The organism is Oceanicaulis sp. HTCC2633 (genome assembly GCF_000152745.1).
Taxonomy (GTDB): domain Bacteria; phylum Pseudomonadota; class Alphaproteobacteria; order Caulobacterales; family Maricaulaceae; genus Oceanicaulis.
Window position 1 is genome coordinate 13,718 of sequence record NZ_CH672428.1, and the last position, 55,357, is coordinate 69,074.

56 protein-coding genes and 1 pseudogene (1 of these 57 only partly in view) are annotated in these 55,357 nt (G+C 63.6%); 27 read left to right on the forward strand and 30 right to left on the reverse strand.

Annotated features, from left to right (window positions below):
• Positions 1 to 461: pseudogene (locus tag OA2633_RS16225) on the reverse strand (hypothetical protein); the annotation flags it as partial.
• Positions 462 to 617: 156 nt separating this feature from the next.
• Here OA2633_RS16225 and OA2633_RS00105 point away from each other — a divergent pair.
• Together OA2633_RS00105 and OA2633_RS00110 are read left to right on the forward strand one after the other, a co-directional pair.
• Positions 618 to 2,498: an ABC-F family ATP-binding cassette domain-containing protein gene (locus tag OA2633_RS00105; RefSeq protein WP_009800422.1), complete on the forward strand. Its 1,881-nt coding sequence runs from the start codon at positions 618 to 620 to the stop codon at positions 2,496 to 2,498.
• Positions 2,499 to 2,625: 127 nt separating this feature from the next.
• Positions 2,626 to 4,242 carry an acyl-CoA synthetase gene (locus OA2633_RS00110; RefSeq protein ID WP_009800423.1) on the forward strand — a complete coding sequence of 539 codons (1,617 nt, stop codon included), beginning with the start codon at positions 2,626 to 2,628 and terminating at the stop codon, positions 4,240 to 4,242.
• A gap of 3 nt (positions 4,243 to 4,245) precedes the next feature.
• Here OA2633_RS00110 and OA2633_RS00115 read toward each other — a convergent pair whose 3' ends face one another.
• From OA2633_RS00115 to OA2633_RS00135, 5 genes are all read right to left on the reverse strand, one after another.
• Positions 4,246 to 4,833, reverse strand: a complete 588-nt coding sequence (locus OA2633_RS00115; RefSeq protein ID WP_009800424.1) for a zeta toxin family protein — start codon at positions 4,831 to 4,833, stop codon at positions 4,246 to 4,248.
• Entirely contained in the window at positions 4,830 to 5,186 is a 357-nt protein-coding gene (locus OA2633_RS00120; RefSeq protein WP_009800425.1) for a ParD-like family protein, read from the reverse strand. The genes OA2633_RS00115 and OA2633_RS00120 overlap by 4 nt, the downstream gene beginning before the upstream one ends.
• Positions 5,187 to 5,252: 66 nt before the next feature.
• Positions 5,253 to 5,555, reverse strand: coding sequence for an I78 family peptidase inhibitor (locus OA2633_RS00125; RefSeq protein ID WP_009800426.1), 303 nt, complete (start codon positions 5,553 to 5,555; stop codon positions 5,253 to 5,255).
• The gene (locus OA2633_RS00130; RefSeq protein ID WP_009800427.1) at positions 5,552 to 6,001 is read right to left on the reverse strand and encodes a DNA polymerase III subunit chi; all 450 of its coding nucleotides are present in this window, start codon (positions 5,999 to 6,001) and stop codon (positions 5,552 to 5,554) included. Before OA2633_RS00130 ends, OA2633_RS00125 begins: the two co-directional genes overlap by 4 nt.
• Before the next feature lie 58 nt (positions 6,002 to 6,059).
• Complete coding sequence (locus OA2633_RS00135) at positions 6,060 to 7,529, reverse strand: leucyl aminopeptidase (protein ID WP_009800428.1); 1,470 nt, start codon at positions 7,527 to 7,529, stop codon at positions 6,060 to 6,062.
• 156 nt (positions 7,530 to 7,685) lie between these two features.
• Here OA2633_RS00135 and OA2633_RS00140 point away from each other — a divergent pair, with 156 nt between their 5' ends.
• The 6 genes from OA2633_RS00140 to rsmA all read left to right on the forward strand — a co-directional run bounded on the left by OA2633_RS00140 (position 7,686) and on the right by rsmA (position 15,315).
• Positions 7,686 to 8,813, forward strand: a complete 1,128-nt coding sequence (locus OA2633_RS00140; protein ID WP_009800429.1) for an LptF/LptG family permease — start codon at positions 7,686 to 7,688, stop codon at positions 8,811 to 8,813.
• Positions 8,810 to 9,913, forward strand: a complete 1,104-nt coding sequence (locus OA2633_RS00145; RefSeq protein WP_009800430.1) for an LptF/LptG family permease — start codon at positions 8,810 to 8,812, stop codon at positions 9,911 to 9,913. Before OA2633_RS00140 ends, OA2633_RS00145 begins: the two co-directional genes overlap by 4 nt.
• Before the next feature lie 70 nt (positions 9,914 to 9,983).
• Entirely contained in the window at positions 9,984 to 12,161 is a 2,178-nt protein-coding gene (locus OA2633_RS00150) for an LPS-assembly protein LptD (protein ID WP_009800431.1), read from the forward strand.
• Positions 12,162 to 12,242: 81 nt separating this feature from the next.
• Positions 12,243 to 13,478, forward strand: coding sequence for a peptidylprolyl isomerase (locus OA2633_RS00155; RefSeq protein WP_009800432.1), 1,236 nt, complete (start codon positions 12,243 to 12,245; stop codon positions 13,476 to 13,478).
• On the forward strand, positions 13,475 to 14,464 hold the full coding sequence (gene pdxA, locus OA2633_RS00160) for a 4-hydroxythreonine-4-phosphate dehydrogenase PdxA (protein ID WP_009800433.1): 990 nt from the start codon (positions 13,475 to 13,477) through the stop codon (positions 14,462 to 14,464). Before OA2633_RS00155 ends, pdxA begins: the two co-directional genes overlap by 4 nt.
• The gene (gene rsmA / locus OA2633_RS00165; protein WP_009800434.1) at positions 14,461 to 15,315 is read left to right on the forward strand and encodes a 16S rRNA (adenine(1518)-N(6)/adenine(1519)-N(6))-dimethyltransferase RsmA; all 855 of its coding nucleotides are present in this window, start codon (positions 14,461 to 14,463) and stop codon (positions 15,313 to 15,315) included. Before pdxA ends, rsmA begins: the two co-directional genes overlap by 4 nt.
• 19 nt (positions 15,316 to 15,334) lie before the next feature.
• Here rsmA and OA2633_RS00170 read toward each other — a convergent pair whose 3' ends face one another.
• From OA2633_RS00170 to fabD, 9 genes are all read right to left on the reverse strand, one after another.
• Positions 15,335 to 17,314, reverse strand: coding sequence for a S9 family peptidase (locus OA2633_RS00170; RefSeq protein ID WP_009800435.1), 1,980 nt, complete (start codon positions 17,312 to 17,314; stop codon positions 15,335 to 15,337).
• Between the two features lie 89 nt (positions 17,315 to 17,403).
• Positions 17,404 to 18,663 (reverse strand): DUF2254 domain-containing protein, encoded by a 1,260-nt coding sequence (locus OA2633_RS00175; protein WP_009800436.1) that lies wholly within the window; start codon positions 18,661 to 18,663, stop codon positions 17,404 to 17,406.
• A gap of 62 nt (positions 18,664 to 18,725) precedes the next feature.
• Positions 18,726 to 19,382 (reverse strand): guanylate kinase, encoded by a 657-nt coding sequence (gene gmk, locus OA2633_RS00180; RefSeq protein WP_009800437.1) that lies wholly within the window; start codon positions 19,380 to 19,382, stop codon positions 18,726 to 18,728.
• 5 nt (positions 19,383 to 19,387) lie between these two features.
• Complete coding sequence (locus OA2633_RS00185; RefSeq protein ID WP_009800438.1) at positions 19,388 to 20,269, reverse strand: YicC/YloC family endoribonuclease; 882 nt, start codon at positions 20,267 to 20,269, stop codon at positions 19,388 to 19,390.
• Positions 20,270 to 20,284: 15 nt separating this feature from the next.
• Complete coding sequence (mltG, locus tag OA2633_RS00190) at positions 20,285 to 21,337, reverse strand: endolytic transglycosylase MltG (protein ID WP_009800439.1); 1,053 nt, start codon at positions 21,335 to 21,337, stop codon at positions 20,285 to 20,287.
• A 14-nt stretch (positions 21,338 to 21,351) separates the two neighbouring features.
• Positions 21,352 to 22,641: a beta-ketoacyl-ACP synthase II gene (fabF, locus tag OA2633_RS00195; protein ID WP_009800440.1), complete on the reverse strand. Its 1,290-nt coding sequence runs from the start codon at positions 22,639 to 22,641 to the stop codon at positions 21,352 to 21,354.
• A gap of 16 nt (positions 22,642 to 22,657) precedes the next feature.
• Entirely contained in the window at positions 22,658 to 22,894 is a 237-nt protein-coding gene (locus tag OA2633_RS00200; RefSeq protein ID WP_009800441.1) for an acyl carrier protein, read from the reverse strand.
• 185 nt (positions 22,895 to 23,079) lie between these two features.
• A complete protein-coding gene (gene fabG, locus OA2633_RS00205; protein WP_009800442.1) occupies positions 23,080 to 23,817 on the reverse strand; it encodes a 3-oxoacyl-[acyl-carrier-protein] reductase in 738 nt (245 codons plus the stop codon).
• Between the two features lie 6 nt (positions 23,818 to 23,823).
• The gene (gene fabD / locus OA2633_RS00210) at positions 23,824 to 24,765 is read right to left on the reverse strand and encodes an ACP S-malonyltransferase (RefSeq protein WP_009800443.1); all 942 of its coding nucleotides are present in this window, start codon (positions 24,763 to 24,765) and stop codon (positions 23,824 to 23,826) included.
• A 146-nt stretch (positions 24,766 to 24,911) separates the two neighbouring features.
• Between fabD and OA2633_RS15685 the strand changes: the two genes are divergently transcribed.
• From OA2633_RS15685 to OA2633_RS00230, 6 genes are all read left to right on the forward strand, one after another.
• Entirely contained in the window at positions 24,912 to 25,976 is a 1,065-nt protein-coding gene (locus OA2633_RS15685; RefSeq protein WP_083783151.1) for a DUF262 domain-containing protein, read from the forward strand.
• A gap of 8 nt (positions 25,977 to 25,984) precedes the next feature.
• Positions 25,985 to 26,680, forward strand: coding sequence for an MAE_28990/MAE_18760 family HEPN-like nuclease (locus tag OA2633_RS15970; protein ID WP_156775997.1), 696 nt, complete (start codon positions 25,985 to 25,987; stop codon positions 26,678 to 26,680).
• Positions 26,681 to 26,913: 233 nt separating this feature from the next.
• Positions 26,914 to 27,264 (forward strand): 30S ribosomal protein S6, encoded by a 351-nt coding sequence (rpsF, locus tag OA2633_RS00215; protein WP_009800444.1) that lies wholly within the window; start codon positions 26,914 to 26,916, stop codon positions 27,262 to 27,264.
• A gap of 14 nt (positions 27,265 to 27,278) precedes the next feature.
• Complete coding sequence (gene rpsR / locus OA2633_RS00220; RefSeq protein WP_009800445.1) at positions 27,279 to 27,533, forward strand: 30S ribosomal protein S18; 255 nt, start codon at positions 27,279 to 27,281, stop codon at positions 27,531 to 27,533.
• A 14-nt stretch (positions 27,534 to 27,547) separates the two neighbouring features.
• The gene (rplI, locus tag OA2633_RS00225) at positions 27,548 to 28,168 is read left to right on the forward strand and encodes a 50S ribosomal protein L9 (protein WP_009800446.1); all 621 of its coding nucleotides are present in this window, start codon (positions 27,548 to 27,550) and stop codon (positions 28,166 to 28,168) included.
• A 74-nt stretch (positions 28,169 to 28,242) separates the two neighbouring features.
• Positions 28,243 to 28,719, forward strand: coding sequence for a GNAT family N-acetyltransferase (locus OA2633_RS00230; protein WP_009800447.1), 477 nt, complete (start codon positions 28,243 to 28,245; stop codon positions 28,717 to 28,719).
• Here the strand turns inward: OA2633_RS00230 and OA2633_RS00235 are convergent.
• The 3 genes from OA2633_RS00235 to OA2633_RS00245 form a co-directional block, all read right to left on the reverse strand.
• On the reverse strand, positions 28,716 to 29,141 hold the full coding sequence (locus tag OA2633_RS00235) for a hypothetical protein (protein WP_009800448.1): 426 nt from the start codon (positions 29,139 to 29,141) through the stop codon (positions 28,716 to 28,718). The two genes, OA2633_RS00230 and OA2633_RS00235, sit on opposite strands and share 4 nt — an antisense overlap.
• A 69-nt stretch (positions 29,142 to 29,210) precedes the next feature.
• Positions 29,211 to 29,582, reverse strand: coding sequence for a DUF6768 family protein (locus tag OA2633_RS00240; RefSeq protein WP_009800449.1), 372 nt, complete (start codon positions 29,580 to 29,582; stop codon positions 29,211 to 29,213).
• Positions 29,575 to 30,126: an RNA polymerase sigma factor gene (locus OA2633_RS00245; RefSeq protein ID WP_009800450.1), complete on the reverse strand. Its 552-nt coding sequence runs from the start codon at positions 30,124 to 30,126 to the stop codon at positions 29,575 to 29,577. The genes OA2633_RS00240 and OA2633_RS00245 overlap by 8 nt, the downstream gene beginning before the upstream one ends.
• Positions 30,127 to 30,355: 229 nt before the next feature.
• Here OA2633_RS00245 and OA2633_RS00250 point away from each other — a divergent pair, with 229 nt between their 5' ends.
• The 8 genes from OA2633_RS00250 to OA2633_RS00285 all read left to right on the forward strand — a co-directional run bounded on the left by OA2633_RS00250 (position 30,356) and on the right by OA2633_RS00285 (position 38,752).
• A complete protein-coding gene (locus OA2633_RS00250) occupies positions 30,356 to 31,837 on the forward strand; it encodes a replicative DNA helicase (protein WP_009800451.1) in 1,482 nt (493 codons plus the stop codon).
• Between the two features lie 61 nt (positions 31,838 to 31,898).
• Complete coding sequence (gene alr / locus OA2633_RS00255; RefSeq protein ID WP_009800452.1) at positions 31,899 to 32,990, forward strand: alanine racemase; 1,092 nt, start codon at positions 31,899 to 31,901, stop codon at positions 32,988 to 32,990.
• Positions 32,987 to 33,754: an ABC transporter permease gene (locus OA2633_RS00260; protein ID WP_009800453.1), complete on the forward strand. Its 768-nt coding sequence runs from the start codon at positions 32,987 to 32,989 to the stop codon at positions 33,752 to 33,754. Before alr ends, OA2633_RS00260 begins: the two co-directional genes overlap by 4 nt.
• Positions 33,755 to 33,759: 5 nt before the next feature.
• Positions 33,760 to 34,509, forward strand: coding sequence for an ABC transporter ATP-binding protein (locus OA2633_RS00265; RefSeq protein WP_009800454.1), 750 nt, complete (start codon positions 33,760 to 33,762; stop codon positions 34,507 to 34,509).
• 78 nt (positions 34,510 to 34,587) lie between these two features.
• Positions 34,588 to 35,958, forward strand: a complete 1,371-nt coding sequence (radA, locus tag OA2633_RS00270; protein WP_009800455.1) for a DNA repair protein RadA — start codon at positions 34,588 to 34,590, stop codon at positions 35,956 to 35,958.
• Between the two features lie 21 nt (positions 35,959 to 35,979).
• Complete coding sequence (locus tag OA2633_RS00275; RefSeq protein ID WP_009800456.1) at positions 35,980 to 36,567, forward strand: CvpA family protein; 588 nt, start codon at positions 35,980 to 35,982, stop codon at positions 36,565 to 36,567.
• A complete protein-coding gene (gene purF, locus OA2633_RS00280) occupies positions 36,564 to 38,036 on the forward strand; it encodes an amidophosphoribosyltransferase (protein ID WP_009800457.1) in 1,473 nt (490 codons plus the stop codon). Before OA2633_RS00275 ends, purF begins: the two co-directional genes overlap by 4 nt.
• Positions 38,033 to 38,752, forward strand: a complete 720-nt coding sequence (locus OA2633_RS00285) for an SDR family NAD(P)-dependent oxidoreductase (protein WP_009800458.1) — start codon at positions 38,033 to 38,035, stop codon at positions 38,750 to 38,752. The genes purF and OA2633_RS00285 overlap by 4 nt, the downstream gene beginning before the upstream one ends.
• A 46-nt stretch (positions 38,753 to 38,798) precedes the next feature.
• Here the strand turns inward: OA2633_RS00285 and der are convergent, their stop codons facing one another.
• The 8 genes from der to OA2633_RS00325 all read right to left on the reverse strand — a co-directional run bounded on the left by der (position 38,799) and on the right by OA2633_RS00325 (position 45,296).
• Positions 38,799 to 40,178 carry a ribosome biogenesis GTPase Der gene (der, locus tag OA2633_RS00290; protein ID WP_009800459.1) on the reverse strand — a complete coding sequence of 460 codons (1,380 nt, stop codon included), beginning with the start codon at positions 40,176 to 40,178 and terminating at the stop codon, positions 38,799 to 38,801.
• Positions 40,179 to 40,204: 26 nt separating this feature from the next.
• Positions 40,205 to 41,608 carry a PQQ-binding-like beta-propeller repeat protein gene (locus tag OA2633_RS00295; RefSeq protein WP_009800460.1) on the reverse strand — a complete coding sequence of 468 codons (1,404 nt, stop codon included), beginning with the start codon at positions 41,606 to 41,608 and terminating at the stop codon, positions 40,205 to 40,207.
• Positions 41,605 to 42,366, reverse strand: coding sequence for a tetratricopeptide repeat protein (locus OA2633_RS00300; protein ID WP_009800461.1), 762 nt, complete (start codon positions 42,364 to 42,366; stop codon positions 41,605 to 41,607). The genes OA2633_RS00295 and OA2633_RS00300 overlap by 4 nt, the downstream gene beginning before the upstream one ends.
• An 83-nt stretch (positions 42,367 to 42,449) precedes the next feature.
• A complete protein-coding gene (panB, locus tag OA2633_RS00305; RefSeq protein ID WP_009800462.1) occupies positions 42,450 to 43,277 on the reverse strand; it encodes a 3-methyl-2-oxobutanoate hydroxymethyltransferase in 828 nt (275 codons plus the stop codon).
• 88 nt (positions 43,278 to 43,365) lie between these two features.
• Positions 43,366 to 43,722 (reverse strand): hypothetical protein, encoded by a 357-nt coding sequence (locus OA2633_RS00310; RefSeq protein ID WP_009800463.1) that lies wholly within the window; start codon positions 43,720 to 43,722, stop codon positions 43,366 to 43,368.
• Positions 43,719 to 44,261 carry an RNA polymerase sigma factor gene (locus OA2633_RS00315; RefSeq protein WP_009800464.1) on the reverse strand — a complete coding sequence of 181 codons (543 nt, stop codon included), beginning with the start codon at positions 44,259 to 44,261 and terminating at the stop codon, positions 43,719 to 43,721. The genes OA2633_RS00310 and OA2633_RS00315 overlap by 4 nt, the downstream gene beginning before the upstream one ends.
• A 27-nt stretch (positions 44,262 to 44,288) precedes the next feature.
• Positions 44,289 to 44,666, reverse strand: coding sequence for a DUF6249 domain-containing protein (locus tag OA2633_RS00320; RefSeq protein ID WP_009800465.1), 378 nt, complete (start codon positions 44,664 to 44,666; stop codon positions 44,289 to 44,291).
• 45 nt (positions 44,667 to 44,711) lie between these two features.
• Positions 44,712 to 45,296, reverse strand: a complete 585-nt coding sequence (locus OA2633_RS00325) for an NnrU family protein (RefSeq protein WP_009800466.1) — start codon at positions 45,294 to 45,296, stop codon at positions 44,712 to 44,714.
• Positions 45,297 to 45,431: 135 nt separating this feature from the next.
• Here OA2633_RS00325 and OA2633_RS00330 point away from each other — a divergent pair, with 135 nt between their 5' ends.
• Both OA2633_RS00330 and OA2633_RS00335 read left to right on the forward strand, forming a co-directional pair.
• Positions 45,432 to 45,698, forward strand: a complete 267-nt coding sequence (locus OA2633_RS00330) for a hypothetical protein (RefSeq protein ID WP_009800467.1) — start codon at positions 45,432 to 45,434, stop codon at positions 45,696 to 45,698.
• Between the two features lie 119 nt (positions 45,699 to 45,817).
• Complete coding sequence (locus OA2633_RS00335) at positions 45,818 to 48,031, forward strand: M3 family metallopeptidase (protein WP_009800468.1); 2,214 nt, start codon at positions 45,818 to 45,820, stop codon at positions 48,029 to 48,031.
• A 65-nt stretch (positions 48,032 to 48,096) separates the two neighbouring features.
• On the opposite strand, the gene OA2633_RS00340 is transcribed toward OA2633_RS00335, so the two are convergent.
• The 4 genes from OA2633_RS00340 to OA2633_RS00355 all read right to left on the reverse strand — a co-directional run bounded on the left by OA2633_RS00340 (position 48,097) and on the right by OA2633_RS00355 (position 52,532).
• Entirely contained in the window at positions 48,097 to 48,918 is an 822-nt protein-coding gene (locus tag OA2633_RS00340) for a type II CAAX prenyl endopeptidase Rce1 family protein (RefSeq protein WP_156776002.1), read from the reverse strand.
• A 2-nt stretch (positions 48,919 to 48,920) separates the two neighbouring features.
• A complete protein-coding gene (locus OA2633_RS00345) occupies positions 48,921 to 49,709 on the reverse strand; it encodes a MipA/OmpV family protein (protein ID WP_009800470.1) in 789 nt (262 codons plus the stop codon).
• A 121-nt stretch (positions 49,710 to 49,830) separates the two neighbouring features.
• Positions 49,831 to 50,976 (reverse strand): AraC family transcriptional regulator, encoded by a 1,146-nt coding sequence (locus OA2633_RS00350; protein ID WP_009800471.1) that lies wholly within the window; start codon positions 50,974 to 50,976, stop codon positions 49,831 to 49,833.
• Between the two features lie 119 nt (positions 50,977 to 51,095).
• Complete coding sequence (locus tag OA2633_RS00355) at positions 51,096 to 52,532, reverse strand: alpha/beta fold hydrolase (protein WP_009800472.1); 1,437 nt, start codon at positions 52,530 to 52,532, stop codon at positions 51,096 to 51,098.
• Between the two features lie 137 nt (positions 52,533 to 52,669).
• Between OA2633_RS00355 and OA2633_RS15035 the strand changes: the two genes are divergently transcribed.
• From OA2633_RS15035 to OA2633_RS00370, 3 genes are all read left to right on the forward strand, one after another.
• The gene (locus OA2633_RS15035) at positions 52,670 to 54,214 is read left to right on the forward strand and encodes a LytTR family DNA-binding domain-containing protein (RefSeq protein WP_009800473.1); all 1,545 of its coding nucleotides are present in this window, start codon (positions 52,670 to 52,672) and stop codon (positions 54,212 to 54,214) included.
• Positions 54,215 to 54,285: 71 nt separating this feature from the next.
• Positions 54,286 to 54,732, forward strand: a complete 447-nt coding sequence (locus tag OA2633_RS00365) for a hypothetical protein (RefSeq protein ID WP_009800474.1) — start codon at positions 54,286 to 54,288, stop codon at positions 54,730 to 54,732.
• 78 nt (positions 54,733 to 54,810) lie between these two features.
• Positions 54,811 to 55,357 carry the 5' portion of a type 1 glutamine amidotransferase domain-containing protein gene (locus OA2633_RS00370; RefSeq protein ID WP_009800475.1) on the forward strand. It continues 137 nt past the right edge of the window, so only the first 547 of its 684 coding nucleotides appear in the window; the start codon lies at positions 54,811 to 54,813; its stop codon lies beyond the right edge, outside the window.

Here is a 55,357-nt window from a genome sequence, read left to right on the forward strand (position 1 = left end):
GCCGCGGCGATCGCGATACCCGGACCATAGGCGTTGTTCTCGATGGTCCAGCCCCGCGCGAGATGATGCATCTCATGCAGGCCTGTGCGCAGAAGTCCGGCGCGCGCCGCTGCTTCGGGACCGCCCGGATAGGTGACCGACATTTCCAGGACCAGCACGCCAGGGCGTTGCGCCCGGCCCGTCACCCCGCCCAGCGCATCCACGCCGGGACGGTTGATCGGGTGAAGCTCCACGGAAATCGCATCCGCGAGCTGGGGAAAGTCCGCTTTCGTGATCTGATACGCCTGATTGAGAATATCCGAGATGAGGGCGCGCTCCGACGCGGTGTAGTCGTGCGTCTCGCCGGCCTGGAAGGAGACCGCCACGGCGGACTGGGCTCCGACGACCTGTTGACCGGCGAGCGCGACCGTCGTTGTCCCTGTCGCGCCCAGCACCAGGGCGAGTGAGAGTGCTTTGAACATGACCAACCTGCTTGTTTTATGGTTATGCCCTCTGCCTAAACCCTGCTCATTTGGCTCTGGATTACCAAAAGCTGACAAATCGGAAAGCTTTCAGCCCGCCGTCCTCCGCGCAATCGACTTGCCCGGCGCGAGAGAGCGCGCTAACCGGCACGCCTCATGTTGCACATCAATGACCTCTCTCACCGCATCGACGGGCGCCTGCTGTTTGATCAGGCGACGCTGTTCCTGCCCGCCAAGACCCGCATGGGGCTGGTGGGGCGCAACGGCACGGGCAAATCGACCCTGTTCCGGCTGATCCTGGGCGATCAGAGCCCGGATGACGGCTCGGTCAGCGTGCAGCCCGGCGCCCGCATCGGCACTGTGGCTCAGGAAGCCCCGGCGGGTCAGACCTCGGTGATGGATTTCGTGCTGGCCGCCGACCTTGAACGGACGGCCCTGCTGGCCGAAGCGGAAACCGCGACCGATCCGCATCGCATCGCCGACATCCAGACCCGGCTCGCCGATATCGACGCCCATTCAGCCGAAGCGCGCGCGGGCGCGATCCTCAATGGTCTGGGCTTCAACACCCAGGACCAGGCCCGGGCCTGCGCGGAATTTTCCGGCGGTTGGCGCATGCGGGTGGCGATGGCGGCGACCCTATTCGCCAAGCCCGACCTGCTGCTGCTCGATGAGCCGACCAACTATCTCGACCTTGAGGGCGCAGTCTGGCTGGAAACCCACCTACAGAAATTCCCCGGCGCCGCACTGATCATCTCGCACGACCGCGATCTTCTGAACGCCTCGGTGCACTCCATCGTCCACCTCAAGGATCTCAAGCTGTCCGTCTGGGAGGGCGGCTACGATCAGTTCCAGCGCCAGCTGGCGGAACGTCAACGCCTTCAGATGAAGATGGTGGAGCGTCAGGAAGACGAGAAACGCCGCCTGCAAGCGTTTGTGGACCGGTTCAAGGCCAAGGCCAGCAAGGCGAAACAGGCCCAGTCCCGCGTCAAGCGCATCGAGAAGATGCAGCCCATCGCCACCATGGTGGAAGACCCGGTTGCGCCGTTCGAGTTCCCCCATGCCGAACGCCGCATGGCCAACCCGCTGGTGCGCTTTGACGAGTGCGAGACCGGCTATACCGAAGACAAGCCGATCCTGAAAAATCTCGGCATGCGCATCGACATTGATGACCGTATCGGGCTTCTGGGCCGCAATGGCGCGGGCAAGTCCACCTTCGCCAAACTGCTGACCGGCGCCCTGCCCGTCACCGCGGGCGCCATGCGCATGCACAAGAAGGCGGTGGTGGCCCATTTCGCCCAGCACCAGATTGACGCGCTGTCGCCCAACCATTCGGCCTACACCCATGTGCTGGAGCGTATGGAGGACGCGACCGAGGCCGAGCGCCGCGCGCGTCTGGCCCGCTTCGGTCTGCCGGCCAACCGTCAGGAAACCGCCGCCAAGAACCTCTCAGGGGGTGAGAAGGCGCGGCTCCTGATGAACCTCATCACGTTTGACGGCGCCCATCTTCTGATCCTCGACGAGCCGACCAACCACCTTGATATCGACAGCCGAGAGGCGCTGAAGGCCGCGATCAACGAGTTTGCGGGCGCGGTGATCATCATCTCTCACGACCGCGACCTGATCGAAAGCTGCGTGGATCGGCTGTGGCTGGCGGCGGACGGTACGATCAAGCCCTATGACGGGGATATGGACGATTACCGCCGCGAGCTGCTGGCGGGAGAAACCAAGCCCCGCGACAAGTCCAAACCTACGGGCGGACAAAAGACCCAGGACCGGCGCGATGCCGCGGCCGCGCGCGAAAAGATCAAACCTCTCAAGGCGCAAGCGGCGAAATGGGAGAAAGAGATTGAACGCCTCAAGGGCGTACTTTCCAAGATTGACGCGGGTCTCGCCGTCGATGGCCTGTGGGAGAAAGACCCCAATCTCGCGACCGAGCTGACCAAGAAGCGCTCCAGATGCGTCGACCTCATCGACGAGGCGGAGATGGCCTGGCTGGACGCGGAAGAAGCCATCGAGGCGGCGCAGAGCGCGCTCTGATCACTGCTGAATACGCCTAAAGTCGCGTGACCTTGGGCCACATTGCCTCTGTAGCTTTCCGGTGTCGGAATGGTCCGATCAAGACGTTTGTCAAAACGCGACCCCGGGGAGTTTTCAGTTGAGCCAGATGTACGACACGGATTTGGACCGTAACGCCGCCAACCATGTGCCGCTAAGCCCGATCAGCTTTCTGACGCGCACCGCCCGCGCCTATCCTGAAAAGCTCGCCGTGATCCATGGCGATATCCGCCGCAATTGGGGCGAGGTGTATGAGCGCTCGGTCCGGCTCGCCTCGGCGCTGTCAAAGCGCGGGATCAAAAAGGGCGATACGGTCGCGGTGATGGCCCCGAACATCCCCGCCTTCGTGGACGCCCATTTCGGCGTGCCCATGTCGGGCGCCGTGCTCAACGCGCTCAATATCCGGCTCGACGCGGAAGCCATCGCCTTCATCCTCAAGCATGGCGAGGCGAAGGTGATCCTGGTGGATCGCGAGTTTTCGTCCGTCATCGCCCGCGCCGTGCAGGAGATCGATGCAAAGCCGCTGATCGTCGATATCGACGACCCTCTGGCCGAACATGGCGAGCTGATCGGCGAGATCGAATACGAGGCCTTCCTGAAAGAGGGCGATCCCGGTTTCGACTTCCATCGCGCCGAGGATGAATGGGATGCGATTGCGCTCAACTACACCTCGGGCACGACGGGCGACCCCAAGGGCGTCGTCACCCATCACCGGGGCGCGTATCTGAACGCCGTGGGCAATGCGATGGAATGGGATATGCCCCATTTCCCGGTCTATCTGTGGACCCTGCCCATGTTCCACTGCAATGGCTGGTGCTTTCCCTGGACCCTCGCGGCCAAGGCGGGCGTCAATGTCTGCCTGCGCCGGGTCGAACCCTTCGCCATCCTGTCCGCCATCGCCGAGCACAAGGTCACCCATCTCTGCGGCGCGCCCATCGTGATGAGCATGATGATCCAGCTGCCCGAAAAGGAGCGGCCGGACTTTGACCATCCCGTCGCGATGATGACCGCCGGCGCCTCCCCACCCGCCACGGTGATTGCGGGCATGGAGGCGATGGGCGTAACCGTCACCCACACTTATGGCCTGACGGAAGTCTATGGCCCCTCCATCGCTTGCGCCTGGAAGCCCGAATGGGATGAGCTGCCGCTGAAAGACCGCGCGCGGCTGAAGGCGCGTCAGGGCCTGCCCTATATCACCCAGGAAGACCTGATGGTGGCGAACCCAGAGACGATGGAGCCCCTGCCCTGGGACGGCAAAAGCCTTGGGGAGATCATGATCCGCGGCAATGCGGTGATGAAGGGCTATCTGAAGAACCCCGCGACCACGCAGAAGAGCTTCAAGGGCGGCTGGTTCCATACCGGCGACCTCGCCGTCACCCATCCCGACGGGCATGTGGAGATCAAGGACCGCTCCAAGGACATCATCATTTCGGGCGGTGAGAACATCTCCTCGGTCGAGGTGGAGGATGTGCTCTACAGCCACCCGGACGTGGCCGCCGCCGCCGTGGTCGCCAAACCCGACGCCAAATGGGGCGAGACGCCCTGCGCCTTCATCGAGCTGAAGACTGGCGCCAATGTGACGGACAAGGACATCATCGCCTTCGCCCGCGAGCATCTGGCCCACTTCAAGGCGCCGCGCCTCGTCGTGTTCGGCGAACTGCCCAAGACCGCCACCGGCAAGATCCAGAAATTCATGCTCCGCGAACGCGCGCGAGAGATGCACTAGAGGTCAGACCAGAAGCTCGGTTGCATAGAGCGAACGAATCCAGCCCGGCAGGGTCGGGCGAACGACTACGCGCGCGCCCCGCTTGAACTCAAGACAGCGTTTGGGCGGGGTGTTCAGCCCTGAATTGTCATAGACAAAGCCCCGGTCCGCTTTCAGCACCGCCTGTCGGATCAGGGCGCCGCAGCGCTCGAACCGGGCGCGGACCTTGTCTTCGGGTACGGCATGGCCCTGTTCATCCACCCGCGCCTTGACCCGCGCGACAGACAGCTCGGGCGTCTCAACGCCGACATGCATGACGATCAGGGTGAAGCCCGCCGCTTTCGCCTCGTCCACCAGTGAGAGTTTCGAAGGATGTGAGAAGACGGTTTCGGTGACGAAATCGCGCTTCTCAGCGATGAAGGCTGCTCGTCGCTCACTGGCGATGCGTGCGGCTTCATAGGAGGCGTCGAGTGCGCCATCCTTCAGCTCATCGCGCTGGATCAGGTCGGCATTGATGAAGGGGCCGGCGAAGATCGGCGCGACGCGGGTGTGATACAGGGTCGACTTGCCCGCCCCGTTGGGACCGGCCAGTACGATCATGACGGGGGTCATGCAGCGGCGTCAGGGGTCTCGCGCACCAGCTCGCCGTTCTCATCCAGGCCGACGCCCCGGCCCAGCTGACGGCGGCCCTCAAAGAACGCCTCTTCACCGTCGCTCGGCTCAGCCAGAGCCGCGGAGAAGGCGTCGAGCCAGACATCATGCTCTTCGTCGGACAGGGTGTTCGGACCCGCCTCGCCCGCCAGAACGGCGTTGATGCGGGCATGGTCGAAATTGCCCGAAGTCTCGATGGCGCGGCCAATACGCACCCAATGGGCGATCTGCCCGGCGATCGAGCGGCTTTGCCGTTCGGACTCGGTCCGGACGAGCTTCATGATGTCATCACTGAGTTTCACAGACTGGGCCATGATCGCCTCCTGCCAACAAGGTAGCATTTTGCTACCCTTTGGGCAAATCGCGGATAAGTCTGGCCGCTAACCGCACTTCACTTCAGCGATCACACCGTTTTCGCCCACGACGATGTTGAGCCGGTTCGGGCGGTAATCCATGGTCACCGGATCACCGAGGCCATAGACGCGATGCGGGCGCGGCAGGCTGTCCGTGTGCACCCCGCCCACGGGCTGGCCGACCAGCACCTGATAGGCCTCGGCGGCGCAGGGCTGGGGCTCCGGCATGGGGTCTGGCTGGAACCCCGCATTCGGGTTCGTCGTCGAGGCGGTCGTCGCACAGGCGGTCAGCGTGAAACCGGCGACGAGGATAACGAGTGTACGGATCATGCTTTGCGCTCCCAGCGGCCCATTTCGTTCTGACGCCAATAGCTAATCGCAATATCGGACTTTTTCTGGGCAGCCCAGAGGGCGCGGGCCCGCGCCAGGCTTGTCTCGTCGCTGGCTTCAAACATCACCACCACCCGGTCCCAGGCGGACACATCCCCCGGATCGGCGCCATCGAGGCAGAACAGCATGCTGGCGGAATTGGGATTATCGGTGCGATCTGACAACACGATCGGCTGATGCTCCACATGCTCGGCGTCGGCGCGACCATGGGGCAGGAAGCTCTCCTCGCGGAAGGTCCACAAATGGCTGTCGAGATGATCGAGCCGCGTCTCTTCCTGACTGCACACCACGGCGCGGCCGCCCCGCTCCATCAGCTTGGTCAGAAGTTCCGGCAACGCCTCGTCAACACTGGCGTTTTCCAGATGATAGAACCACAGCTCGGCCATGTTGCGTCCTGAAAGGCGACGCCCCCGGCGCATGGCCGGGGGCGCTGCGGCAAGGGCGTTAGCCCTCGAAGTTGTCGCGCACCAGACGGTCCAGCAGACGCACGCCATAGCCGGTGCCGAAGGTCGGGATGCGCGGATCCTTGGAGCCGGCGTTCATGCCGGTGCCAGCGATGTCGATATGGATCCAGGGCTTCTCGTTGACGTGACGCTTGAGGAATTGCGCCGCGGTGATCGAGCCGGCCAGACGGCCCTCGCCCACATTCTTCATGTCCGCATTCGGGGTGTCGATCTGGCGGTCGTATTCCGGACCGATCGGCAGACGCCACACGGTCTCGTCCGACGCCTTGCCCGCCTTCTCCAGCTTGCCGACCAGATCGTCGTCATTGGAGAACACGCCTGCATGCTCATGGCCCAGCGCGATCAGGATGGCGCCGGTCAGGGTGGCGAGGTTGATCATGAATTTCGGATCGAAGCGGTCCTGCGTGTACCAGAGCACATCACCCAGCACGAGACGGCCCTCGGCGTCGGTGTTGTGGATCTCGATGGTCTGACCGGACATGGATTTGACGATGTCGCCCGGACGCTGGGCATTGCCGTCAGGCATGTTCTCGACAAGACCGATGACGCCGATGACGTTCGCCTTGGCCTTGCGGCCGGCCAGCGCGGCCATCAGGCCGACCACGGCGGCGGAACCGCCCATATCGCCCTTCATTTCGTCCATGCCCTGACCCGGCTTCAGCGAGATGCCGCCAGAGTCAAAGGTGACGCCCTTGCCGATGAAGGCGAGCGGCTTGTCGCCCGACTTGCCGCCATTCCACTTGATGACGACCATCTTGGATTCGCGCACCGAGCCCTGGCCGACGCCCAGAAGCGCGTGCATGCCCAGCTTTTCCATTTCGGCTTCGCCAAGAACCTCAACCTCAAGACCCAGCTTGCTGAGTTCCTTGACTTTTTCGGCGTAGCTTTCCGGGTAGAGAACGTTCGGGGTCTCGTTCACGAGATTCCGCGCCAGGGTCACGCCCTCGGCCACCGGCGCCCAGTCGGCCCACAGCTTTTCAGCCGCCGCCGCGTCAGAGGACACGATCTCGACGCTCTGCACGGACGGTTTCTTGTCGTCGCTGAGCTTGGTGCGGTAGGTGTCGAAGCGATAGGCGGCGAGGCTGGCGCCCAGCGCGCCGCGGCACAGCAGCTCGGCGTCGCCATCCAGATGCACTGAGACGGATTTCGCCCCCGAGATCAGGATCGACTTGATCACGCCTGCAACCGCCTTTTCGGCGCCATTGCCGTCGAGCTTGGCCTTGTCGCCCAGACCGAAGAGCACGATGCGCGTCGCATCCACGCCCGCCGGCGCGGTGATTTCCAGAAGGTCGCCTGCGCCGCCCTTGAAACGGGAGGCCTCGATGGCGCGGGTCACCGCGCCGGACGTTGCCGAATCAAGCGCCTTCGCAGCGTCAGACAGGGCGCGATCAGCGAAGACCGGCGCTGCAATTGCATCACCCGATGCGGAGGCGGCAAACGAGATTTTCATGGCAAACCTTTCCAGTATCAGCAAGATTTCGGCGCGCGAGACCCGCGCGGCCTGATGGAGAACTCCATGCGAGCAGTGGTATCGCATCCCAACCCGCGTTAGAAGATGCGGTCTTCATGAATGCAGACTGCTCGACTGACCACACATTGGCGCCGAATGACCCTGTTTCAACGCTATACATTCAGACAGGCGCTGTGGCCCTTTCTCGGCGCCATGGCGGCGCTGACCGGGCTGGCGGTCCTGACGCAGTCGCTGTCCAATCTCGATCTTATGGCCGAGCGCGGGGAAACGGCGCTCGTCCTGATCACCATCACCGTGCTGGCCATGCCGCAGGTCATCGCGCTCCTGCTGCCGATCGCCGTCTTCCTGGCCGTCGCCATCGCGCTGAACCGGCTGACGAGCGATTCCGAACTCACCGTCGCGGCCGCCGCCGGGATGAGCCGCTTCCAGCGCGTCAGCCCCTTCCTGCGCCTCGCGATCTATGTCGTGCTGGTCAATCTGGTCATCAATCTGTTCGTTCAGCCCGCCAGCTTCCGTCTGATGCGCCAGCAATTGTTCGAGATTCGCACCGATCTCGCCGCCAGCTTCATGCGCGAGGGCGAGTTCGTGCCGCTGGGCGACCAGGTGACCTTCTATGTGCGCGAGATCAGCGATGATTCCGTGCTCAATGACGTGTTCATCATGGATGACCGCACGGGTCAGTCCGCTGCTTACGCTGCACGGCGCGGCCGCATCGCCGCAACCGATCGCGGGCCGGTCATGCTGCTTGAAGACGGCGTGCGCACCCAGGTGGACCAGTCGGGGGTGCTGACCAATCTCAGCTTTGACAGCACCAAGGTCGAGCTCACCCTGTTCGTGGACAACACAGCCTCGCTCTTCTTCAAGGAAAGCGATAAGTATCTGCCTGAGCTGCTGCGCCCCACCCCCGCCGACATCGCCCGGGCCGGCGGCAAGGGACGGCTCTACGCCGAAGGCCATTATCGTCTGTCAGCGCCGCTCTACAATCTCGCCTTCGCGCTGATCGCGCTGGCGGCCTACATGTCCGGCGAACATCGCCGCATCGGTTATGGCCGCAATCTGATCATCGCCGGCGCCAGCGCGGTCGTGTTGCGTCTGACGGGTTTCGCCATCCAGGCCGCAGCGGAATCCGATGACGCCATGAACGCCGTCCAGTACCTCGTTCCGCTGATCGGAATCGCCGTCGCCATCGCCATCATCGGGCGCCCCCGCCGCCGCGCGCCCCGGGCCGAGGCGACACCCCTCACGTCGGAGGCGACGGCATGATCGGTCGTCTGTGGCGTTACCTCTTCATCCAGACCCTGATCGGCCTTATTGGCGCGGCGGTGATCATCACCGCCGTCATCCTGCTGATCGACTTTGTTGAGACCTCTCGCGATATCGGCACGCGCGTGGGCATTTCCGCCTTCCAGGCCCTGCATCTGTCGCTGTTGAAGGCGCCCTTGCTGGTGCAGGACACCCTGCCCTTCATCGTGCTTTTCGGCGTGCTTTTCACCTTCTTCCGCCTGAACCGCCGGTCCGAGCTGATCGTGATGCGGGCGTCCGGCTATTCCGCCTGGCGCATCCTGGCGCCGGTAGCGATCCTCGCCGCTCTCACCGGAGCGATCAGCACGCTGGCGCTGAACCCGCTGGGGGCCGCCTCCAACGCCCGGTTCGAAGCCACCCGGGAGGCGCTGTTTGAGGGCGAAGGCCAGTCCAGCGGCGCCAACCAGTCCGGCCCCATCTGGCTGCGCGAGACCACCGCGACCGGCTACATCATGATCACGGCCCAGCAACAGGGCGGCGATGACGCCACGCTGACCGAGCCCGTCTTTCGCCAGTATGTGCTGTCTGAGAGCGGCGCGCCCCTGCTTGATCGACGGATCACGGCGGAGCGGGCCGAACTCAATGGCGGTTTCTGGAGCCTGACGAACGCCATTGAATACGCGCCCGGCGGACAGGCAACGGAGCTGGGAGACGTGGCCCTGCCCACCAATGTGGGACGCCAGGCGCTGTTTGAGCGCGCAAGGTCACCCGGCGCGGTGTCCTTCTGGCAATTGCCCGCCGTCATCGCTTCGGCGCGGGACGCCGGCCTGTCTTCGCTGGCCTATGAGCTGCGCTGGCATGGTTTGCTGGCTCAGCCCCTGATGCTGGTGGCCGCCGCCCTGATGGGGATCGCCGCAACCTTGCGCCTGCATCGCCTGGGGGGCGCGGCCGGATTCGCCGCCGCCGGCGCGACAGCGGGCTTCATCCTCTATTTCAGCCAGGAGCTCATGCTGGGCCTGGGCGCCTCGGGCGCCATCACGCCCCTGACCGCCGCCTGGACCACGCCGGCGCTGTTTTCACTCGCCGGTTTGTTCTTTATCGCCGCCACAGAAGACGGCTGATGCGTGGACGATGGCGCCCCAATCCGATACATGGCTTACTGGGGCTTGGCCAAGGGACTGAACACCGATCATGAAAGCGTTGTACCGATCTGCGGCGGCGGCCGCCCTTCTTGCGGCGACTGCAGCGCCGGCGGCGATGGCCCAGTCCGTCAGCAATGATCGGGTCTATCTGGATGCGGACGAGCTGATCCAGGACCGCGAGCAGGGCCTGTATATCGCGCGCGGCAATGTCCGCGTTCAGACCGGCGATCGCGTCCTGTTCGCCGAGGAACTCACCTACAACCCCGCCATCAATCGCGTGATCGCCAGCGGCGGCGTGCAGATCTTTGATGGCGCCGAACCTGCGCAATTCGCTCAAGAGGTCGAACTCAGCGATGACCTGCGCGAGGGTGTGGCGCGCGGATTCACCACGCTTCTTGAAAACAATGGCCGCGCTGCGGCGGGCGCCGCCCTGCGCCGTCCGGACGGTTCGGTCGAACTGTCGAACGCCTATTACACCGCCTGCGAGCTGTGTGCGGATGGCGAAGGCGAACCGACCTGGCGCCTCCGGGCGAGCCGGGTGGTGCGCGACACCCAGAACAAGGTCATCTATTACCGCAATGTGCGGCTTGAGATCCTGGGCCGACCGATTCTCTACTCGCCGGTCTTTGCCCATGCCGATCCGTCCGCGGCGCGCCAGTCGGGCTTTCTCTTCCCGGTGCTGAACAATTCCAGCCGGCTCGGCTTCACCTATCAGCAGCCCTATCTGTGGGCGATCGGTCCGTCCCAGGAGCTGATCGTCTCACCGCGCTACATGAGCAAGGTGAACCCGCTGATCCAGCTGGACTGGACCCGGCGTTTCTATTCCGGCGAGATGAGCATCCAGACCAGCTTCACCTATGATCAGGAGTTCGATCAGGACGGAAAGTTCGGCGAGGAAGAGCTGCGCGGACACGTTTTTGCGGACGGCCTGTTCAACTTCACTCCGAACCTGCGTTGGGGCTTCGGGGTCGAGGCGGTCAGCGAGGATCTCTACCTGCGCCGCTATGGCTATGAGGAATCGCCGGATCGCGCGGATGGGCTGTTCACGATCGCCGACCAGCGCATGCTGCTCAATCAGCTCTTCTTCATTGGCGATGGCGAGCATTTCCATGGCGACGCAACCGTCATCCATTTCAACAAGCTCCAGCAGAATGTCGATGACGACACCCTGCCCTTCATTTCACCGCTGATCCGCTTTGGCGCCCAATTGCCGATGCCGAACTGGGCGGGCGATCTCGATTTCAGTTTCAACACGGTCAATCTGCATCGCAATGCCGGCGATGATTACACCCGCGCCAGCCTGGGTCTGGACTGGACCCGTCCGACCATCCTGCCGGGCGGACTGAGGGCGGAAGCCTTCGCCATGGCGCGCGCGGACGCCTATGCGTTCAACGAGACAGACTCCAATGGCGACGAGATCGACCAGACCAATCTGACCCGCGCCCTCGGCGCCGCCGGTCTTGATCTGAGCCTGCCCTTCGTGCGCCCCGGCCAGTCGGTGAACTGGCTGATCGCGCCCCGCGCCGCCGCTATTTTCGCCAGCAGCGACAATGCCGACCAGACGCCCGTCAATGTGGACAGCGCCTCGATCGAGTTCCAGCAAAGCCAGCTGTTCGATGCGGCCCGCGCGAATGGCTATGACCTGTGGGAGGATGGCGCGCGCGTGGATGTCGGCCTGACCGTCGCCGCGAACTGGGATGGCGCCCTGCCTGGTGAGGTCGAGGTGTTCGCTGGCCGCAGTTTCCGACTGGATGGCGAACAGCGATTCCCGGCGTCGAGTGGACTGTCCGATGATGATTCTGACTGGATCGGTCAGATCCAGGTGGATATCGGCCGGTTCGACCTGGACGCCCGCGCCCGGATTGATTCTGAAACCCAGGAAATCAACCGTCTGGACCTCACCACAGGCTTTGAAGCCTGGCGCGTCTCGATGAATGCCCGTTACACCCGCCGCACCGACGCCGCCTCCACCCGCCAGCTTGAGGAAGTGACGGCCCGGGCCGGCTTCGCGCTGACGGATGAATGGTCCGTCGTCTATGACGGCGTGATCGATCTGGAAGAAAACGAAGTGCGTCGCCAGCGCGCGGGTCTTCAGTATCGGGACGAGTGCACGAACCTGCGCATCCTGTGGGAGCGCGACAATATCGACGTCGCCAATCTGGGCCCGAGCGATTCCGTGAAACTGGAGATCGTTCTCTTCACCCTGGGCGGGCTGAGTGATGATTAACGCCTTACACGCAGTCCGGCGATTGCGTCGGCGCCGTGTATCGGTATCTTGCCTGAACACCTCTAACCCTATGGTTCTTACATGGCGTTCCGACTCGCGCTGACTATCCTCGCCGGCATCGCACTGATGTCCGCCGCGCCCACGGCCTCCGCCCAGCAGGTCGAAGGCATCGCAGCGGTCGTCAACGACCAGCCGATCACGACGCTGGATGTGCGTGACCGCATGCGGCTGATCATTTCCTCCGCCGGCGTTCAGCCGACCGAGGAAATGCTGGCGCGGATCCAGGACCAGTCCATTCGCGGCCTGGTGGATGAAACGCTGCAACTTCAGCAGGCTGCGGAATTCGACCTTGAGGTCGAGGAAGCCGAGGTGGATGACGCCATCGCCGACATCGCCACGCGCTCCGGCGCCACGGTCCAGGAAGTCGAGGACGATCTGGCTGCGAGCGGCATCGACATCAACACACTGCGCCAGCAGGTGAAAGCGGAAATCGCCTGGCAGATCCTGGTCAGCGGCCGCTATCGCTCGCGCATCCGCATTTCCGACCAGCAGATCGAGACGGCTCTGGATCGTTACATCCAGTCCGCCTCCCAGCCCCAATATCGTCTGGGCGAGATTTTCGTCGAGATCACCCCGCAGGGCGGCGAAGAACGCGCCGTCGGCATCATCCAGACGATCTACGACCAGTTGCGCCAGGGCGCCCCCTTCCAGGCTGTGGCGCAGCAATTCTCTGATGCGGCGAGCGCCAGCGCAGGCGGCGACACCGGCTATCTGCCCCTGTCCGGAATCAACGCGCAGGTTGCTGAAGCCGTGACGCAGATGGAGCCGGGCCAGATTTCAAACCCGATCCGCGTCCCCGGCGGCTTCCAGATCGTCGCCCTGATCGACCGTCGCGACGGCCAGGTCATCGAACAGCTGACTTTGTCCCAGATCACCATTCCCAGCTCGCGCGTGACCGACGAGAACCGGGCGGCCCTCGGCCGCGCCGCGGCTCGCATCAACAGCTGCGAGGGTCTGGATGAGGCGATGAGCGATGTTGAAGGCGCGTTCGTGACCAATCTGGGCGATGTCGGCGCCAATGCGCTGGTTCCCACCATTCGCGACGCCCTTGGCGGGCTGGAGCCAGTGGCCGCGACCCCGGTGCTGGACACCGCCGCAGGCGCACAGGTTTTCGTGCTCTGCGACAAGGCGCTGACGGGTCCCGGCGTGCCGAGCGCCGACCAGATCGAGAACCAGCTGATCAATCAGCAGCTCTCTCTTCTGTCCCGCCGCTGGCTGCGCGATCTGCGCCGCGACGCCACCATCGAGATCCGGTGAGCCGCGCGCCGCTGGCCCTGACCCTTGGCGATCCTGCAGGGGTCGGCCCTGAACTCAGCCTGAAAGCCTGGCGCGCCCTGCGCGATGAAGATCTGTGCTTCGTCGTTCATGGCGATCCCGCGCCGCTGATGGCTGCAGCCCAGCTTCTGGACTTACCGCGCCCGGAACTCGTCTCAGGGCCCGACGAGGCGCAGCGCGTCTTCTCCAACTTCCTGCCTGTCATCGCCCTCGAGGCCTGTCAGCGCGAGGCTGAAAACGCCGTCCGCTCCATCGAAGCGGCGGTGGACGCTGCGAAGTCCGGCGCAGCGAGCGCGGTCGTCACCAATCCCGTGTCCAAATCCAGGCTTTACGAGATCGGCTTCGCCTTTCCCGGTCATACCGAATTCGTGGCGCACCTGACCGCAGACCTGCCGATGAACGGCGCACGCGGGCCTGTGATGATGCTCTCGGGTGGCGGTCTGCGCACCGCGCTCGTCACCATTCACACGCCGCTGATGGCTGCGATCCAGTCTCTGACGCCAGAAGGCGTGGCGCACACGGCGCGTGTTGTTTCCGACGCGTTGAAACGCGATTTCGGCCTTGCCCGCCCGAGACTTGCGATGGCGGGTCTGAACCCGCATGCCGGCGAGAATGGCGCCCTTGGCCATGAAGAGCTCGATATTCTGGCGCCGGCGCTGGAGCAGCTGAGATCCGAGGGGATGACGATCTCCGGCCCCCTGCCCCCCGACACCATGTTCCATGAGGACGCGCGCGCGGCCTATGACGCCGCGATCTGCCTGTATCACGATCAGGGCCTGATCCCGGTCAAGACGCTCGATTTCCATGGCGGCGTGAACATCACGCTGGGCCTTCCGATCATCCGCACCAGCCCGGACCATGGGACCGCCTTTGATATTGCCGGCCAGGGCGTCGCCCGGCCCGACAGCCTGATCGCGGCGCTCCGTCAGGCCGACGCGATGGTGCAGAGCCGAGAGACCGCCGCATGAGTCTGGATCAGTTGCCGCCGCTACGCGAGGTGATCGCCGAACACGGGCTTGGCGCAGACAAGCGGTTCGGCCAGCATTACCTGCTCGACCTCAATCTCACCGCCAAGATCGCCCGCCTGTGCGGCGACATGTCCGAGGCCACGGTCTTTGAAGTCGGCCCCGGCCCCGGCGGCCTGACGCGCGGCCTGCTCAGCGAGGGCGCGGCTCGGGTCACGGTGATCGAGAAGGACCGGCGTTTCATCCCGGCGCTTGCACAGATTTCAGACGCGGTGCCCGGCCGGTTCTCGATCATCGAGGCCGATGCCCTGAAGGTCGATGAAAGCACGCTGCCCTTTGAGGGGTCGCGCATTCTGGCCTCCAACCTGCCGTATAATGTGGGCACGGCCTTGTTGATCAAATGGCTTGAAGCCGACCCGATCTGGTGGACGCGGCTGGTGCTGATGTTCCAGAAGGAAGTGGCCGAGCGCGTCGTCGCCAGGGCAGGCGACAAGCAATACGGCCGTCTGGCGATCCTGGCTGCAGCCGTGGCGAAATCACGCTACGCCTTCACGGTCCCGGCGCGCGCCTTCACCCCGCCGCCCAAGGTGGACAGCGCCGTCGTGGTGATCGAACCCCTGCCCGAGGCCCAGCGTTTCACGGATCTCAAGGCGCTTTCGATTGTGACCGAAAGCGCTTTCGGCCAGCGCCGCAAGACGTTGCGCAAATCCCTGGGCCCAGCAGCGAGCCAGACCCGCGTCAGTCCGGAAGCTTTGCTGGAAGAAGCCGGTATTGATCCGGGCGCGCGCGCGGAAACGATTGCGCCGGAAGGCTTTTTCACCCTTGCCCGCGCCTGGCGCGCGGCCCGGGACTGACCCGGACCGCGCCGACAGACTATTCCTCGTCGGCGCCTTCCGGTGCCAGATGTTCGTCCAGGAAGCTCAGATAGGCGTCTGAGGCCGTGATGCGGTTCTCGCGACGGCGGAAGCCATGGCCTTCATCCGGGAACAGGACGTACTCCACGATGGCGCCATTTTCACGAGCGGCCGCAACCAGCTCATCGCTTTCCACCTGAAGCACGCGCGGATCATTCGCGCCCTGGACCACCAGCATCGGACGGACGATCTGGTCGGCATGGAACAGCGGAGAGATCGCGCGATGGCGTTCGGCGTCCGTCGCCGGGTCGCCCATTTCATCGTAGAGCGCTTCACGGAAGCTCGCCCACCAGGGCGGGATGGATTGCAGCGTCCGGACCCAGTTGGTGACTCCGAAGATGTTGATGCCGACATCAAATGCTTCGGGATGGAAGGTCAGGGCCGCAGCCGCTATGTAACCACCATAGGAGCCGCCAATCACGCCGACGGCGTCATCGCGCACCCAGTCGAGCGAGCGCAGATAGTCGCCCGCCGCCACGATGTCCTGCAAATCCTCCTCGCCATGGCGACGATCATCCATGTGGTAGAACGTCTTCCCATAGCCTGATGAGCCGCGATTGTTGGCGGCGTAGACCGCATAGCCGTTGTTCACCAGATGCTGGATCGCAGCGCTGTACCCGGCGCGGGTCTGTCCGCCCGGCCCGCCATGCACCCAGACGAGCGCCGGCACGGGATTGTCCGCGCTGGCGTTGTGCGGACGGTACATGATCCCGGGAATGGTGACCCCGTCAAAGCTCTCAAAGCGGACGACTTCCGCTTCCACGAGGTCATAGGGCTCCAGAACCGGATTGAGCGCTTCGGTCAGCTGGCGATGCTCGCCGGTCTCCAGATTCACCCAGTGGATATTGTTGGGGGCGATCGAGGAGGTGACGCCAAACGTCATCTCGGTCTCGTCCGCGTTGAACCGCACGCCCGCGAGATCGCCTGAAGGCACGCTGTCGGGCAGGCTGACCGTTTCGCCGGACTCGGTGTCGAGCACCGTCACGTCGGTGAAGCCATCATTGTTGATGGCGCTGATCCGATACCGGCCGCTGGGCGAGAAGCCCACATACATCACATCCCAGTCCGCCTCGATCAGCGGAGCGCGCTCGCCCGACTCGAGATCATAGGACCAGGCCTGGTTCCATTCGCCGTATTCGTTGGTCGCATAGATCAGCGCCGAGGAATCCGCTGTGAAGTCATAAGCGCCGTAGGCGATATTGCCCTCATGCTCGGTAATCAGGACAGGCGCCGCGTCCGTGGTGAGATCCGCCAGCAGGATGTCGCTGTCCGCAGAGGTCCGCGACCTGTTGAGCGCAAGCCAGCGGCCATCCGGACTGACCGCGCTGATATCCAGCGCGTCTGTGTTCTCGAACAGCATGGTGCGTTCATAGGTCTCGGCGTCATAGGCATACAGATCGAACGCGCTCGGATCCCGCTCATTGGTGGTGAGCCAGAAATACGAACCATCCGCCGACCAGCCGGCGAAGCCCGCCTTCACGTTCTCGCCCGGCGTGAGGTCCACCAGTTCTCCATCGGCATGGCGGACGAAGACATGGTTGAGCTCGTCTCCGCCATTGTCGGCGGTGACCAGGATGCGCTCGTCCGTCGGGAACCAGGTCAGCGCGAAAGTGGCGTTGGAGTCCGAGGTCGTCAGCGCGCGCTTCTCGCCGGTTTCCGGGTTCAGCGCGTAGGCGTTGAACACGCCTGTCTCGTCAGAGGAGATCAGGATGTCGCCACTCTGGTGGGAGAAGGCGTGTCCGCCTCCGCCCGCCAGCGAATAGGACGTGGTGTTGAAGAACACATCCGCCGAATAGCCCATGCGTGGCTCTGCGGTTTCGGTCTGGCTCATGGCGGCGGTTTCGGCGACTCCGCCGGACGTCGCGGTGATCACGCCCTCGTCACATGCAGACAAGGCGAATACGCTGGCGACAATCAGCAGGCTGGATTTGAAGGTCATCACGCCCCCTCCCCGGAAAAACAAACTGCGCATACGCTAGCACGGGGGCCGAAGGTGTCGAGCGGTCATTCGCAAGACCGCATGGCGCTCTACTCGCCAAAGCCCATCCGGCGCGCCGCCTGATCCAGGATCTCGCGATCCCCTTCATAAGTGACGGAGGCCTTGGCCCGCGCCAGCACGTCGGCGCCAAGCACCTGCACAGCCTCGCCATACAGGGCCTCATCGCTCGCTCTGAGGCCGGACAGAGCGCTCAGAAGCGTCCGGGTGATCACAGGCCTGTCAGCGCCATCGAAGGCGATGGGACTGAAGCCGCAGGACAAGGCATGGGAAACCCGGATCCCCGGCAGGAAGACCCGCGTCTCAGCGTCGGGTTCGGGATCAGACTCCTGTTGGCGCTTTTCCAGCGTCAGCGACCATTTGTGCAGCACGCGCTCGATCGCGCGAATGACATGGATGGCGGTGCCCGGATCATTCACGCCCGGCGACAACGCCTTGGAGGCGATTTCCGACAGCACGGTCAGGCCAAAACAGGGATCGGAATGAAAATCCCGGTCCGAGCCCAGATTGAAGCAGGCGCACAACGCATCGCGGCAGTCTGCGTCCACGTCTTCTGACAGACGCGCCAGTGGCGCGCCTGCATCTGCGAAATGACCTGGCGGCGCCTTCACCGCCACCTTGATCTCAAGCTTGTCAGCGAGAGCCCTGAGATCCTCGAGCGCGACATTCTGAACAAATCCCGGGGCCTTGGGATAAAGATCCACCCCCTCCTCGAACGCCGGCAGATCGGGAACGCGCTCCGCGACAGGGGCATGATCAAAGGCGAGCTGAGCCGCATCCTCCACCCGCCGGATCGCCTCCGTGACGTCGCCAAGGCGCGACAGACGCTGCAGCCAGCGTATCAGGGTCGCCACCACGATCACCACCAGGAGCACGGTCAGGCCGAACAGGATCACCCGCCCGGCGGGCGAATACAGATCGAGCCGTGTTCCGATGACGCCCAGAAGGCTGAACAGGAAAGCCCCGATAAAGGTGGAGATGGCGTTCTGGGCCGCCGCGTCCTCGACCAGAAGCGGCCGGGCGCGCGGCGTCGCCGAGCTGGACGCTGATTGCAGCGCGGACACCATGGTCGAGAGCGAGAAGATCGCCACCGCCAGCAGGCTGGAGGCGAGAATGGTGAGCACCGCTTCATTGGTTTGCGCCGAGATCAGCTCTTCCCATTCAAAGGGCATGAACGGATCAAGGATCGGGGTCAGAAAGACGGTGAAGGCGGCGCCGGCGGCATAGGCGGCCGGACGGAACCAGATGGACCGGAGCACGCGATTGACGAGAAACTCGGCCCTGGACAGCATGTTTGCGGACGCCCCTCTGATTACCCTGATCCGGATAAACGCGCGGGGGCAGCCAAGGTTCCCTATTCCTCCATCAGCGCGTCGACAAAGCCCTCAAGCCAGGGATGACGAGAGCGCTTGAGGCGCTCGGCGTGCAGAATCAGGCTGAGCTTTTCGAGGGCACGGGAGAAATCGTCATTTATGACGACATAGTCGTACTCGTCCCAGTGCTCGATTTCGGCCTTGGCGCGGTTCATCCGGCCCTCGATGATCTCGTGACTGTCCTGGGCGCGCTTGTGCAGACGGTCGCGCAGAAGCTTGAGCGAGGGAGGCAGAATGAAGACACGCACCACGTCATCCGGCGCACTCTCGGCCAGCGCCTGAGCGCCCTGCCAGTCAATGTCAAAGACCACGTCCCGGCCTTCATCAAGCGCCTCTTCAACCGGGCCCTTGGGCGTGCCGTAATAATTGTCGAACACCTTCGCCCATTCATAGAACTCGTTTGTCTTCGTCTTCGCGACGAACTCGTCCTGCTCCATGAAGTAATAGTCCTCACCATGCTTCTCGCCCGGACGCGGATCGCGCGTTGTGGCCGAGACCGACAGGACAAGGTCCGGGTTCATGGTCAGGAGGCGTTTGGACAGCGTGGTCTTGCCCGCGCCCGAGGGGCTCGAGAGCACCAGCATGAAGCCGCGGCGCTGGCCGCGATAAACAGGGCCGCTCAGATGATCACCATGCATGGCGCCTACTCCACATTCTGGACCTGCTCGCGCAGGCGATCGACCGTCGCCTTGAGCGCCAGTCCGATATTGGTCAGCTGGGTGTCCGCCGATTTCGAACACAGCGTATTGGCTTCCCGATTGAATTCCTGGGACAGGAAATCGAGCTTGCGGCCACAGGGCGAGCCGGCGTCCAGCAAGGCATGTGCGCTGTCGATATGGGCCTTGAGACGGTCGAGCTCCTCGCGCACATCCGCCTTGACCGCCATCATCGCCGCTTCCTGAGCGAGACGATCCGGATCAACGCCGCCCGAAATCAGCTCATCAAGCTTGACCTGCAAGCGCGCCTTGATGGCGTCGGGCATGGCGGCGGCGCAATTGGCGGCCTGATCGCGCAGATCGGTAATCTCGTCCAGATGGCCTTCGAGCACGGTTCTGAGCGCCGCGCCCTCCTCCAGCCGGGCGGTCTTCAGCCCGTCCAGCGCCGCTTCGACTGCGTTGACCACTTCAGCATCGCGCTCTGCGGCCTGGTCTTCGTCCAGACCCGTCTCTTCAGAAATGATCACGCCCTTGAGCGCCAGCAACTCGCCAATGGAAGCGGCGCGCACCCCGCCCTTGTCCACGAGGTTGCGGGTGGCGTGCAGATAGGCTTCGAGCTGGGCCATGTCGACGCTGGCCGCGCTGGCGCCTTCAGGCGCTGTCAGCGTGACGGTGATGGACACCGAGCCACGATTGAAGCGCTGCTTGGCCAGCTCCCGGATCGGATTCTCCACCGCATCGAGCCCTTGCGGCAAGCGCAGGCGCACATCCAGACCCTTGCCGTTGACCGAGCGGGCCTCGACGGAAATGGAGCCGTAAACGCCCGAGCGTTCGCTACGGGCGAAACCTGTCATGCCAGACAGCGTCATTGCGATAGTCTCCCGCTAGCCCCCTTGGGCGCGTTCGCGTTCGATCCGGCGCCATTGCGCCACGTTGCGATTATGTTCGGCCAGGCTGGTTGCGAAAGCATGCCCGCCCGTGCCGTCCGCCACAAAATACAGATACTGTCCTTCCGGCGGGTTCAGAACCGCCGCAATCGCATCCCGCCCCGGATTGGAAATCGGCGTCGGCGGCAGGCCGTCGATCTGGTAGGTATTATAGCGATTGGCTGTGCTGTCGAGCTCGGACCGGCGAATGCCGCGGCCCAGCGGCTCACCCTGGGTGATGCCATAGATGATGGTCGGATCGCTCTGAAGGCGCATGCCGCGACGCAGACGGTTGACGAACACCGACGCCACCATCGGGCGCTCATGGGCGATTCCGGTCTCCTTCTCCACCACCGAGGCGAGGATGATCGCTTCTTCAGGGGTGTCGAAGGGGAGGTTTTCAGCCCGGTTCGACCACAGCTCGTCAAGCAGCGCATCCTGGGCCGCTTCCATCCGGTCGATCAGCGCCTGACGGTCATCGCCGCGGCTCACGAGATAGGTTTCAGGCAGGAGCGCGCCTTCTGCGGGGATGCGCGTGATCTCCCCGGTCATCACCTCGCTCGCCTCGACGATGCGGATGATCATGGCGGTGGTCAGGCCTTCCGCCGCCGTCACCGGGTACTGGATGGTCTGGCCCGAGCGCAGAATGTCGTAGATCTCCGCCATGGAGGCGGCTTCGGGGATGGCGAACTCGCCCGCGCGCAGATCGCGGTCGCCGCCATCGATCATCACCATGGCGCGGAACAGGCGCGCATCGGTGACAAGCCCTTCGCGTTCAAGCTGGTTGGCGATGGAGATGAGGCCTGCGCCACGGGGCAGCAGCACGGTTTCCTCTGCCCCGGCCGGGCCGGGAGCGACGAATTGCTGATTGATCCAGACCCAGCCGCCATAGGCCGCGCCGGCGGCGATCAGCGCCAGAACCACAAGGATCCCGGTCAGCCATATCAGGACGCGCGCAAATCCCCCGCGCTTCTGGTCCGGTTCGGAGGCGGGGGTCTGCGTCTCACCCATGGGGGATCCGGACGTTAGTCGGCCTTGGCGAAGACGACCGAGGCGTTGGTGCCGCCAAAGCCGAACGAGTTCGACAGGACCGCCGAGAGCTCTTTCTTCACCGCAACGTTCGGCGCGAGATTGATCGCCGATTCAACAGACGGATTATCAAGGTTGAGGGTCGGCGGGCACACGCCATCGCGCATGGCGAGGATCGAGAACACCGCTTCTACGGCGCCCGCAGCGCCCAGAAGGTGGCCGATCGACGATTTCGTCGAGCTCATCACGAGATCAGACGCCGCATCGCCAAACAGGCGCTCGACCGCGCCCAGCTCGATCTCGTCGCCCTTGGGCGTGGAGGTGCCGTGCGCGTTGACATAGCCGATATCGGCCGGTGTCAGGCCCGCGCTTTTCAGCGCCGCCTTCATGGCCCGGAAACCGCCATCGCCATCATCGGCGGGCGCCGTGATGTGGTGGGCGTCGCCGGACAGGCCATAGCCGCGCACTTCAGCGTAAATCGTCGCGCCGCGAGCCTTCGCCGCTTCATATTCTTCAAGAATGACAACGCCCGCGCCCTCGCCCATGACGAAGCCGTCACGGTCCTTGTCCCAGGGACGGGAGGCGGCTTTGGGATTGTCATTGAAACCGGTGGACAGCGCCCGCGCTGCGCCGAAGCCGCCATACCCCAGACGGGTAATGGCGCTTTCCGCACCGCCGGCCACCATCATGTCCGCATCGCCGTAAGCGATCAGACGGGCCGCATCGCCAATGGCGTGCGCGCCGGTGGAGCAGGCCGTCACCACAGCGTGGTTGGGACCTTTGAGGCCATGACGGATCGAGACCTGGCCGGAGACGAGGTTGATCAGCATGGCGGGAATGACGAACGGGCTCAGCTTGCGCGGGCCGCGTTCATGCAGGGTGATCGAGGCGTCATAGATGGTCTGAAGACCGCCAATGCCGGACCCGATCAGAACGCCTGCGCGTTCCTTGGCCTCTTCACTCTCGGCTTTCCAGCCGGAATGGGCGAGCGCTTCATCCGCCGCCGCGATGCCATACAGGATGAACTCATCGATGCGTTTGCGATCCCGGGCGGGCATGACCGCTTCGGGGTCGAACGATCCGGGGACGTCTTCGCCCCCGCCGTTGCGCCCGTCGACGCGCGGGATGATGCCCGCAACGTGACTGGACAGATCGGACACATCAAAGTGTTCGATCTTCGCCAAGCCTGACTCACCGGCAATGATCCGGGACCAGACATGTTCAGTTCCGCAGCCGAGCGGGGTCACAAGACCCAGCCCGGTCACGACGACGCGACGCTTCGACATGAGATCTCGCTCCGGCTTAGCCGAGCTTTTCGGAGATGAATTTCACCGCATCGCCGACGGTCTGGATGTGCTCGGCAGCATCGTCGGGGATTTCGATATCGAATTCTTCTTCGAACGCCATGACCAGCTCGACATTGTCGAGGGAGTCAGCGCCCAGATCGTCGATGAAGGAGGCCTTCTCGGTGACTTTTTCAGCTTCAACGTCGAGATGCTCGACAACGATCTTTTTAACGCGCTCAAGAACGTCGGACATGTCGGTCCCTTTTCAAAATCTGTTTTGCGGACATCCCGGCGGGCGTCGCGCTTCCGTAGGTGTTGTTTACGCAAGGAGGGTTCAAGTCCTCCCCGTGAAGCGTGCGGGCTGATAACACGCCGAAAACTCGTACGCCAGCCGCACACTGTCTGGCAAGTCGGCCCGGGCGCCCAGGCCGAACGAGCCTAGATCATCGCCATACCGCCGTTCACGTGCAAGGTCTGACCCGTCACATACCCCGCTTCCGCACTGGCGAGATAAACGCACGCAGCTGCAATATCGCTTCCGTGACCCAGCTTGCCGGCCGGAATCGTGGAGAGAATCGCCGCTTTCTGGTCATCGGTCAGAGCATCGGTCATCGGCGATTCGATGAATCCCGGCGCCACGCAGTTGGCCGTCACGCCGCGTGAAGCGACTTCCTGGGCCAACGCCTTCGTGAAGCCGATCATGCCCGCTTTGGAGGCGGCGTAGTTGGTCTGGCCGGCATTGCCAGTCACGCCGACGATCGAGGTGATGCCGATGATGCGGCCGAAGCGCTGCTTCATCATCCCGCGCATCGCCGCTTTCGACAGACGGTAATGGGCTTCGAGATTGACCTTGATGACGGTCTCCCAGTCCTCGTCCTTCATCCGCATCAGCAGCTGATCTCGCGTGACGCCGGCATTGGAGATGAGGATGTCGAGACCGTCGAGCGCTTCAGAGGCCTGCTTGGGCAGGGCGTCGACGCTGTCGGCGTCCGACAGGTTCGCCGGACAAACAGCGACGCGGTCGCCCAGCTCCGAGGCCAGCTCGTTGAGCACGGCTTCGCGGGTGCCCGACAGGGCCACGGACGCGCCCGCCTTGTGCAGGGCGCGGGCGATTTCAGAGCCCAGACCGCCGGTCGCGCCAGTGACGAGCGCTTTTTTACCAGAAAGATCAAACATGTCGGCTTATCCTTTGAGCGAAGCGGCGAAGGCTTCCAGGTCGTCTGCAGTCACAAGGGCCGTGCCCTGGGCCTCTTTGATATGACGCTTGAGCATGGTGGTGAGCACCTTGGCGCCCGCTTCCACGAACTGCTCGACGCCCTGACCATGCATCCAGTCCACGCTTTCACGCCAGCGCACCTTGCCGGTGACCTGTTCCACGAGCTGGGTGCGCAGGGTTTCTGCGTCCGACACCGCCCCGGCGCTGACATTGGTCACGACCGGCACGGAGGGATTGGAGATGGCAGCGCTCTTGAGTGCGTCGGCCATGGCGTCAGCCGCCGGCTCCATCAGCGGGCAATGGAAGGGCGCGGACACAGGCAGCAGCATGGCCTTGCGCACGCCCAGATCCTTGATCGCGGCGACGGCGGCGTCGACGGCCGCCTTGTCGCCCGAGATCACGATCTGACCCGGCGCGTTGTCATTGGCGATGGTGACGATGCCTTCAGAGCCCGCCAGCTCGATCGCCTTTTCGGCCTGCTCCATCTCCGCGCCAAGCAGCGCCGCCATGGCGCCCTGCCCCACCGGAACAGCCTTTTGCATGGACTGGCCGCGCAGCTTCAGAAGCTTCGCCGCGTCAGACACCGACACGGCGCCCGCGGCGCACAGGGCGGAATATTCGCCCAGAGAGTGACCCGCCACGAATTTCGCGGCGGTCACATCCACGTCGAAATCGGATTTGAGCGCCGCCATGGCCGCCAGCGACACCGCCATGATTGCGGGCTGGGCGTTCTCGGTCAGGGTCAGCTCTTCAATGGGCCCATCCCACATCAGCTGGGACAGCTTCTGGCCCAGGGCGTCGTCAACCTCTTCAAAGACCGCGCGCGCCGAGGCGAAGCTTTCTGCAAGCGGCTTGCCCATGCCGACCGCCTGGCTGCCCTGTCCGGGGAATGTGAATGCAAGCGCCATCAAGCGTCCTCCCTGCAAATCTGTTTGCACGCGGGATAACCGGGCATGTGATTGGAGGCAAGATGATAAGCCATTATCATAATTAGCTTGAATCTCCGCCACAACCACCTGATTAATAACAATGAACATGCACTGGAGGGAAAGACATGAGCAATGATTTCTTTGAAACAGACTCTTCAGAGGCAGAGATCGACCCTGATGCGACTCCACTTAAAGCCAAAAAGGTTACGACCCAGCCCTACGACCTGATTGTTCAAACCTTGATAGACCAGATACAAGCCGAAAGGATAAACCTTAGGCCAACATTCCAGAGGGGATATGTTTGGCCAAAAGATAGGGCCTCAAAGCTAATTGAGTCGATTATACTCAATGTCCCGATCCCCCCATGCTATTTATCACAAGCCCCTGATTTCAAACTAGATGTAATAGACGGGCAACAGAGGCTCACATCTATTCTAAAGTACATTAACAATGAGTACGCTCTTTCTGGTTTAAATGTATTTCACCAATACAATGGCCTAAGGTTTTTTCAACTGCCAGCCACAACTCAAAGGCAAATAGAGAGCCACACAATAAGATGCGTCGTTATAACAAATGAATCCGATGATGAAATTAAGTTCGATGTCTTCGAGCGCTTAAATACAAACAACATTCCCCTTAATGCTCAAGAGCTAAGAAACTGCATATACAGAGGCCCACTAAACGATTTGCTCAAAGAGCTTGCTTCAGAAGAGAAGTGGCTCCAAATATTAAAAAGGAAATCTCCCGATAAAAGAATGAAAGGCGAAGAGACCATACTTAGATTTTTTAGTTTTCACATTCAAGGAGTCGAAAAATATCGCACGCCATTAAAAAACTGGTTAAGCACAACCGCATCGATCGGTAGCACTCTTGACCCCCATCAAGTTGAAAGCCTTAGGGCAGTATGGGAACGGACTTTGTGCAATTGCCTAACTTGGTTTCCGCCGCACGAATGCTTTAGGAAGCCCGGTCAGTCTGCAATTAACAGGGGGCTCTTTGATTTAGTTACCTACACTGCTTCACAATTTTCGACCGAAAAGGCAACCGCAGTACGTCCCGATTTCCTCAATAGGTTTAACAACCTTCTCAAAAATGAAGAATATATAGATATTGTAAGTAGGTCTGTTGATCACAAAAAGCGAACCGTTAGAAGGTTTGAAATTTGGAATGAAACTATGGCTGGCCTTTGAGAAGCACAATGGCACGCTACACTATAGCATACTCCAACCTCATAGAGCGATTACGAGAAGTCCAGACTCTAGGGCGCTTGGCCAGCAGCCATCAGAGGAATCTCAATCCCCAAGACCAGACAAGTTCATATTTATGTCGCAGCGCGGTGGTTTTGCTCAGCAGCCACCTCGAAGGTTATGTGAAGGATCTTGCCACACTAACATTGGACCGAATACACCAACGGTCTATTTGCCGTTCAAAAATTGATGGGCGTCTTCTATATTTTTTATCCAAAGACATTTTGGATGAAATCAAACACACGGAAAACCCCAAGAAAATTTCTCCCAAAATTCAGAATTTTATTCAAAGAGATGTCGACATTTGGAAACGAAGCGGCCCATTTCAAACCCCAATTCCATCAGTCCGATTTATTCGATACTTGGAAAACCCAAAACCAGATAAAATAAAATCTTTTCTTTCTAGGCTGGGCTATGATGGATTTGACCACCATCTAAAGTCAAAGCTAAAATCTGCCTACAATTCGACTATCAATCAAATCGATCACTTGGTTGATACCAGAAATAAAATCGCCCATGGCGATGCTGATGAAGAAAAAACCCCTAGAGATATAAATCTATTCGTGGATGACGTGCGCCTATTCTGCAAAACTGTCGATTCTGGGTACGGTTCTTGGTGCCGCCGCAAACTTTGCTCCATAAGATAACTGGGGCCATTTTGAGCTGTGAGCAAACAAGGAGGTTCACGGGTGCGAGCGCCAGCACCGCTTGCGCCCGCTCGCCCCATCGCTTATAAGCCGCGGCTTCACCGGCTGCGGTCCTCTGGTCGCGGTCCGTCTGTCGTTGGTTGACAGGCGGGACCTGAGGAGCCGACGTGAGACCCTCCGGCCCTTCGGAAGGTGCTCGCGCCGCAGCCCTCAAGAAGGGACGAAAACGTCTAATGAACAAGTACGAGCACGTGTTCATCGCGCGTCCGGATGTGTCTCCGGCGCAGGTGGAATCCGCGATCGAAGAGCTCAAGGCTCTGATCGAGGAAAAGGGCGGCAAGGTGCACAAGACCGAATACTGGGGTCTGCGCACGCTCGCCTACCGCATGAACAAGAACCGTAAGGGCCATTACGGCTATCTCGACATGGAAGCGGGCAACGAGGTGCTTGAAGCCCTCGATTATCGTCAGCGCTTCGCCGACGACGTCATGCGCTACATGACCTGCCGCGTCGACGAGCTGAACGAAGAGCCGAGCGCTGTGCTTCGCAAGGGCGAAGATCGCAAGCGTCGCGAACGTCGCTAGAGGAGTCCGGACCAATGGCTGAACTTTCCATCTCCAACGTGCCTGCTCGCCGCGCTTTCCAGCGTCGCCGCAAGGTTTGCCCGTTCTCCGGCGAAAACGCGCCGAAGATCGATTACAAGGACATCAAGCTGCTTCAGCGCTACATGTCCGAGCGCGGCAAGATCGTGCCGTCTCGCATCACCGCCGTGTCCGCCAAGAAGCAGCGTGAACTCGCTCGCGCCATCAAGCGCGCCCGCGTTCTGGCTCTTCTGCCGTACGCCGTCGATTAAGGGAGCTCAGGACCATGCAAGTTGTTCTGCTTGAACGCGTCGAAAAGCTCGGCGCCATCGGCGACGTGGTGACCGTGAAGCCGGGTTACGCCCGCAACTTCCTGCTGCCGCAATCCAAAGCGCTGCGCGCCACTCAGGCCAACATGGAGCGCTTCGAACGCGAGCGTGAAGTGATCGAGAAGCTGAACGCCGAGCGCGCCGAAAAGGCTCGCGAGGAAGGCTCTCACCTGGACGGCGCGACCTTCGTGCTGATCCGTCAGGCGTCTGAATCCGGCCAGCTGTACGGTTCGGTGTCCACCCGTGACATCGCCGACGCCGCGTCCACCCCGGAATTCAACGTGTCTCGCGGCATGGTGGATCTGAACACCGCCATCAAGACCCTGGGTCTGCACGAAGTGCGCCTGGTCCTGCACGCGGATGTGGACGTCACCGTCACCATCAACGTCGCCCGCACCGAGGACGAAGCCGAGCGCCAGGCGCAAGGCGAAGACGTCATCCAGGCGGCCGCCGATGAAGACCGCGCGCTGGCCGAAGCCCAGGCCGTCGAACTCGCTGAGTCCGGCGTCGAAGGCGACGACGATGATTACGAGTCCTCTTCCGAGGCCTCTGAAGAGACTGAAGAAACCGAAGCCTAAGGCTTCGATCTTCCGATCAGATGACGGGCGGCTCCCACAAGGAGCCGCCCGTTTTCGTTTGAAGGAGCACCGCCATGACCGACCGTATCCGCCTCGCTCATTGCGGCGACATGGCAGGCCTTGGCCGTCTCTGGCACGACGCGGTCCACACCGGCGCGGTCGGCGCCTATGACGCGGCGCAGCGCAAGGCCTGGTCCCCGGCCCCAAAGAGCGCGGCGTTCATGACCGAGCGCCTGTCCGGCCAGATCATACTGGTTGGTGAAGATGATGAGGGGCTCGCGGGGTTCTTCACCCTGACGCCTGGAGGCGAGCTCGACATGGCCTATGTGCGTCCCGACCGCAAAGGCGACGGGCTGGCGTCCCGACTGCATCAGGCGATCCTTGATGAGGCACGCCAGCGTGGTTTAGCAAGCCTCACCGTTCAGGCGAGCCATATCGCGCGGAAATTCTTTGAAAAACACGGTTGGACGATGGTGCAGACCCAGACCGTGCGCCCCAATGGCGTCGAGATGCAGAACCATCGCATGATCCTGCATCTGGAAGCAGGCTAGCGGGACTCTGCAGCGCGCGGCGCGATCACCCAGTGAGCGAACCAGGCGACGCAGAACACCGCCCCCAGACACATCGCCAGATATGCATAGAGCGCCGTGGGATAATCACTCAGAGGGCGCAGGACCGGCATCCAGATCAAGAGCCAGATCAGCGCCCCGGCCGTAATCGCAAGTGCGTATTCGATTGCGTGATCCAGAAGGCGAAATGCAAAGAGGCCAAGCGCTGAGGCCAGAACCCAGCCGCTGAACACCATCAACCCGGCCCAAAGCCCCGCCACGCCCAGAACGACCGATGCCCAGTCGGCGCGCTCGACCCCGAACAGATCCCCGCCCAGCAAGACGGCGACCACGCCCAGAATCGACGCTGACAACCACTCGCCCAGGCGCTGAAGGCCGTACAGTTTGAGAAAGCCGCGTTTCACCTGATCCCTCCGGTCTGACCGAGGCAAGCCTAGACCAGATCGGAGAGAACACGGTGTGACAGATTGCATCTAGCCCCGTTCAGCCCGCATCCGTTCGATGCGCAATTCCACCCGGCGGATCTCCATCAGGAGGCGATTGGTCTCCATCTTGGGCGCCAGCGTGCTCTTGAAGATGGCCGCAAAGACCAACAGCACCACCGCGGGCAGCCCCCAATGGAGCGCGGTCATTACGGTGCCGGCCTGGTAGAACTTCACCGCGCAGACCACGCCCGCGATGAACATCAGCGACTGGGCGATCATGATCGTCCAATGCACCCAGGCGGTGCGTCCGGTGAACAGGCTCAGAGCCTGGGCGAAATAACCCGGTTCGAGATCAAGCTGGGGCGAATGGCCGTCCGCCTCTCGCAGGCTGTCTTCAATCATGCGGTCAAGATCACTCATCGGATCCTCCTTGGAGTTGCGCGGCGATCTTGCGCCGCGCATGCATGAGACGGGTCTTGATCGTGCCCGTCGGGACGTCGAGCGCGGCAGCGATCTCCGCCACGGTCAGACCTTGTATGTGATAGAGCCAGAGCGCCGCATGCTGTTCAGGCGGCAGGTCGCGCATGGCCGTCCGGATGCGCTGCGCATCCAAGGAACGGTCCATGTCCGGCGCTTCGGGCGGCGGTTCGGCTTCAACGCCCGCTTTCAGGCGGCGCCCGGACTGGCGCTGACGGATCAGGCGCGCGCAGCGGCGCTGGACAATGCGAAAGGCGAAGGCGGGAAAGGCGTCCACATCCCGCAGGCGCGGCAGATCACGCAGGATTTCAACCCAGGCGTCTTGCACGGCCTCGTCCACGCCATCAGCGTCGCCCATCAAGCGCCAGGCGAAGGCGGAGAGGCGCGGCGTCCAGCGGCCCGCCAGCGCGCCGAACGCCCGACGGTCGCCGGCGCGGGCGGAGGCGGCCAGATAACCGTCCAGCGCGCGTTCAAGATCCTGGCTCATCCCTCGTCCTTCCATTCAGGACAGAAGGTGCAGTCTTGAGCGCTTCGGGTTCATTGACTCAGACATTTTTTCACCGCACATCGCCCTCCCCCAAACTGTCCACAGGCTTCAACGCTGTCCCGCCTGTCCTTTCAGGTTTGTCCACAGGCGCCTGTGGAGTGCCGGAAAACGGCGCCTAAAAAGGTCAAGACGTGCACTTCACGGACGATGGGTCTAAGCAAAGGGAACCATGACCGCAGAATCCTACGATCACGCACCCGCCCCGCTCGAAACCAGTTCCGCCCCGCCCCACAACATCGAGGCGGAGCAGGCGCTTCTGGGCGCCTTGCTGTTTGACAACGAGGTGTATCACCGCGTCGGCGACTGGCTGAAGCCGGACCATTTCTACGATCCGCTGCATGGCCGCATCTATGAGGCGGCGAGCCAGCTGATCATCTCCGGCGCGCTGGCGGATGCGGTGGTGCTGAAAACCCGGTTCGAGCGCGATCCGGGCATGAAGGAAGTGGGCGGCGCGGTCTATCTCGCCGATCTGATGCGCGAGGCGCCCGAGCCGGCGTCGGCGGGCGAATATGGTCGTCTGATCTATGATCTCGCCATGCGGCGCGAGCTGATCCGGTTTGGCGACGAGGTGTCCTACGCGGCCAACGCGCCCGAGCCCGATGACAGCGCTGAAGACATTCTGCAAAGCGCCGAACGACGGCTGTTCGCTCTGGCCGAACAGGGCGGCACCTCCAAGGCGCTCGAACCCTTTCACCTCGCGGTCCACAAATCGCTCGAGATCGCCTCGGCCGCCTACAAGCGCGGCGGCGGCCTGTCGGGCATCTCCTCCGGCCTGAAATCGCTCGACGCCAAGATGGGCGGCCTGCACCCGTCCGACCTCATCATCCTCGCCGGTCGTCCCTCCATGGGCAAAACCGCGCTGGCCACCAACATCGCCTTCTCGGTGGCGCGCAATTATCAGGCCGAGGAACAGCCCGACGGCACGCGCAAGACCACCAATGGCGGCATTGTCGCATTCTTCTCTCTCGAGATGTCGTCCGACCAGCTCGCCACCCGTCTGGTGGCCGACTATACGGGCATTTCGGGGTATCTGATCCGTCAGGGCAAGATCGACGCCGCCCAGTTCGAGGACATTCGCGACGGCGTGCACGAGATCGCCGGCATCCCGCTCTATATCGACGATACCGGCGGTCTGCCCATCGGCTCGCTGATGGCGCGCTGTCGCCGCCTCAAGCGCACGGTCGGCCTCGATCTGGTGGTGGTCGACTACCTCCAGCTCGTCACCGGCTCGAAAAGCTCGGGCGAGAACCGGGTGCAGGAAATCTCCGAAGTCACCCAGGCCCTCAAAGCCCTCGCCAAGGAACTGGCGGTGCCGGTGATCGCGCTCTCCCAGCTGTCGCGTCAGGTGGAGAACCGCGAGGACAAGAAGCCCCAGCTCTCGGACCTGCGCGAATCGGGCTCGATCGAGCAGGACGCCGACGTGGTGCTGTTTGTGTATCGCGAAAGCTATTATCTCGAACGCCTTGAACCCAAGGAAGGCACGGAGCAGCACCTCGCCTGGGAAGACGAGATGCGCGAGATCCGCAATCAGGCCGACGTCATCATCGGCAAACAGCGTCACGGTCCCATTGGCTCGGTGAAGGTGGCGTTCGATCCGGATCGCACCAAATTCTCCGATCTCGACATATCCGGGCGTCAGGATTTCGACTAGGGGCGCAAGCTGCGCCTTAGCGCTTGCAGCACGGGGCGAGGACGGCCACATAGAAGCGCATATGTCTGTTCTCGCGACCCCTTCCGTAGACAACACGCGGTCCCGTCTGGTCATCGACCTGGACGCGATCGCGCGCAACTACGCAGCGCTGCAGGCCTTGACGCCGAAGGCGGAAACCAGCGCCGTGGTCAAGGCGAACGCCTATGGGCTCGGCGCGGGCCCCGTCGCCCGCCGCCTGGCCAAGCAAGGCGCTCGGACCTTCTTTGTGGCGACCGTCGAGGAAGGCGCCGCAGTGCGTGAAGCACTGGGCGATCCCCTGCCCGATATCTGGGTGTTTGCGGGGTATCGCGCCAAGGACCGTCCGCTTTACGTCAAGCATCGGCTGGGCGCCATCCTGAACCAGCCCGGGGAAACCGCCCAGTTCCGCGCCGCCCCGACCGGGCCCTGCGCCATCCATATCGACACCGGAATGGCGCGGCTTGGCTACGGCGCCGGCGATATCAGCGGCCTTCTGAACGCCCTTCAGAATCTCGACGTCTCCATGATCATGAGCCATCTGGCCTGCTCCGAAGACGCCGCGTCCACGCAGAATCTGCGTCAGCTCGAACGCTTCACCGCCCTGACCAACGCCCTGCCCGAAACCCGACTGAGTCTGGCCAATACGGGCGGCGTCCTGTTGGGCGAAAGCTATCAGTTTGACGTGACCCGGCCCGGCATCGGGCTTTATGGCGCAACTGCGGACCTCGATGCCGACACTCCGTTCGAACCTGTGGTGAAACTGGAAGCGCCGATCCTGCAATTGCGAGAGATCGATGCCGGAGACACGGTCGGCTATGGCGCAACCTATGTGGCCCATTCGCCACGCCTCGTCGCGACTGTGGGCGCAGGCTATGCCGATGGCTTGCCGCGCGCGCTGTCAGGGGCAGGATGCGCCCGTATTGCAGGCCTGCGCGCGCCCATCCTGGGACGGATCAGCATGGATCTGACCACGATTGACGTGACGGGCCTGGAACATGAGATCGCCCAAGGCGCTGTACCGGAATTTTTCGGGCCTGACCTGTATCAGGCGGCGGCGCTGGACGGCACCTTGCCGTATGAAATCCTGACCGGGCTCGGCGCCCGGGCCGAGCGTATCTACAAGGGAGCGTCATGAACCCGTTTCGCGCCATCGGAGCCGGCCTCCTCGCGCTGCTGCGCTCGGCCGGGGCTGTCGCCCTGTTTGCAGGCCAAGCGCTCGCGGCGCTGGTGCGCCCGCCCTATTTCGGCGGCCAGCTGGTCCAGCAGATCTTCAAGATCGGCTTTCTCTCCCTGCCGGTGGTCGGGCTGACGGCGCTTTTCACAGGCGCCGCGTTGGCGTTGAACATCTATACGGGCGGGTCTCGCTTCAACGCCGAGAGCTTCGTGCCCAATATCGTCGCCATGGGCATTGTGCGCGAGCTGGGCCCGGTGATCGCGGCCCTGATGCTGGCGGGCCGGGTGTCCTCGGGGATCGCCGCCGAAATCGGCGCCATGCGCGCCACCGAACAGATCGACGCGCTGCACACCCTCGCGACAGACCCCATGCGCTACCTGATCGCGCCGCGCGTGCTGGCGGGCGTTCTGGTTCTGCCCATCCTGGTGGCGACCGCCGACATCATCGGCATCTATGGCGGCTATCTGGTCAGCGTGCATACGCTTGATTTCAACCCGACCATCTATGTGCGCAACACCTGGGACTTCCTGTCGGACTGGGACATCATCTCGGGCCTGATCAAGGCGGCGGTGTTCGGCTTCATCCTGACGCTGATGGGCTGTTATCACGGCTATTACGCCCAGGGCGGCGCCCAGGGCGTGGGCCGAGCCGCCACCAACGCCGTCGTTGCGGCCGCGGTTCTGATCTTCGCCGCCAACTTCCTGCTCACCTCCTTGTTTGTGTGATCGTCATGACCGAGCGCGTCAAAATCGCCTGGAAGAACGTCACGGTGGGCTTTGACGGCCGCAAACCCGTGCTCAAGGGCCTCAATCTCGAAGCCCATGAAGGCCGCTCGCTGGTGGTGATCGGCGGGTCCGGCACCGGCAAGTCGGTGACCCTGAAAACCGCGCTTGGTCTGATCCGGCCGCAATCAGGCTCGGTCGAGATTGATGGCGAGGCCGTGCGCCCCGGCCATGAAAACGATCCCGGCGTCGCCCAGATCGGCATGCTGTTCCAGTCCGGCGCCCTGTTTGACTCCCTGCCTGTGTGGAAGAACGTCGCCTTCCGCCTGCTGCATGCCGAGCATGTGAGCGAGGACGAGGCCCGCACCCGCGCCCTCGAGGCGCTGGATCAGGTCGATCTCGACGCCCATGTGGCCGACCAGCGGCCCGGCTCGTTGTCCGGCGGGATGCTCAAGCGCGCCGCCCTGGCGCGCGCCATCGTCGCCCGACCGAAGATCCTGTTCTTTGACGAACCCACCACCGGCCTTGATCCGGTGACCGCGGACGTCATCAACAAGCTGATCGTGCGCCAGGTGAAAAATCTTGGCGCCACCGCCGTCTCCATCACCCATGACATGGTGTCGATGCGCCATATCGCGGACGATGTGGCCATGATCAAGGACGGCCAGACCCTGTGGCGCGGCAGCCTTGATGGTGTGGAAAGCTGCGCCCATGACGAGGTTTGCCGGTTCGTCCGGGGTGAAAGCTCTGAAGACTAGGCTGCAAGCTGACGCCGTGCGAAGCCGAATCGGGCGCTTTGCGCTATAGTTCGCCCTCGCCTGCCGCAAGGAGCCCCCATGGCCCGTTCCGACACCGTTTATGTCTGCCAGTCCTGTGGCGGGGTGCACGCCAAATGGGCGGGACGGTGCGACGCCTGCGGATCGTGGAACACGCTGGTGGAGGAAAGCGGCGCAAGCGCGCCTCTGGGCTCGAACGCCAAGGCGCCCAGCCGCTCCACCCGCCGTTCGCGACTTGAGCTGGTGGACCTGGGCAGCGCCACCGAAGATCCCAAACGCTTTGAAACCGGCCTGCGCGAGCTCGATCGCGTGGCGGGCGGCGGGCTGGTGCCCGGCTCGGCCATTCTGGTGGGCGGGGATCCGGGGATCGGCAAATCCACTCTGCTGCTGCAGGCGGTCGCCCAGCTCGCCAAGGCCGGCGCGAAATCGGTCTATGTCTCTGGCGAAGAAGCGGCTGATCAGGTGCGGCGTCGCGCGCGGCGTCTGGGGCTGGCCGATGCGCCCGTGGCGCTGGCGGCGGAAACCAGCCTTGAGGTCATTCTTGATGGCCTGAAGAAGGAAACGCCGGACATTGCGGTGATCGACTCGGTCCAGACCCTGTGGTCGGACCAGCTGGCCGCCGCCCCCGGCACGGTGGCGCAGGTCCGCGCCTGCGCCCAGGAACTGGTGCGGTTCGCCAAGAAGAAGAACACCATCATCATCCTCGTGGGTCACGTCACCAAGGACGGCCAGATCGCCGGCCCGCGCGTGGTCGAGCACATGGTGGACGCGGTGCTCTATTTCGAGGGTGAACGCAGCCACCAGTTCCGCATCCTGCGCGCGGTGAAGAACCGCTTCGGCCCGACCGACGAGATCGGCGTGTTCGAGATGGCCGACGCCGGTCTGCAGGAAGTCGCCAACCCCTCCGCACTTTTTCTTGATGGACGCGGTGAAGCCGCCTCCGGCGCCGCTGTGTTTGCGGGCATGGAAGGCACGCGCCCGGTTCTGACGGAAATTCAAGCGCTTGTGGCGCCCGCCGCCTTCGGCACGCCGCGACGTGCGGTTGTGGGCTGGGATTCAGGACGCCTCGCCATGGTGCTGGCGGTGCTTGAAGCGAGATGCGGTCTTGGATTCGGCGGACGTGACGTTTATTTGAACGTCGCAGGCGGGTTGAAAATCAACGAACCCGCAGCGGATTTGGCGGTAGCGGCAGCCTTGATCTCTTCGTTCCTGGATACCCCCCTGCCCAAAGAGGGCGTGGCGTTTGGCGAGATTTCGCTGTCCGGGGACGTGCGCCCGGTGGGCCGCGCCGATGCACGCCTGAAAGAAGCCGCAAAGCTCGGATTTAACCGCGCCCTCGCCCCGGAAGGCGTTGATGGCGCGGGCGTGACCGTGGACGCGGTCTCCACCGTACAGGCGCTGGTGCGTCGATTGGGCCAGGACGCCGTCTAGGCGCATGAACGAGGGACGACGATGAACGCAGCGCTAGCCGGTTTTGACATCCTCGCCCTTCTCATCCTCTTTGCGTCCGGGATCATGGCGCTGACGCGCGGCTTTGTGCGCGAGGCGCTGACGGTGACGGCGCTGGTGGCGGCGGCCCTCGCCGCGCTCTGGACGCGCCCGGTCTTCGCGCCGCTGATGCAGTCGGTGATCGGTTCGGCGCTCTTCGCCAACCTGATCGCAATGGGTGTGGTGTTCCTGTTGGTCTATCTTGCCGTCAGCTTCGTCACTGGCCCGCTGACCCATAATGTGAAGCAGGGCGAGGACGTGCCGGTTCTGGATCGCGCCCTCGGCTTTGTCTTCGGTCTGGCGCGCGGTCTGGTGCTGCTGGGCCTTCTGGTTCTGGTGTTCAAGAACACCCTGCCCGGCGCCACGCCGAACTGGCTGACGGGCTCACGCGTTTACCCGCTGGCCGAGGCCAGTGCGAACCTTCTTCAATCGCTGGCCCCCGAGACCAGCTGGGTCAAGGGTAAGACGCCTGCAGACCAACCGCAAGAGAGCGTTGACGAAGACCCGATCGGTCGGCTTATCGAACGCACAAACGAGGACGAGGACGGATGAGCTTCCCCAGCCTGACCTATGATCCCGCCACCGACCGCCCGCAGGAAGAATGCGGCGTGTTCGGCGTGCGTCGCGTGGCCGATGCGTCGGTCCTGGCCGCCTTCGGTCTGCATGCCCTGCAGCATCGCGGTCAGGAAGCCTGCGGGATCACCAGCTATGACCGAAACAAGGGCCGGTTCACCACCGAACGCCATCTGGGTCTGGTGGGCGAGCACTTCACCGAGCCCAAGCGTCTTGAGCGCCTGACGGGCGACATGGCCATCGGCCATGTGCGCTATTCCACCTCGGGCGGGTCGAGCATGCGCAATGTGCAACCGCTCTACGCCGATGTGCGCGGCGGCGGCATCGCCCTCGCCCATAACGGCAACCTGACCAATGCCCGGCTGCTGCGCGAAGAACTCGTCGCCGGCGGCGCCATCTTCCAGTCCACCTCGGACTCCGAAGTGATCCTGCAGCTCGCCGCCCGCTCCAAGCAGCCTGATTCCGTAGAGCGCCTGATTTCCGCCTTCACCCAGATCGAAGGCGCGTTCGCGCTGGTCGCGATGACCAATGATCTTCTGATCGGCGCACGCGACCCGCTGGGCATTCGTCCGCTTGTGATGGGCGAGCTCGACGGCGCGACGATCTTCGCGTCGGAAACCTGCGCGCTCGACATGATCGGCGCGCGCTATATCCGGGATATCGAGCCCGGCGAAGTGGTGATCGTGTCTGACGAAGGCATCGAGACCCGCCGCTATGCTCCGGCGCGCCCGGCGCGCACCTGCGCATTCGAGTACATCTATTTCGCGCGTCCGGATTCCGTCATCGACGGCATTTCGGTCTACGAAGCGCGCAAGCGCATGGGCATCCGACTGGCCCAGGAATGCCCTGCCGATATCGATGTCGTGGTCCCGGTGCCCGATTCTGGCATGGCCGCCGCGCTCGGATTCGCCGAAGAGATCGGCAAACCCTTCGACCTGGGGATCATCCGGGCGCACTTCGCCGGCCGCACCTTCATTCAGCCCACCCAGGCCAAGCGCGATCTGGGCGTGAGACGCAAGCACTCCGCCAACGCTTCGGTGCTGCGCGGCAAGAAAGTGCTGCTCGTTGACGACTCCATCGTCCGCGGCACCACCTCGAAGAAGATCGTGCGCATGGTGCGCGAGGCCGGCGCCACGGAAGTGCATTTCCGCTCCGCCTGCCCGCCGATCACTCATCCAGACTTCTACGGCATCGACATGCCGATGCGCGAAGAGCTGATGGCCGCCAGCCTGAACCCTGAAAAAATGGGCGAAATGCTGGAATGCGACTCGCTGGGCTTCCTGTCCGTCGAAGGCCTTTACTGGGCCGTGCATGGCGAGGCGCGCAATCCCGAGCGCCCGCAGCTCGCCGACCATTATTTCACCGGGGATTACCCCACTCGCCTTGTGGACCACGATCGTGCTGCGTCCTCCAAGGAAGAGCAACTCTCACTTCTGGTTGACGCATGACCGATACTAAACCGCTTGCAGGCCGCGTGGCGCTGGTGACCGGCGCTTCGCGCGGGCTGGGCTATGCCATCGCTCTCAAACTGGCTGAAGCCGGCGCCGAGGTGATCGCCACCGCGCGCACTCAGGCCGGCCTTGAAGAGCTCGATGACGCCATCAAGGCGATGGGCGGCAAGGCCGCCCTCGTCCCGCTCGATCTCAACTCCCAGGATGGCATTGAAAAGCTGGCCGAAGCGGTCGCGGGCCGGTGGAAGAAACTGGACATCATGGTGGCGAACGCCGGCGCTCTGGGCGTGCTGACGCCCGCCGCTCAGCTGACGTCAAAGGTCTGGAACGAAGTTCTCGCCACCAATCTGATCGCGCCCGCGCGCATGATCCGGGCCTTTGAAAGCCTTCTGAAAGCCTCAGATGCCGGCCGCGCCGTCTTCATGACCTCCGGCGTCGGCAGCCGCCGCGCCAAGGCCTATTGGGGCGCTTACGGCGCCTCCAAGGCTGGCCTAGACAATCTGGTGCAGTCCTGGGCCCAGGAGCTGACCGATACGCCCTTGCGCGCGAACCTGCTTGATCCGGGCGCGACGCGCACCCGCATGCGGGCCAAGGCCGTGCCGGGCGAAGATCCCGACACCCTGCCCACGCCCGCCGAAATCGCGCCGAAAGTGGTGGAGCTGTGCCTGCCGTCCGAAACCCGCAATGGCGAGATCGTCAGCGCGCAGGGCTGAGCCCAGCAAACCCGGTATGAAAAAGGCGGCCCGCTGGCCGCCTTTTTTATTTGTCCTTGGCGTAGGGGTTTTTCTGCCCTTTCACGATCAAGCGGATCGGTACGCCCGGCAGATCAAACGCCTCGCGCAATCCGTTGATCAGATAGCGCTTGTAGCTGTCGGGCAGATGCGCAGCGCGGCTGGCCATCAGAACGAAAGTCGGCGGACGCGCCTTCGTCTGGCTCAGATAGCGCGGTTTCACACGGCGGCCGTCCACGGCAGGCGGCGGGTGACGCTGGACCATCTCGGCGAGCCAGTCATTGAGATCGCGGGTCTTCACCTTCACGTCCCAGTTCTTGTGCAGCGCGGACACGGCCGGCATGATTTTCTCAAGGCCACGGCCCGAGATCGAGGAGATCGGGATCAGCGGCGCGCCCTTGATCTGCGGCAGAAGACGCTCGAACTCCTCGCGCAGCTCGGCGAGCTTGGCCTGCTTGTCCTCGATCAGATCCCATTTGGTGATCAGCACCACCAGGCCCCGCCCCTCGGTGACCACGCGGTCCGCAATGGTCAGGTCCTGCTTCTCAAACGGGCGCTCGGCATCCACCAGCAAGAGCACGATCTCGGCGAACTTGATGGCGCGCAGCGTATCGGCTGCGCTCATGCGCTCCAGCCGGTCATCCACCTTGCCGCGCTTTCGCAAACCGGCGGTGTCGTGCAGTCGTACGCGCTGACCGTCCCATTCCCATTCCACCGCAATGGCGTCCCGGGTCAGGCCGGCTTCGGGGCCCGTGATCAGACGGTCTTCACCGATCAGGGCGTTGATAAGCGTGGACTTGCCCACATTCGGACGACCGGCGACAGCAAGGCGCAGAGGCGGATCCTCTTCATCATCACCCTCGCCGTATCCATCCGCCTCCATCTCGGCGCGGATGCGATCCTGAGCGGCCTCGATGGCGTCGGTCAGGCGCGCATAGAGATCGCCCATGCCCTCGCCATGGGCGGCGGAGACCGGCACGGGTTCACCCATGCCCAGCTTCCACGCTTCCATGGCGCCGTATTCGCCCTTGGCGCCTTCGCACTTGTTGACGGCCAGGATCACCGGCTTGTGGGATTTGCGCAGCACTTCGGCGAAGCGCTCATCCATGGCGGTAATGCCTTCGCGGCCATCAATCAGGAAGACGCAGACATCGGCTTCATCCAGGGCGGCTTCGGTCTGGGCGCGCATGCGCGCCTCGATGCCCGCCTTGTCATCTTCATAACCGGCGGTGTCCACAAGACGCAGTTCAAGGTCGCCAATACGGCCGCGCGCTTCACGCCGGTCGCGCGTCACGCCCGGGCGATCGTCCACGATCGCCAGCGGCTTGCCGGCGAGGCGGTTGAAGAGCGTGGACTTGCCCACATTGGGCCGTCCCACGATGGCGAGGGCAGGCAGGGTCGATTTCAATTACCGGGCTCCAGAGCCCCCTGAAATCAGCGTAGCGCGATCAGGCGGCCTTCATCGGTCAGCACAAGCACCGTTTCATCTGCGATCACAGGCGCAATGTAAACCGAATCTCCCAGATCGCGATCACCCATCGGGTCACCCGTGGTCGGGTCGAAGAAGGCGAGATCGCCTTCGGACGACGCCAGAACCAGTCGGTCACCCGCCAGGATCGGCCCGGCCCAGGAGACGCGATTCTTGCGTTTGCGCTCATTGCGGAACTGCTGAAGCTGGGTCAGCCAACGGACCTCGCCGGTGGTGCGATCAATCGCCACCAGCTCGGCATTCACCGACACCAGGAACAGGTAATCGCCTGCAATCGCCGGCGCATTCAGTCCGCCTGCCGGTTGCTCCCACATGCGCTCGCCAGTGCGCAGATCAAAGGCGGCCATGGAGCCTGAATGGCTCATGGCATATGCCGCATCGCCCAGAATGACCGGGCTTGCGGCAATGTCATTGATGGTGGAGAGCGGCGTCAGGCCGCCTGCGCGGGTCAGGGAATCAGACCACAGCACGGTGCCGTTCTGAACGCGCAGCGCCACGATCTCGCCGGATGAGTAAGGCGCGATGACCACATCACCCAGCACAGCCGGGCTCGGCGCCGTCAGGATGCGGGCGGTTTCGGCAATGGAGCGGTGGCTCCACAGCACATCGCCATTGCTGGCGTCGAGCGCCAGAAGCTCGTTGTCATCGGTCGAGACGAAGACGCGACCGTCTGCGACCGTCGGCGCGGAATGGAACGGCGTCAGCGAATGCGCGCGCCAGACTTCCTCTCCCGTCGCCGCATCAAGGGCGACAAAGAAGCCGCCGCCCGAATGGGCGTAGATCCGGCCATTGTCAAAAGACAGACCGCCGCCAAAGGTCAGCACCCGGTCGCCGCCGCGGAAGAAGGGCAGGAAACCGTCGCCCTGCGCTTCATGCAGGGAGGGATCATCCAGACGCGTGCGCCAGATCTCGTCGCCATCAGACAGGCTCAGGGCGGACACCCGGCCCTCGGCGTCAATCACATAGGCCACGCCGTCGGAAATCACCGGTCGGGCGTTGATGCGGGCATTGCGGCTGGAGCCGGCGCCGATGCGCGTGCGCCAGACAACGTTCAGATCCCCGCTGGCCGCCGTGTGCTGCATGGCGTGGGTCGGATATCCGTCCGCCTGGGGCCAGGCCGTGTTCACATAGGCGCGCGGCAGGGTCGCGACGCCCGCCTCCTGCACGCGCAGCGTATCGCCCAGCTCCAGCACCGAACGGCGTTCGGAATCCGGCGGCGCATTCGGATCATCGGATTCAGGCGCGGAGAAGGGATTGAGATTGCTCAGGCGCTCTCCGGCGCCGCAGCCGGTCAGAAGCAGGCTGGCGGCGAGACACGCATAAAGCGGCAGGGTGCGAGACAGGGTCACTGCCCGTCCTCCTCTTGCTCGGCGGTTTGGGGCGCCGCTTCGGACGGGGCGGGTTCAACGGCTTCGGAAGCCTCAGCTGGTGCGGCCTCCATGTCCACAGGCTCGGCGGCGGGCGCACGCTGATCGAGATAGGACTGCGCCTGCATGACGCGCTGGCTCATGGCCTGCGGCAGATCAAGCGCCACCGACAAGAGCTGATAGCGCTGACGCGCCTCATCCCAGCGCTGATCGCGAAGCGCCGCAGCGGCCATCAACTCTCGCGCCAGCAACCCGACCGGGGCGGCGCCCTCGGTCAGCGGCTCAAGCCGGTTGGCCAGGTCGTCATAGGACAGCTGGTCGAACTGGGCCAGCGCCGCCTGATAGCGCGCCAGGTCCCGGATCAGCGGTTCCGGGCTGATCTCGCCCGCCCGGTTGAACAGTCGCGCGGCTTCCTCGGCGTCGCCCTGCGACAGGGCGATCTCCGCCCGGCGCATCAGAGCCAGCGTTTCATACCCGCGCGGCCCGGATTCGACGAGCGCCTGAAACTGGCTGTCGGCCTGAAGCAGATTGCCGGCCTCATAGAGTTCGGCGGCGGCCTGGTACTGCTCGGAAGCGGCGTCCGCACGCTGCTTGGAGGACCATTCCATGAACTGATATGCGCCCACGCCGAGCACGATCGCCGCTGCCGCGCCGCCGACCCACGGGCCCCATTTCCTGAGAAGGGCGTTGTACCGTTCCTGGCGCAGCTCTTCTTCGACTTCGTCGAAAACGTCGACCACTGGGGGCGCTCCACTTGTTCAAAAATTTCCGTGCGCCGGACCCTAGCCGCGTGCATCGCGCCGGGCAATACGCGCTTGCGGTATCAGCGCTTCTTCGCGCTGTAGACATGCTCGGGCCCCGGAAAGACCCGCGCGCGCACATCCTCGGCATAGGCCTGGAACGCAGCATCTGCGATTTCGCGCAAACTGCCGTATTTCTTCACAAATTTCGGAGTCCAGTCGAACAGGCCGAGCATGTCCTGCATAACCAGGACCTGACCATCGCACGCCGCAGATGCGCCTATCCCGATCGTGGGCGCGGACACCTGTTCGGTGACTTCGCGCGCCACATCCTCGGCCACGCCTTCCACCACGATGGCGAAGGCGCCCGCCTCATCCATGGCGCGCGCTTCAGCCAGCACCTTGGCGCGGCTGTCTTCATCCCGCCCCTTGGCCTTGAAGCCGCCATCCGCCAGCGCCGCCTGGGGACGCAGCCCCACATGGGCGACCACCGGAACCGCGCGGTCCACCAGATAGCGCACGGTCTCGGCCATCTGCACGCTGGTTTCGAGCTTGACAGCGCCTGCGCCTGTTTCCTGCAGCACCCGCACGCAATTGGCGAAGGCCTGTTCCTTGGATTGCTCATAGCTGCCGAACGGCATGTCCACGACCACCAGCGCCTGTTTCGAGCCGCGCATCACCGCCTGGCCGTGCAGGATCATCATCTCCAGCGTCACGGAGATGGTGTTGGGCAGTCCGTGAACCACCATGCCCACCGAATCGCCGACGAGAATCAGGTCGGTATGCGGATCCATGACCGCCGCCATCGGCGCGTCGTACGCTGTCAGGGAGACAATCGGAGCGCCGCCCTTGCGGGCGCGAATGTCCGGGGGGGTCAGGCGTTTGACCGGAGACTGGGTTTGAGCGGACATGACGGGGTCTCCCTTGGAGTTTGGCCCCGCAGCCTATCGCGCTTTCGCAGGCGCACAAGTCACCCGGTCTCACACCCGCGCATCCGCCTCAGATATAGCTGCGCACGCCCGGCAGAACCCAGGCGAAGCCGAGCGCCATGAGGCCGAACACAGCGGTGACGATGGCTTCGGGTCCGAAGAAGCCCAGCGCCTGGGCCAGCACGCCATGCGCCTGATCGGCCGGAATCAGGCCCACGAGGTTTTCAAGCTGGCTGCCCGCAACGGCCGAGCCTGTGGCCCCCGCCCCGCCCAGCGCCAGAAAGCGCATGCGGTCCGGATTGTTGAGCCGTTTGGCGACGTGCTCCACAAAGACCGGGTCCTCCGCGGGCGGCGCCGCATCGGCGAACATCGCCGTCAGCTCCGCGTCGAAGGCGTCATCGTTCATGGGATCAAGATCGTCCGTCATGCCGCCGCCTCCTTGCGTTCGAACCAGGCCTTGAGTTTGGCCTTGCCGCGATTGACATGGCTCTTCACCGTGCCCAGCGGAAGGCCCGTGACCTCCGCCGCGTCAGAATGCGACAGTCCTGACGCATAACACAACACCACACAGACCCGCTCTTCCTCGCCCAGCGTGGCGAGGGCCCGGTCGAGATCCACCCGGGCGCCGCCATCGGCGGGCGCCTGATGGGTCTCCATGGGTTGGGCCTTGAGCTTTTCCATCGTCTTGTCGATCGCCTTGCGCTTGCGCGCGCTCATCAGGAATTCGGTGTAGGCGATCCGGCACAGCCAGGCCTTGAACGAGCCCGCCCCGGTATAGGCGGAGATCTTGTTGTAGGCCTTGATGAAGGTCTCCTGCGCCAGATCGTCGGCCAGGGCGGCGTTGCGGCACAAGCGCATCAGCACGGCGCGCACGGCGGACTGGTGGCGGGCGACCAGGGACGAAAACGCCCGCTGATCCCTGCCCGCGATCACCATCGCTATGAGTTCGCCGTCACTGGGCGTCATGCCCCAACTCCACGCCTGAGGACCCGATCAGTCCTGGTCCTTTTTCTTCGAGAACAGACCGAACAGGATCAGCACTACGCCGATAAAGCCCGGGAACGCGGCGATCGCGGTCATGATGGACAGGACCTCCTGATCCGCATCCAGTCCGCTTACCGCGAAGCCCAGAACGATCAGCGCCGCCGCAACCGCCAGCAGGATCGAGCCGGCTTTCAGATCACCACCCTTGGGTTTTTCCTGAACGCCCAGCGCCTTGATGGTCTCGGGCGACAATTGCTGACCGGAGCGGATCGCCTCCTGCACTGTCGCCAGAACCGCTTTCCGGCGCGAGGCCGAACCGGCCACATTGATGGCGACGATCGCCACGACCATCCCGAACAGGCCCAGCGGAACCAGAATGTCTTCCATGATCAACCTCCAGATTGGGGACGCTGTCTGTGCGTCCTGTACCGCTTAGATGCCGGGTGCGGCCCGATTGGATGCAAACTCGACGACAGCAACGCCAAAAAGCTGCATGTGGAAATACGCAATAACCGCAGACGCGAGAACGCCGATCAACAGCGCCGTCAGATCCGCCCACAGAACGCCGGGCCGGGCGAAGTGTCCGCCCGTCCAGTACCCCTCGACCAGCAGGATCAGCGACCAGGCGGCGAAGGCGCCGAACAGGAGGATCGAGGCGAGCTCGCCATTGGCCAGCAGGTGCGAGCCTGACCACAGGAACACGCCCAGCGTCATGGGGTGCCGGGTGAGCGACCGGATATGGCTGGGCAGATAGGTGGCGAAAATCAGTACAAGAGACACCGGCACCGCCACCAGCGCCACTGTGCGCGTCCAGGCGGGCGGCTGCCAGAGCGTCACCGAGGGATGCGCCAGGATCTGGCCGTAGACGATCAGGGTCAGGCCGATCGTGCTGAGCACGGAATAGAAGATCGCGAACAGCGCTTCGCCGGTCACCCTGACCATAAGCGCCTTGATCCCCAGGACCCGCGTCAGATGCACCCCGATAAAGATCACGAGGCCTGTGATCAGAACGCCCATAGACACGCCCTCCCCTTGAGCGCGAGAAGCTTAGACCGACTCTCCTCGCAAAGGCGAGTGGGCTTGGCCATCTGCGGCGTCTGGCCCGATTGAAGCTGCATCGGACTGGTCTAGTCTCACCATTGTGGAGGCCTGATGACCGATCTGTTGCGATTTCTGCTGCGTCACGCCGTGCTGGGCATGGTGATCGGCATCGCGTTCACCGCTCTCATCCTGGTGCTGGACATTGGTCAGATCCGCACCCTGACCGCGAGCGATCCGGCGGGCATGGGCGTACGCCTTCTTCTCGCCTTCTTCATCGGCTCCACCTTCGCCAGCCTTCAGATGGGGATTGCGGTGATGTATGCGCCGCCCGGAGGCGAAGGTGAGGATGAGGATCGCCACGGGTCTGGCGAAGACTGATCCCCTGCCCCATCTGAACATATCGTAATGCGTACAGGCTGTGCGGACTGTTTCGCCAGCCGGGGCGGATAGCCTAAGGTGCGCGCCAATCGACTCTGTATCCTTTGGGAGGGGATTTCATGCGTTCTCTGCTTCTCGCCGCCGTCAGCGGCCTTGCGCTCGCCGCCTGCAGCCAGCCGGCTGACACGGCTGCGGACACTCAGACCACCGCTCCGGAAACCACCGACAGCCAGGCCAGTGACGCCGCCATGTCCGATGAGGCGGAAGCCTCCAATCCGCTGACGGCCGAATGGACCGGCCCGTATGGCGGCGTGCCGGCCTTTGACCAGATGGACCTGAGCTATCTGCGTGAAGCGCTGGAAATCGGCATGGAACGCAACCGCGCCGAGATCGAGCAGATCGCCAACAATCCCGAACCGCCGACGTTCGAGAACACCATCGTCGCCATGGAGCGGGCTGGCGAGACCCTGAACCGCGTCTTCGTCTATTACGGCATCTGGTCGTCGAACCTGAGCTCTCCGGAATTCCGTGAGATCCAGCGTGAGATGGCGCCTGTGCTGTCCGCCTTCTCGTCCGAAATCACCCAGAACAAGGACCTGTTCGCCCGCATCCAGGCCGTCCATGACGGTGAGGAAATGGCGACGCTGCGCCCGGACCAGCAGCGTCTTGTTCAGCTGACCTATGACGGCTTCGCCCGCAACGGCGCGACCCTTGAGGGCGCGGAAGCCGAGCGCTACGCCGAGATCCAGTCGCGTCTGGCCGAGCTGCACACGCAATTCGCCAACAATGTGCTGGCCGACGAAGAGAACTACGTCACCTATCTGAGCGAGGACGAGCTGTCGGGCCTGCCGGACAGCTTCATCACCGCCGCCGCCAACCTCGCCGCCGAGCGCGGCCATGAGGGCGAATATGCGGTGCTCAACACCCGCTCCTCCATGGACCCGTTCCTGACCTATTCCGACGAGCGTGATCTGCGCGAGGAAGTCTGGCGCACCTATTACAATCGCGGCGACAATGGCGACGAGTACGACAACAACGCCATCATCGCCGAAATCCTGCAGCTGCGTGACGAGCGCGTTGAACTGCTGGGCTACGACAATTACGCCCAGTGGCGCCTCGAGAACCGCATGGCCGGCACGCCCGAGCGCGCGCTGGAGCTGATGGAGACGGTCTGGCCGGCCGCCATCGCCCGCGTCGAAGAGGAAGTCGCACAGATGCAGGCGCTCGCAGACGAGCGCGGCGACGACATCACGATCGAGCCGTGGGATTACCGCTACTACATGGAAAAGGTGCGTCAGGCCGAATACGACCTGAACTCCGAGGAAGTGAAGCAGTACTTCAACATCGAGAACCTGCGCGAAGCGATGTTCTATGTGTCCGGCGAGCTCTTCGGCTTCGAGTTTGAAGAGATCACCGACGGCTCCGTGCCGGTCTTCCACCCCGATGTCCGCGTCTGGGAAGTGACCGATCGCGATTCCGGCGACCATATCGGCCTGTGGTATCTCGACCCCTACGCCCGCCAGGGCAAGCGCTCGGGCGCCTGGGCGACCAGCTATCGCGGCCACACCACCTTTGACGGTGAAGAGACCGTGCTGTCGTCCAACAACTCCAACTTCATCAAGGGCGCGCCCGGCGAGCCGGTCCTGATCAGCTTTGATGACGCGACGACCTTCTTCCACGAAATGGGTCACGCGCTGCACGCCTTGTCCTCGAATGTCGCCTACCCGACCCTGAACGGCGGCGTGCGCGACTATACCGAGTTCCAGTCCCAGCTGCTGGAGCGTTGGGTGCTGACCGAGCCGGTCATCGAGAACTATCTGCGTCACGCCGAGACGGGCGAGCCGATGCCGGATGATCTGGTGGCCCGCATCCGCGCCGCCTCGACCTTCAACCAGGGCTTCGCGACCACCGAATATCTCGCCTCCGCACTGGTGGACATGTACCTGCACACCGCCGATCCCGAAGGTCTGGATCCTGATGCCTTCGAGCGTGAAACGCTGGAGCGTCTGGGCATGCCCGAAGAGCTGCCGATGCGTCACCGCACCCCGCACTTTGGGCACATCTTCTCGGGTGAAGGCTATTCGGCCGGCTATTACGGCTATATGTGGGCCGACGTGCTGACCTCGGATGCCGCCGAAGCCTTCGCCGAAGCGCCGGGCGGCTTCTATGACGCCGAACTGGCCGAGCGTATGGTCCAGTACCTGTTCGCGCCGCGCAATTCGGTCGATCCGGCGGACGCCTATCGTGAATTCCGCGGCCGTGACGCCACCGTCGAGCCGCTGATGCGCGACCGTGGCTTCCCGGTTCCGGGCGAAGAGGAAGAGGGCGAATAAGCCTCTTCCACTTCGATGAATGACAAGGCGGGCGGCTCGACGAGCCGCCCGTTCTGCATTCAGGGTCAGGCCCCACCGGACACCACGCTGATCACCACCCACATCAGGATCACGCCCTCAAGCCCATGAAGGATCAGGGACATCCAGTTTGATCTGAAGATCTGGGCTGGGAGGGCGTAGGCGATGCAGCTGGGGATCAGCGCCGGGAGCATCCAGAACTTGTGCGCGTGATAGAGCGCGAACAGCACCCCATTGCCCACAAACGCCCAGCGCCCCCAGGCGGCGACCATGCGCGGCAGCAAGACGCCATGAAACAACAGCGCCTCGCCCAGCACATAGTTGAACAGGCAGGAGACGAGCGCCAAGGCGACCACATCCCAGCGCCCCTCCAGCTCGGGCACGGCCAAGGTTTCGATAAAGGCAAACGCCGGGCTCAGGCCTTCCAGCCTGTGACCAAGCGGCGTTGAACTGAACCAGGCGCCCACGGCGTAATCGGCAAACCACCCCGCCGCGAACAGGACGGGAATGACGAAGAAAGCGGGTGGCGCCGGTCTGGCGGTTCCGGGCCAGAGCGGCGGGTTGAGCCAGAGCCGAGCCTTGATCGCCGTCCAGTGAAACCGGACGCCTTCCAGTCTGAGGACCAGAACCGCCACGACGGTTTGCCAGACCATGCCCAGAATGATGCAGCGCCAGAAGATCAGGCCGGGCAATTGATCGCTGTGTTGCATCCAGAACGGCGCAATGATCCAGGCCAGCACCGGCATGGGCGCGCTGGCGGCCAACCAGATCGCCAGAATGCGCCCCGTCTGTACAAGGCGCGCGGCGCCGGACAGGGGCGGCGTCACGACGTCGCCCTGCCCCGCCATCATGAACCGTGGAGCGTCCATGATCAGAACCGACGCATCACGCCGACAAACAGCCCCGTTGAGCTGTCATCCGCCATCAGCGGACTGTCGGTGATATCGGAGCTGTAGAAATCCGCCTCCAGCCCGCCGATCAGAAGCGTGCGGTCCGTCAGCCGATAGCGCGCCTGAACGCCCAGATGCGGCGTCCATACGCCGCCGGACGGGGCGCCCGGCGAGACGCCGAACTCATAGGCGCGCGCCTGGATCATCTCATCGGTGGAAATGCCGTACAGCCAGGTCGAGAGGTCTTCATCGCTCCAGACCGCGCCAGCGGAGATCTCGAGCTCCAGACGCTCGATGGGCGCCACGCTCCAGGCGATGTTCAGATCGACGGACTGGCCGCCGGACTGGTCACTGATGTCGATGAGATATTCCGCACTGGCGCTGAAGGCGCCCCGTTGGGCGCCGACCCGCAGGCCCGCGTCCACGCCCACATCCCGATCGAGCCCGTCATACAATTCGGTGTCGTCCGGATCGACCAGCGGAATACGCGGGCTCAGTCGCGCGTCCAGCTGCAGCGGGCCGAGCTCCAGCGCTCGCCAGCTGACGCCGCTGAGGTCAACGGTGAGACGGCCTTGCTGGAACAGGAAGAGCGGCAGCGCGCCCAGCTCCAGATCGTCCTTCGCGCTTTCATAGGGATTGGTGACGGCATAGGCGCCGGCGCCCAGCATCAGCACACGGCCCGTATCGGGCTCTTCGTATTGTGCGAAGGCGGAAACCGGCAGAGCGAACGCAGCCGCGATCAGGGCGGCGCCCGTCAGGTATCTGGTCATGACATGTCTCTTCTGTTTGGGGAGATGACATGTCGGCTCTAGCAGCCCGTTTCAGGGCCCGCGTCCGAACGGGTCCGATCAGACTTCAATCCTGTCCGAACGGGACGGGTCGGACACAGGGCTAGCCGTCCCGGAACGCGCTCGGGGCCTGCCCGGTCTGTTTCTTCACGGCGAGATTGAAGGTGGAGCGGGAATTGAAGCCCACCTCATAGGCGATGGTCAGCAGCGGATCGGACGTCAAGCGTATGCGGCTCACCGCCTCTTCGACCCTCAGGCGGTTCACATAGTCAAAGAAGCTCACGCCAAGATGCCCGTTCAGACACTGGGAGAGATGGTTGGGGCTGACGGCCAGACGCGAGGCGAGCGTGCTGAGCGAGAGCAGCGGATCGCGATAGAGCCTGTCCTTGAGCATCACACTGTCCAGCCGCGCCGCAATCTGGGCCAGACGCGCGTCGGACAGGGAAGACCGCGCGTATTTTTCCGCCGTCTCCAGCGTCGGAGGCGCATCCGCCCGATCACGATACACCGGGGCCTGCCAGAGCCCGTAAAGCCCCACCACGACGATCCAGACGCATTCCACCAGCGCATCACTGAGATCGATGAGTGGATTGGAGATCAGGCTGACCGGGAAGAACGTCTTGATGGCGCCCCAGCTCCAGGCGACCAGCATCAGCAGCAAGACCGCCCGGAGCCAGGACAGGATGCGGTTCTCGATATTGGAGAAGATCTGTCGCACGGTCTGCAGGTTCCGCGTCAGCACCCAGACCGCCACGCCCAGATAGGCGAGCGTCAGAACCAGGAACAATCCGCTGAAGGCCGTCACCACGAGAAAGGCGGTCGAGCCTTCCGCTTCGCTCAGACCATAAACGCCCTGACGAATGGAGGTCGGCAGGGTGAAAAAGCTCAGACTGACCAGCACAGCCGCCAGCGCCGGCGCCCAGATCAGCAGCCTCAGCCGGACCGGCCAGGCCGCATCCGGCGCCCGCGTCATGTCGAGCACGTAGACCAGCAGAACAGGGCCATAGAACAGTCTGAACGGCCAGAGGGCGCCGATCAGGGCGGGGGCTGTCTCGTAAACGCCCGATTGCTCGAACAACAGCTCAAAACCCGAGAGTGCGCTCAGGACGAGAAAGGCGGCGAGCGCCTTCCTGGCATAACGCGGATGCGCGCCCGCCTCGCGACGGTCCAGCAGCCAGAGCTGAAGCGCAGCGAACAGGGCCACGCCCGCCGCCCCCGCTGAAATGAACTGCACCCAGAGCTCGATCATCCCAACGCCGCTCCCCGTTCGTCCTGGAGCAAGACTGACGGCGAACGGCGGGACTGACAATCGCTCACTCGCACCCGGGCGAGGATGCAGGCCAGGAGCGCCGCCCGGCCTGCACGCGCCTAGAACGGCAGTTCGGTCAGATCAGGAAGGGGCGCAATGATGCGCTCTCCGTCCACATCAGCCCCCACCATGAAGCGATGCATCACGGCCGGCACCTCGGGCGTCGTCATGAAGAGATTGTGCCCGGCGTTTTCAACGATCACCCAGTCCACATGCGCCATGCGCGAAAGCGCCGCGCGCTGGCTGTCAGGATAGGTGCGGCCATCCAGCGTCCCGGACAGGAGAAGGATCGGCGTCTCGCCCGTGGGTGCTGCCCGGAAATCGTCGTCCAGCCCGAACCCGTCCCAAACGCCATTCAGCTGCGGCATGGGAAAGTTGAGATACGCGCCAAGCAGGGCGGTCTGCGCCTCATGCTCCACCTGCGCCAGACGCTCTGCACTGATCCCGGACGCCAGATCCATGGCTGTGGACATGGGTTGCAGGCTGATCGGCGCTCCCAGCTCGTAAAACCGGGCGATGATGGCCGAGGCGATGTTGGCGCTGCCGGCCTGATCAATCTCGGCGTACATCGCCAGGGCAATCGCGGCGGAGGCCGGATCCGCGATCAGACCGGAGGTCATCTGCTGCAGATCGCGGCGTTGAAGCAGGAAGGGGCGCGCGCCGTCCGCACCGGGGATCATGAGCGGCATCGGCTCCGCTTCCAGCCGCCCATGCACCCGCGCCATCATGCCCGCGATATCGGGATAGGCCGCCGCGGCCCCCGGCTGGGCGTTTACAGCCGCCTGCAGTCTTTCGATATAGGCTTCGGTCCGGGACGGCAGTTTCACTGTCTGATCCAGACCTTCCGCACTGGCCAGAATGGCGCGATCAATCTCGTCGGGGATGGCTTTGAGCGCCGCCATCGCGAGGTGCGTGCCATAGGAGATGCCCCAGAGCGTCACGCGCTCCGCGCCCAGATGCGCGCGCAGGTCGGAAATGTCCGCAACGCTTTCGGCCGTCGTATAGCCCTCGATCCCGACGCCTTGCTCACGCCAGAAGACGCGGCATTCACGGGCCGCCTGGCGATAGGCGCCGGCATACTCGGCGTCCGTGCCCGGCTCTGTTTCAGACACGCTGACGCTTGAAACACATGTCGGCAGATCATTGCGCGACAGGCCTGTGCCGCGCTGGTCGAAGGCGATCACATCACCATGACGGCGCATCTGCATGAACAGATCAAACCGGCGGCCGCGCGCCGTCCCGGTTCCCGACCCGCCCGGTCCTCCGGCGAGATACACGATAGGCGCGCCTGTCGCCCCCTCGAGCGCTGGAAAGCGCACATAGCCGATCTCGATCATCCGGCTGTCGGGGTTGCCGCGGTTCTCGGGCACGGTGAACGCGCCCTGAAACGCCTCGACGCTGACGCCGTCATTGCTCGTGAAACTGATCGGCTCTTCCGCCAAGGCGGCGCCGGTCAGCGCGAGGGCGGGAAGAAGGGAGAAAAGTCCTGACCGCATGTTTGTCTCCTTTGTGGGTCTCCCGCTCTTGCGGCGGGACGAGGAGCATGGTTGTTCCAAATCCCCGCCCGGTCAGGCGCTCATCGGTGAGCGGCGAAGCCGGATCGACGAACGGCGCCCCTTGCTGACAGAGACTGATGACCCGATTGCCTTTCATTCTCGGCGCGCTGGCGCTCCTCCTGTCCGCAGCGATCGGCCCCGCTGAGGCCCGTCAGGCCATCAGCCTGCGCGCCGCGCCGCTCATCGTGTGTCCGGCGGACGGCGCAGCGGACGCCCTGCCGGACTTCACGGCGCCCGATTGCCAGGAGATGCAGGTCTTTGAGCTCGACCCGCAGGGCCGTCATCTGTGGGCGCAGACCCGGGTCAGCCTCGAGGCCGAGTGGATCGCCTCGCCTGGCCCCAAGGGGGTCTATCTCTCCGGGCTCGCCGCCAGCGAGATCTATCTCAATGGCATACGGATCGGCGCCAATGGCTTGCCGGGGGACAATGCCGGCCAGGAGCGCGCCGGACGGATCGACTTCGCCGCCCATGCCCCCAGGGACCTGTTTGTCGCCGGAGAGAATACCCTGGCCATCCGGCTGTCCTCCCATCATGGCTTCCTGACCCTGACCTCGCCGATGCAGTCCTTCTTCCTGGCCGAGTACGGTTCGCCGACAGACCGGATCCTCCAGTATTACTGGCCCAGCCTGATCATGTTCGGCGTGTTTGCGCTTGGCGCCCTGGTGTTCGCGGCGATGGCGGTCCGGGCCGAGCGCCGCGAAGAACCGATCATTCTGGTCGGCCTCAGCGCCGCGCTGGGCGCCCAATTGTTGATCGAGGCCGCACGCGGACTGATCAGCTATCCCTATCCGCTGCATGACGCGCGATTGATCGGCATCGTGGCCAGCGCGTTCGGCGTTTCGCTCAGCCTCATGGCGCTCACCCTCAAGCGCTTCACCTCGCTCAGCTTCGGACGCCGCAGCCTCGCGCTTGGCGGATATGCTGCAATCCTGGCCTTTCCGATCCTGCTGATGCGCGGCTTTGACGGCAAGACATGGGGCGTGCTGGCGCTGGCGCTCGCCTTGTGTGCGCTGCTGAGCGGCTATCAGGGTTTGAAAGGGCGACGCGAGGCGCTCGTCCATGCGTCAGGCTATAGCCTTGCCGCGCTCATCGCGATCACGACCCAGAGCGCCTTCATCGACCTGCACCTGTTCTGGCTGGCCAGCGTGTTCCTGATCGCCCTGTTTGTCCAGCAAGCGCTGACCCTGTTGCGTGAACAGCGCATCCGAGCCCTGGAAACCCGTCGCGCCGAAGCGCTGGACGCCGCGCTCGCCCTTGCACGTCAGGCCAGCGAGCCTGCCCTTCTGCCGCTGGAAAGCGGCGGGCGCACCGACTTTGTCCGCACCCAGGAGATCAGCCGGATTCAGGCCGCAGGCGATTATGTGGAGCTGCATTACGAGGATGGTCGATGCGTCCTCTACACGCTCACGCTCGCCCGGCTGGAAGACCAGCTGCCGCCCACCTTCCTTCGCGTGCATCGCTCCCATGTCGTCAACACCGCTTTCGTCAGAGCGCTGGAACGCGAGCCGGGCGGCGGCGGGCGCTTGCTGCTGCGGTCGGGGGGCGAAGTCCCGGTCAGCCGACGCATCCTGCCCCGCGTGCGGACTGCGCTCTCTGAGGCCGACCCGGCCAGACCGGCCTGACGCCTCGCCGGGAACGATCACGTCAGACCGGCGTTAGCCTCTGTGACGCAAGCAGAGTGGGACAGGCGGACATGATCATTCTCGCAGCCCTGTTGCTGGGGATTCTGACAGGCGCACGCACCTTCATGGCGCTCGCCCTGGTCAGCGGGTATGCGCTCGTCATCGCGCCCCAGCCCCTGATCCCCGCCTTTGGCTGGCTCAGTGAATGGTGGGCCTTCGTCCCGCTCGCCGCCCTGGCCGGGCTGGAGCTCTGGGGCGACAAGCAGCCGCGCACCCCCTCACGCACCGAAACCGGCGGGGTTCTGGCCCGACTGATTGCGGCCGCTGTCGCGGGTGCGGCGCTGGGAGGCCTGCTGCCTGCCGTCGCCGGCATTCTGGGCGCTGCAGCCGGAACCTATGGCTGCGCTTTCCTGAGGGCCTGGCTGGCGGCGCGCCTGGACTCCGATTTCAGGGCCGCGCTTGCCGAGGATGCGCTCGCCATCTGCGGCTCGCTGGCCGTTCTGGTGTGGCTCGTCTGAGGCCCGCCGCCGTCCGACGGTTGAAGCGCGACCACCGCCCCTTACGTCTAGTCTCCCTGTCCCCCAAAGGAGCTCCCCATGAATATTCTGATGGTCCTGACATCGCATGACGAACTCGGTGAAACCGGTGAGAAGACCGGTTTCTGGCTCGAGGAATTCGCGGCCCCCTATTACGCGTTCAAGGATGGCGGCGCGAAGCTGACCCTCGCCTCGCCCAAGGGCGGCCAGCCGCCGCTCGACCCCAAGAGCGATGACGAGAGCGCCCAGACCGAGGACACCCGCCGGTTCAAGAGCGACGAGGACGCCCAGAAAGCCCTCGCCAACACCGTCAAGCTCGACACGGTCAATTCCGAAGACTTTGACGCCGTGTTCTATCCCGGCGGGCACGGTCCGCTTTGGGACCTGACCAATGACGAACATTCCGTGGCGCTGATCGAGTCCTTCTGGAAAGCCGACAAGCCCATCGGCGCTGTCTGTCACGCCCCGACCGTTTTGCTGAACGTCAAGGATGAGCATGGCCACGCGCTGGTGAAGGGCCGCAAGGTCACCGGCTTCACCAATTCCGAAGAAGAGGCCGTGGGTCTGACCCAGGTCGTGCCGCACCTGCTCGAGGACGCCCTGAAGG

Excerpts from the sequence above, each read along its gene's own strand:
- OA2633_RS00105 (WP_009800422.1), top strand. The coding sequence starts at position 618 with ATGTTGCACATCAATGACCTCTCTCACCGCATCGACGGGCGCCTGCTG.
- OA2633_RS00110 (WP_009800423.1), top strand. The coding sequence starts at position 2,626 with ATGTACGACACGGATTTGGACCGTAACGCCGCCAACCATGTGCCGCTA.
- OA2633_RS00115 (WP_009800424.1), bottom strand. The coding sequence starts at position 4,833 with ATGACCCCCGTCATGATCGTACTGGCCGGTCCCAACGGGGCGGGCAAG.
- OA2633_RS00120 (WP_009800425.1), bottom strand. The coding sequence starts at position 5,186 with ATGGCCCAGTCTGTGAAACTCAGTGATGACATCATGAAGCTCGTCCGG.
- OA2633_RS00125 (WP_009800426.1), bottom strand. The coding sequence starts at position 5,555 with ATGATCCGTACACTCGTTATCCTCGTCGCCGGTTTCACGCTGACCGCC.
- OA2633_RS00130 (WP_009800427.1), bottom strand. The coding sequence starts at position 6,001 with ATGGCCGAGCTGTGGTTCTATCATCTGGAAAACGCCAGTGTTGACGAG.
- OA2633_RS00135 (WP_009800428.1), bottom strand. The coding sequence starts at position 7,529 with ATGAAAATCTCGTTTGCCGCCTCCGCATCGGGTGATGCAATTGCAGCG.
- OA2633_RS00140 (WP_009800429.1), top strand. The coding sequence starts at position 7,686 with ATGACCCTGTTTCAACGCTATACATTCAGACAGGCGCTGTGGCCCTTT.
- OA2633_RS00145 (WP_009800430.1), top strand. The coding sequence starts at position 8,810 with ATGATCGGTCGTCTGTGGCGTTACCTCTTCATCCAGACCCTGATCGGC.
- OA2633_RS00150 (WP_009800431.1), top strand. The coding sequence starts at position 9,984 with ATGAAAGCGTTGTACCGATCTGCGGCGGCGGCCGCCCTTCTTGCGGCG.
- OA2633_RS00155 (WP_009800432.1), top strand. The coding sequence starts at position 12,243 with ATGGCGTTCCGACTCGCGCTGACTATCCTCGCCGGCATCGCACTGATG.
- rsmA (WP_009800434.1), top strand. The coding sequence starts at position 14,461 with ATGAGTCTGGATCAGTTGCCGCCGCTACGCGAGGTGATCGCCGAACAC.
- OA2633_RS00170 (WP_009800435.1), bottom strand. The coding sequence starts at position 17,314 with ATGACCTTCAAATCCAGCCTGCTGATTGTCGCCAGCGTATTCGCCTTG.
- OA2633_RS00175 (WP_009800436.1), bottom strand. The coding sequence starts at position 18,663 with ATGCTGTCCAGGGCCGAGTTTCTCGTCAATCGCGTGCTCCGGTCCATC.
- gmk (WP_009800437.1), bottom strand. The coding sequence starts at position 19,382 with ATGCATGGTGATCATCTGAGCGGCCCTGTTTATCGCGGCCAGCGCCGC.
- OA2633_RS00185 (WP_009800438.1), bottom strand. The coding sequence starts at position 20,269 with ATGACGCTGTCTGGCATGACAGGTTTCGCCCGTAGCGAACGCTCGGGC.
- mltG (WP_009800439.1), bottom strand. The coding sequence starts at position 21,337 with ATGGGTGAGACGCAGACCCCCGCCTCCGAACCGGACCAGAAGCGCGGG.
- fabF (WP_009800440.1), bottom strand. The coding sequence starts at position 22,641 with ATGTCGAAGCGTCGCGTCGTCGTGACCGGGCTGGGTCTTGTGACCCCG.
- OA2633_RS00200 (WP_009800441.1), bottom strand. The coding sequence starts at position 22,894 with ATGTCCGACGTTCTTGAGCGCGTTAAAAAGATCGTTGTCGAGCATCTC.
- fabG (WP_009800442.1), bottom strand. The coding sequence starts at position 23,817 with ATGTTTGATCTTTCTGGTAAAAAAGCGCTCGTCACTGGCGCGACCGGC.
- fabD (WP_009800443.1), bottom strand. The coding sequence starts at position 24,765 with ATGGCGCTTGCATTCACATTCCCCGGACAGGGCAGCCAGGCGGTCGGC.
- OA2633_RS15685 (WP_083783151.1), top strand. The coding sequence starts at position 24,912 with ATGAGCAATGATTTCTTTGAAACAGACTCTTCAGAGGCAGAGATCGAC.
- OA2633_RS15970 (WP_156775997.1), top strand. The coding sequence starts at position 25,985 with ATGGCACGCTACACTATAGCATACTCCAACCTCATAGAGCGATTACGA.
- rpsF (WP_009800444.1), top strand. The coding sequence starts at position 26,914 with ATGAACAAGTACGAGCACGTGTTCATCGCGCGTCCGGATGTGTCTCCG.
- rpsR (WP_009800445.1), top strand. The coding sequence starts at position 27,279 with ATGGCTGAACTTTCCATCTCCAACGTGCCTGCTCGCCGCGCTTTCCAG.
- rplI (WP_009800446.1), top strand. The coding sequence starts at position 27,548 with ATGCAAGTTGTTCTGCTTGAACGCGTCGAAAAGCTCGGCGCCATCGGC.
- OA2633_RS00230 (WP_009800447.1), top strand. The coding sequence starts at position 28,243 with ATGACCGACCGTATCCGCCTCGCTCATTGCGGCGACATGGCAGGCCTT.
- OA2633_RS00240 (WP_009800449.1), bottom strand. The coding sequence starts at position 29,582 with ATGAGTGATCTTGACCGCATGATTGAAGACAGCCTGCGAGAGGCGGAC.
- OA2633_RS00245 (WP_009800450.1), bottom strand. The coding sequence starts at position 30,126 with ATGAGCCAGGATCTTGAACGCGCGCTGGACGGTTATCTGGCCGCCTCC.
- OA2633_RS00250 (WP_009800451.1), top strand. The coding sequence starts at position 30,356 with ATGACCGCAGAATCCTACGATCACGCACCCGCCCCGCTCGAAACCAGT.
- alr (WP_009800452.1), top strand. The coding sequence starts at position 31,899 with ATGTCTGTTCTCGCGACCCCTTCCGTAGACAACACGCGGTCCCGTCTG.
- OA2633_RS00260 (WP_009800453.1), top strand. The coding sequence starts at position 32,987 with ATGAACCCGTTTCGCGCCATCGGAGCCGGCCTCCTCGCGCTGCTGCGC.
- OA2633_RS00265 (WP_009800454.1), top strand. The coding sequence starts at position 33,760 with ATGACCGAGCGCGTCAAAATCGCCTGGAAGAACGTCACGGTGGGCTTT.
- radA (WP_009800455.1), top strand. The coding sequence starts at position 34,588 with ATGGCCCGTTCCGACACCGTTTATGTCTGCCAGTCCTGTGGCGGGGTG.
- OA2633_RS00275 (WP_009800456.1), top strand. The coding sequence starts at position 35,980 with ATGAACGCAGCGCTAGCCGGTTTTGACATCCTCGCCCTTCTCATCCTC.
- purF (WP_009800457.1), top strand. The coding sequence starts at position 36,564 with ATGAGCTTCCCCAGCCTGACCTATGATCCCGCCACCGACCGCCCGCAG.
- OA2633_RS00285 (WP_009800458.1), top strand. The coding sequence starts at position 38,033 with ATGACCGATACTAAACCGCTTGCAGGCCGCGTGGCGCTGGTGACCGGC.
- panB (WP_009800462.1), bottom strand. The coding sequence starts at position 43,277 with ATGTCCGCTCAAACCCAGTCTCCGGTCAAACGCCTGACCCCCCCGGAC.
- OA2633_RS00310 (WP_009800463.1), bottom strand. The coding sequence starts at position 43,722 with ATGACGGACGATCTTGATCCCATGAACGATGACGCCTTCGACGCGGAG.
- OA2633_RS00315 (WP_009800464.1), bottom strand. The coding sequence starts at position 44,261 with ATGACGCCCAGTGACGGCGAACTCATAGCGATGGTGATCGCGGGCAGG.
- OA2633_RS00320 (WP_009800465.1), bottom strand. The coding sequence starts at position 44,666 with ATGGAAGACATTCTGGTTCCGCTGGGCCTGTTCGGGATGGTCGTGGCG.
- OA2633_RS00325 (WP_009800466.1), bottom strand. The coding sequence starts at position 45,296 with ATGGGCGTTCTGATCACAGGCCTCGTGATCTTTATCGGGGTGCATCTG.
- OA2633_RS00330 (WP_009800467.1), top strand. The coding sequence starts at position 45,432 with ATGACCGATCTGTTGCGATTTCTGCTGCGTCACGCCGTGCTGGGCATG.
- OA2633_RS00335 (WP_009800468.1), top strand. The coding sequence starts at position 45,818 with ATGCGTTCTCTGCTTCTCGCCGCCGTCAGCGGCCTTGCGCTCGCCGCC.
- OA2633_RS00340 (WP_156776002.1), bottom strand. The coding sequence starts at position 48,918 with ATGGACGCTCCACGGTTCATGATGGCGGGGCAGGGCGACGTCGTGACG.
- OA2633_RS00345 (WP_009800470.1), bottom strand. The coding sequence starts at position 49,709 with ATGACCAGATACCTGACGGGCGCCGCCCTGATCGCGGCTGCGTTCGCT.
- OA2633_RS00350 (WP_009800471.1), bottom strand. The coding sequence starts at position 50,976 with ATGATCGAGCTCTGGGTGCAGTTCATTTCAGCGGGGGCGGCGGGCGTG.
- OA2633_RS00355 (WP_009800472.1), bottom strand. The coding sequence starts at position 52,532 with ATGCGGTCAGGACTTTTCTCCCTTCTTCCCGCCCTCGCGCTGACCGGC.
- OA2633_RS15035 (WP_009800473.1), top strand. The coding sequence starts at position 52,670 with ATGACCCGATTGCCTTTCATTCTCGGCGCGCTGGCGCTCCTCCTGTCC.
- OA2633_RS00365 (WP_009800474.1), top strand. The coding sequence starts at position 54,286 with ATGATCATTCTCGCAGCCCTGTTGCTGGGGATTCTGACAGGCGCACGC.